The organism is Flavobacterium sp. (assembly GCF_965262375.1).
GTDB lineage: Bacteria > Bacteroidota > Bacteroidia > Flavobacteriales > Flavobacteriaceae > Flavobacterium.
Genome location: NZ_OZ253527.1, coordinates 115,018 through 172,688, shown reverse-complemented (window position 1 = coordinate 172,688; position 57,671 = coordinate 115,018). Strand labels below are relative to the sequence as shown.

Genomic DNA, 57,671 nt, shown 5'->3' with positions numbered 1-57,671 from the left:
AATAATCGAAGAAATTAAATCTAGCAGGAAGTTTAGAGATAAAGAAATTAAATTTTAATGCAGTATTTACTAGATACCAATATTTGTGTTTTCTTTTTACGAGGGAAATTCAAGTTAGACGAAATTATTAAACAAAAAGGAAAAGAAAATTGTTTTATTTCCGAGATTACTGTTTTTGAATTACGTTTTGGTGCTGAAAACAGCGAAAAGCCATCTAAATCTCATAAAGCTGTTGATTCTTTTGTTAGCGGAATATCCGTTATACCTATTTATAGTTCCATTAAAAAATACGCCAAAGAGAAAGTTCGTTTAAGAAAAATGGGGAAACCCATGCATGACGAATTTGATTTACTTATTGGTGTAACTGCCGTTGAAAATAAACTAACTTTGGTTACTGATAACGGTAAAGATTTTCAAAATATAGAAGGAATCAAAATAGAAAATTGGTTCAGATAAAACTCATAATTCATAACTCATAACTCATTCTAGCATGAGTGTCGTAGCCCGTCAAAGCATAAAATACAGCATCGTAGGATATTTTAGTACCTTAGTAGGTATAGTGTCAACCGTTTTTTTATATCCCCACGATTTAGATTTTTCAGGAAAATTACAGTTTGTTTTTCAAACCGCTATGTTGATTCTACCCGTTGTTGCTTTGGGGATTATGCATGCCAATGTACGTTTCTATCCGCAGATGGCAGAAGAAAATAATCAGCAAAATTTATTCAAATTTTCGGTGGGTTTTGTATTCGTAAATTTCCTTTTTGGAGTGCTATTACTTTTTGGGGCTTCATTATTATTTCCTAGTTTAAAACAAATGGATTTTTGGGTGTACAGTTCCTATATCCTAACGGTTGCCTTGTTGTTGGCATTGATACAATTAACTTCAAAATACATTTCTATAAAAAAGCGTATTGTAATCCCTAATATTTTTGAGAACTTATTTCCTAAACTGGGCATGATAACAGCTTTTGTGTTGTTTTTTTGGAAGCAAATCAATGAAGCAAAAGCCATTTGGGTATATGTAGCCTTTTTTGTTCTTGCTTGTATCGGAATGTTTTTCTATCTCAATCGCTTGGAGAAAGTAGAAATGCGATATTCAGCTACTTTTTTAAAGCAAAATAATTTCAGAAAGGAACTGATAGAATATTCGATATTTACTTTTTTAGGAAGCATGGGTTCGGTAGTGGCTTTAAATATTGATACCTACATGATAGGTGAAATGTTGACCTTTAAAGAAGTTTCCATTTATAATACTTCTTTGAATTTGGTGCGTATGATTACCGTGCCTGCATTGGGCGTTTACACAATTTCAGCGCCTATAATTGCTAAATATATAGCAGAAGATAAGATGGCTGATTTAAAAGCCTTGCATCATAAAACGTCTTTGTACTTGTTTGTTATCGGAGCTGTATTATTCGGGTTAGTTGCCACGGGTATAGAAGATTTGTTTCTCCTGATGACAAACGGCGATAAATTGATGAAAGGTATTCCTGTATTGTACATTATGGGATTTGCATTACTTTTTGATTTGGCTACAGGCTTCAATGGCTACATTATAACCAATTCAAAATATTATAAATTTAATAATACAACTACCATTGCTTTGGCATTTTTGACCATTGCCACCAATTTAATTTTCTTGTTTTGGTTCAAAATGGGCATCGTAGGCGTTTCTATTGCTACAGCCACTTCATTGACTACCTATAATTTGATTAAAATTTATTTCAATTATAAAAAATTTGGCGTGCATCCGTTTGGTTGGAAGTTCCTGCATATACTAGCAGTTTTATTGGTTGTTATTTTGCTTGGTACTATCTTGCCTAATACACCTTATAAGTTGGTGAATTTATGTTATAAACCTTTTATAGGGCTTTTAGTTTTTATTTTATCGAACCATTTCTTTAAAATAATTCCTGTAAAAGAAGTGTTGCCTAAATCGTTGATGAGGTAGTTCTTTTTAACCATATAAGTCATGTGAGTTCAGATAAGTGAGGCGTTAAATATATCTATAAGTTTGTTGTTATCTTTTTATAATCTGAATTCTATTCATAATCAAAGCAACTTTATCAGAAGCAATAGGAAGATGTATATTTTTATCAATTATTACATATCCACCATCAGATTTAGTGTAGCCTTTGATAAAGTGTTGACTATATACGATTTGTGAATGCGTATATAACGGGAATCTTCGCATAAAATTTAAGTTTCGGCTTACTAAATCAGTTGAAATATATTCATTACAAGGGCAGAAAGTACTTGAAGCGAAAAATACTTTTTTAAGTGTTGAAAGTCTTGATGCAGGTGTTTGCTTTTTGCGAGTTGAAGATGTTCAGGGCAATATTGTTACTCAAAAGTTATTGAAGAAATAATTTTAAACTCATAAAATTAGTGAAATCAATATTTTAGTTGATTTTGTAAATTAAAACCGTATACTGTATTTGAGTGATTGTGGCTTAAGTATTTTATACGGTTTTTGTGTGATTTGTAATGAAATTGTTTTGTAGTTGTTTTGTTTGAATAAGCTGACAATTGTCTTTACATTTGAAGGAAATTGTAACTATGAAAATCAAAATTATAGCCGTTCAATTAGCTGAGATTATAGATGTAAAACGGGTTAGGAAGGCTGTTGACCGTACTAACAAGAGTTATGCTAGCTCAGAGTTTTTTTTCCAGGTAGAACCCCACAAATTTTTATATATGCTAGATTATGGGGTAGTTGTTTTTGCTAATTTCTCGAAAGAAGAAGAGATTGAATGGATTGCTAAAATTCAAGAATTTCTTGAAAATCCAATAGATTTAAGGTTGAAAGAAAAATATTTTATTGAAATTCAAGAGGGCGCCCAAACGTTGGAGGTACGAAACAACGTAGTAGTTTTACCCGAAATGAATGTGCAAGCTTTACGAATTATTATGCTGAATGTAGCGCAATCGGTAGCTTTAGAATATTATGAAATTAGTACAGGAAGATTGATTTCGTCAACGAAAGAGTATATTTTACAATTGGAACATTTTGGGAAAATACACATATCTAAAAAGAATCTATTGAAATATATTGGGCAAGTATTAAATGTTAAAAATAGTATTGTAGATAATCTTTATATACTTGACGACCCCAATGCGGTTTGGGAAAACGAAAGATTGGATATTTTAAATAAGAAATTGAAATCAAATTTTGAGATTCTCCCACGTTTTAAAGACCTTGATTACCGTTTGTCTATTGTGGAAAATAATCTGAAATTATTTACGGAAGTGCTAAATGTAAAAGAGAGTTCTCGTTTAGAATGGATTATTGTTTTGCTAATTACTTTTGAAATAATAATGTCATTTGTGAGATAGTTTTTTACCATATAAGGCATATAAGTTATTTAAGATTAGCTGTCTTTATGGCTTAGATGTCTTATATGGTTCAAAAAATTAATAACGATACACTATAGCATTAATATTCATGCCTGAACCCACTGATGCAAAAATAATCACATCGCCTTTGTTGAGTTTTTGGTTGTCGAGTTTTTCATTTACAATTAAATCATATAGGGTAGGAACAGTTGCTACACTCGAATTTCCTAATTTGTGTATGCTCATGGGCATAACACCTTCAGGAGGTGTTTGTTTGTAAATTTTATAGAAACGTTGGATAATGGCTTCATCCATTTTTTCATTGGCTTGATGAATGAGTACTTTTTTGACTTCATTAATCGAAATACCACTTTTTTCTAAGCATGATGCCATGGCTTTAGGAACGTTGTTTAATGCAAATTCGTATATTTTTCGGCCATTCATTTTGATGTAGCGCACATCAGGGTCATGGTCTTTGTTAAAGGAATTTCCAAAATACAAATAATATGCCTCGTCATAGGTAAATGTAGCGGTTTCGTGTGCTAAAATACCACCGTCCTCCTCGGTCGCTTCTACTATAGTAGCGCCTGCACCATCAGAATATATCATACTGTCACGGTCGTGTAAATCAACCACACGTGATAAAGTTTCTGCACCTATAACCAAACATTTTTTAGCCATTCCCGCTTTGATGAAAGCTTGGGCTTGTATAACGCCTTCTACCCACCCGGGACAACCAAAGAGCATGTCGTATGCCACACATTTTGGGTTTTTAATGCGTAAATCAAATTTTACGCGAGTGGCTAAACTGGGTAAAATATCGGTTTGAATGGCATCTTTTTTTACGTTACCAAAATTGTGCGCAAAAATAATGTAGTCCAATGTTTCAGGGTCAATGCCTGCGTCTTCGAGAGCTTTTTTTGAGGCTATGGTGGCTATATCAGAAGTCAATAGGTTGTCGGTCACATATCTGCGTTCTTGTATGCCTGTGATGTCGTGAAATTTCTCAGTGATGGTTTCGTTAGGCAATGGAAATGGTGTGCCGTCATCGTTTAAAAAAACATGTTTGGCAAAATCAGCATTGGTTACGATTTCTGTCGGGATATAGCTTCCCGACCCTGTGATTTTAATATGCATTGCGATTGGGGTTAAATGGCTAAGTTAAAAAAACTTAACGTTAGAAAAGTGATTATGTTTCATAAATGTTGATTTTTCTGTTATAATTTAAAAAAATAAATTCAAAGTTGGTGTTTTTTTGTTTTTTTAGAAGTTATTTGGAATATTGGGATTGGTTATCAATCACTTTATTTGCTTAGAAACCTAACTAGAAACCTAACAGGTCTCAAAGACCTGTTAGGTTTGAACCCAGAGTTTTGTCTTTTCCATAAAAAAACAGCCTCTACAAAAGTAAAGGCTGTTTTAAAATTATATTATTACAGAACTAGCTTTCCATATAAGCCTCGATAGGCGCACAAGAACAAACTAAGTTTCTATCGCCATAAGCATCGTCTACACGACGAACACTTGGCCAGAATTTATTTTCAGCAATATATTCTAATGGATAGGCTGCTTTTTCTCTTGAATATGGTAAATCCCAAGAATCTGCGGTTAACATCGCTAAGGTATGTGGCGCATTTTTCAATGGGTTGTTTGGATTTTCAGCGTTAGCTTCTGCAATTTCTTTTCTAATCGAAATTAAAGCGTCACAAAAACGGTCTAATTCTGCTAAATCTTCTGATTCCGTTGGTTCTACCATTAACGTTCCTGCTACTGGGAAAGATACTGTTGGCGCATGGAAACCATAATCCATCAAACGTTTTGCAATATCACCTACTTCAATGCCTTGTTGTTTGAATGAACGACAATCTAAAATCATTTCGTGAGCTGCACGTCCCATTTCCCCAGAATATAAAACTGGATAATGTTCTTCTAAACGTGTCTTCATATAGTTCGCATTCAAGATAGCGTGTTGTGTAGCTTCTTTCAAACCTTCTGCTCCTAACATCGTGATGTAACCGTAAGAGATTAAACATACTAAAGCCGAACCGTAAGGAGCTGCTGAGATAGCTGAGATAGCATTTTTGCCACCTGTTGCTACTACTGGGTTCGTAGGTAAGAAGTCAACTAATTTTTCGTTTACACAAATTGGTCCTACACCAGGCCCACCACCACCGTGAGGGATAGCAAATGTTTTATGTAAATTTAAGTGACAAACATCAGCGCCAATAGTTGCAGGATTTGTTAAACCTACTTGCGCGTTCATATTTGCACCATCCATATATACTAATCCGCCGTTTTCGTGGATTAAGTTGGTGATTTCAATGATAGTTGATTCGTAAACACCATGTGTAGAAGGATATGTCACCATCAAACAAGATAAGTTAGCTGCGTGTTCGATAGCCCTAGCTCTTAAATCTTCTACGTCAATGTTTCCTTCAGGAGTTGTTTTCGTTACGATGATTTTCATTCCCGCCATAGCTGCCGATGCAGGATTTGTTCCGTGAGCCGAAGAAGGAATTAAACATACATTTCTGTGACCTTCCCCACGTGATTCATGGTACGCACGAATAGCCATCAACCCAGCGTATTCTCCTTGAGCTCCTGAGTTAGGTTGTAACGATGTACCTTTGAAACCAGTAATCACATTTAATTGTTCTTCTAGTTTTTTAAGCATCGTTAGGTAGCCTTGTGCTTGGTCAGCAGGAGCAAACGGGTGCATATTGTTCCAGTTGCTTTGGCTTAAAGGTAACATTTCTGCCGCTGCATTCAATTTCATCGTACAAGAACCTAATGAAATCATCGAATGGTTTAACGATAAATCTTTACGCTCTAATTTTTTGATATAACGCATCAACTGACTTTCTGAATGATGATTGTTGAATACATCATGGTCTAAGAAAGAAGATGTTCTGATTAAGTTAGAAGGGATGTGTGTTTCAGTAGCTAATTCAGACACGTGAATTGCCGATTTACCAGCTGCTTCAGCAAAAATGGCAATAATCGTATTGATGTCCGCTAATGAAGTAGTTTCGTTGAAAGAAACACTTACGCAATGTTGGTTCGGATAGAAGAAGTTGAATTCGTTTTTCTCTGCAATTGCTTTTACTTTTTCAGCATCTGCTTTTACTAAAAGCGTATCAAAGAAAGATGAATTTACTTGGTTAATATCTAAAGAAGCTAAAGCTTTTGCTGTAGTTACTGCCGAAGCATGTACTTTGTCAGCAATATATTGTAATCCTTTTGGTCCGTGATAAACGGCATACATACCAGCCATAACGGCTAATAATACCTGAGCTGTACAGATGTTTGAAGTAGCTTTTTCACGTTTGATGTGTTGCTCACGAGTTCCTAATGCCATACGTAAGGCGCGGTTTCCGTTTACGTCAATAGAAACGCCAATGATTCTTCCTGGCATCGAACGTTTGTACTCTTCTTTTGTCGCGAAGAAACCAGCGTGAGGTCCCCCGAATCCCATTGGGATACCAAAACGTTGTGTAGTTCCTACTACAACATCAGCACCTAATTCTCCTGGAGATGTTAATTTTGCCAATGATAAAATATCAGCTGCGAAAGCTACTTTAATGTCTTTTGCGTTAGCATTAGCTACAAAAGTGCTATAGTCATATACTTGACCGTATTTTCCTGGATATTGTACTAAAGCTCCGAAGAATTCTGTAGAAGCTTCAAAAGTTTCGTGGTTACCCACTACTAATTCAACGCCAATAGGAGTTGCTCTCGTTTCTAATACAGATAAAGTTTGAGGTAATATTTCTTCTGAAACGAAGAATTTATTAGTGTTGTTTTTCTTTTGGTCACGAGTACGAACGTCAAATAATAACGCCATGGCTTCTGCTGCTGCCGTACCTTCGTCTAATAAAGAGGCGTTGGCAATTTCCATTCCAGTTAATTCGATAACCATAGTTTGGAAATTCAATAAAGCTTCTAAACGGCCTTGTGCAATTTCTGCTTGGTAAGGCGTGTAAGCCGTGTACCATCCTGGGTTTTCAAAAATATTACGTTGGATAACGGGTGGTACAATCGCTGGATGGTAGCCTAAACCGATATATGATTTAAAAACTTTGTTTTTAGCACCCAATTGTGTGATGTGAGTTAGGTACTCATATTCTGTCATAGCTGGGTCAAGAGTGATATCTTCTTTCAAACGAATTCCGTCAGGGAAAGTTTCATATAGAAGTTGGTCCATGTTCTTTACTCCAATGGTTTTGAACATGTGTTGTTGGTCTTCTTCTCTTGGACCAATGTGTCTTAAAGCAAAAGCATCTGTTCTCATTCAATCAATAATATATGTGTGTTGTTTTGAGTGCCACAAAAGTACTATTATTTTAAGGAAATCAGTAGGGGTTTCACGAAATTAATTTTTATGTGAAATTTTATATTAAAACCCTTACATTTACGTTAGTCAATTATTCAAACTAATGTTTTTTCATCTATGAAAATTTCCAAACTGCTAGGCTTTTTCTTGGCGCTTTCCGTGTTGTTCTCTTGTGGGAAAAGAGGGAACGATTTTGATTCCAATTTTGAACTTTTTAAAGATTATGTCTCGGCATTTACCTCGGGTTATGTCTCGGTCAAGTCAGACATTCGAGTACAATTAGCTTTTAACAATCCGAGTTGGAAAGTTAATCAAGAATTAGATGCTGATTTGATTGACATTTCGCCGAGTGTCAGTGGTAAATTAATCGCTTTATCTCAAAATACAGTAGCGTTTGTTCCTAATGACAAATTAGACCAAAACACCTTGTATCAAGTGTCTTTAAAATTGGGTGAAATCAAAAAAGTACCCAAGGAATTAGAAGATTTTAATTTTTCTTTAAAAACCATCAAGCAAGATTTTGTGGTAAAGATGGACGATTTACAATCGACCGATAAAGAAACCTATTATATGAATGGAACGCTCAAAACTGCCGATGTGCTTGATTTTGAGGAGGCGGAAGATTTAATTGAGTCTACTCAAAATGGTGATGATTTGGAAGTTAGTTTTGATAAAGAGGCGAGTACTGCTACCGAATTCAAATTCCGAGTGAAAGGCATCAAACGATTTGAAGAATCCAGTAGCATGGAATTGGAATGGGATGGAGATTCCGCAGATATTGACCAAGAAGGTACGTTAGTAGTTGAAATTCCTGCAAAAAATGATTTTAAAGTGATGTCTGTGAAAATCGCTGACGAGAACAATCAATCACTATCGATTAACTTTTCAGACCCTCTCAAAAAAGACCAAGATTTTAGCGGTTTGGTGAATATTCAAAATACCGATGGGGTAAAATATGCTACGATTGGCAATGTCTTGAAAGTATTCTTTAACAACCATCAGCCTGAAGAAAAAGTGCAAGAAGTTGTACTAGCGGAACCTGTAGAAGCGGTTGATTCCGCTGCTGTTGCGGTTGAAGATGCCTCAGCTCTGGTAGATTCAGCAAGTGTCGATTCGGCTGCGGTTGTGGTTGAGGAAGCTGCCGCCACCGCTGTGGAAGCTGCCCCAGTAGAAGAAGAAACTTCGTATGAGGAAGAGGAAAGTTATGAAGAGCCAGTAACTGCTGAAAAAGTGGATGGAACTAAAGTGGTAGAGATTTTTCAAGGGATAAAAAATATTTATGGAGATGAATTACAAACAAATTATACCAGAAACATTGACTTTGACCCTATAAATCCCGCCGTTAAATTCTTGAAAAATGGAACGATTTTGCCAAGTTCAAATGATATGCGTGTCAATTTTGAAGCTGCAAACTTGAAAAAAATTGATGTTAAGATTTATAAAATATACAAAAACAACATCCTTCAGTTTTTACAAGATAATGAAATTAATGGCAATCAGAATTTGAAAAAGGTAAGCCAGCCCGTTTCAAAAACCACCTTAGAACTCAAGCAAAATGAATTGTTGGATTATACCAAATGGAATACTTATGCCTTAGATTTAACTAAAATTGTGCAAACAGAGCCAGGAGCAATTTATCGTGTGGAGTTGTCATTCAAAAAAAGTTATTCGTTGTACAAATGTAGCGGTGAAAATGAAACGGTAACGCAAGAGGAAGACGAGGTTGAAGAAGATGATGTGAATTATAGCGGAAATAGTTACGATTATTATTATGAGGAAGATTATGAATGGCGTCAAAGTCAAGACCCATGTACTGATTATTACTACTACAATACTAAAGTAGCGACCAATATTTTAGCGACGGATTTAGGGGTGATTGCTAAAAGAGGGAATAACAAAAGCGTTTCAATTGCGGTGAGTGACATTGTTTCGACGGACCCTGTGAGTGGTGCTCGAGTGGATTTGTATAATTACCAACAGCAAAAATTAGCGACTGGAGCTACCAATTCAGACGGGATGGTATCTTTCGATTTAAAAAAGTTTGCCTATTTCGCGGTGGTGACCCAAGGGAAAAACACGACTTATGTTAAATTAGATGATGAGTTGTCGTTATCGCTGAGTAATTTTGATGTGTCTGGTGAAACCCTTCAAAAGGGATTAAAAGGCTATATTTATGGAGAAAGAGGAGTTTGGCGTCCAGGGGATTCTATCCATTTGGCGTTTATTTTAAATGATAATGCTAATAAAATTCCTGAAAATCATCCTATAAAATTCCGTTTGAATGACCCAACAGGCAAAACGGTGTATCAAAGCCTTACACGCAGTAATGCGCTGAATCATTATAAGTTTGGAGCTGTGACACAAGCCTCAGCCATTACAGGAAATTGGGAAGCAGTGGTAAGTGTTGGTGGAGCAAGTTTTTACAAAAGTGTAAAAGTGGAGACCATCAAACCGAATCGTTTGAAAATTAGAAATAGTTTCAATCAAAGCATAATGTCAGCCTCTAGAACAAATGCCAATGTGGTAAAAGTGACTTGGATGCATGGCGCAGTGGCTAAAGATTTAAAAACGGAAGTACAGGCTAAATTTTCGCAACAGACTACTACGTTTAAAGGATATGATAGTTTTGTGTTTGACGACCCTACACGAAGTTTTTCTACGGAAGAAGTTAATATTTATTCGGGTAAAATTAATGCTCAAGGACAAGCAAGTTTTAGCATAGACCCTAATTTGCAAGGACAAGCACCAGGAATGTTGAACGCGGCCTTTATTACTAAAGTGTACGAACAAGGAGGTGATGTGAGTACCGATGTAAGTGCGGTAAAATACTCTCCTTATGCCACCTATGTGGGGATAAAAACACCTGAACCTAACAAATACGGTTTATTAGAAACAGGAAAAAATAACCGCTATGAATTTGTGACTTTAAATGAAAATGGACAACCTAAGTCGGTGCGTGGTTTACAAGTACGTGTGTACAAAATAGACTCAAGATGGTGGTGGGATGAATCTTCAGACAATTTATCTAATTATAATACCAGTACTTCTACTACCGCTTATAAAACCTATGTAATTAATACAGATGCCTCGGGTAAAGGAGATGTTGTTTTTTCAGTTCCTGAAGACGAATGGGGTAGGTATTTGGTGCGTGCTATCGACCCTAATGATGGGCATGCAACTGGGAATACGGTATTTTTAGATTATCCGTATTGGTCAGAACGTTCAAAGAATACCGATGGTAAAGAAGCAACCATGTTGCGTTTTTCAACCGATAAAAAAGAATATAATGTAGGCGAAACAGCCAAAATTTTCTTTCCTTCCAGTGCCGGTGGACGCGCGTTGATTTCTATTGAAAATGGTTCTCGGGTGGTTAAATCGTTTTGGCATAAAACCACTGAAGGGGAAACACAAGTCGATTTAGATATTACAGGTGCTATGGCGCCAAATGTGTATGTAAACATTACCATGTTGCGTCCTCATGCCTCTACTAAAAATGACGCGCCTATTCGTATGTATGGTATTGTGCCTATTAGTGTAGTAGACAAAGCGACCTTGTTGAAACCAAAAATTGTCATGCCAGAAGTCATGCGTCCAGAAACTACGGTCAATGTAAAAGTAAGTGAGGAAAACGGCGTAGCGATGACCTATACACTTGCCGTGGTTGATGAAGGCTTGTTGGATTTAACCCGATTTAAAACGCCAAATGCTTGGGATAGTTTTTATGCTCGAGAAGCTTTAGGCGTGCGTACCTGGGATATTTATGATAATGTGATTGGGGCTTATGGTGGTCGTGTGAACCAAATATTCAGTATTGGAGGTGATGTAGACAAAGGGGCGGCCAGTGCAAAAAAAGCCAATCGTTTTAAACCTGTGGTTCGTTATTACGGTCCTTTCAAATTAGGTAGTGGCGATTCGCAAACACATGCCATCAAGTTGCCAAAATACATAGGTTCAGTAAAAACCATGGTGGTCGCGGCCAATGCGGATAAAGGAGCGTATGGTATGGCTGAAAAAGTAACCGCAGTGAAAAGTCCGTTGATGGTTTTAGCCTCTTTACCAAGAAAAATGTCACCTTCGGAAAAAGTGACTTTACCCGTAACTCTTTTTGCAACGGAACAACACATTAAAAATGTGACGGTTCAAGTAAAAACAAATAATAAAGTCCGTTTGTTAGGAAGTGCTGTGCAAAAAGTGCAATTTGCATCACCTGACGAAAAAATGGCGTATTTTGATTTAAGTGTGGGAAGTACAACAGGCATTGGAACCATTCAAGTCATTGCTACTTCTGGTAAAGAAAAATCAGTTTATGAAGTTGAGGTTGATGTGACCAATCCTAATCCAGTTACGTCTTTAACCACCGATGATTTACTCCCTGGAAGCACTCAAAAAGCATTGACTTGGAAATCGTTTGGCGTAGCAGGAAGTAATAAAGCTATGATAGAAATATCGTCTATTCCAACGATTGATTTTGGTAGACGTTTGGAATATTTAATTCAATATCCGCATGGTTGTGTGGAACAAACAACTTCTTCAGTTTTTCCACAATTATATCTAGCAGATGTTGTGGATTTAGAAGAAGCTAAAAAACAAGCCATTCAAAAAAATGTGACCAAAGGAATGGAACGCTTAACGAGCTTCCAATTGCCTAATGGCGGGATGAGTTATTGGCAAGGCAATACTACGGCTGACGACTGGGGAACCAGTTATGCGGGACATTTTATGATGGAAGCCGAACAAAAAGGCTACGCCTTGCCGTTGAATTTTAAATCGAAATGGATTGGATATCAGCAAAAAATAGCTAAGCATTGGCGAATGGATACGGATTATAATACCGATTTGAATCAAGCCTATCGTTTGTACACCTTAGCTTTGGCAGGGGCTCCTGATTTAGCATCCATGAATCGTTTAAGAGAAACCAAAGGTATTGGTAATGAAACCAAACTCCGATTGGCTTCGGCTTATGCCTTAGTGAAACAAAACACGGTAGCCATGAGTTTGTTGCGCCAAACCAATATTAATGATACTCAGCGTGGTTATTTTTATAATTATGGTTCTGAGGATAGGAATCGTGCAATGACCTTAGAGAGTTTAGTCTTGTTAGGACAAAAACAAAAAGCTTTTGGTACCGCTGTTACTTTGGCTAAAAGTCTTTCCTCTGCCAATTGGATGAGTACACAAACTACGGCTTATGCTTTATATGCGATGGCTAAATTTGCTAAATTCAATGGAGGAAAAGGGATTGAGGTTCAATTGAACAATGGTGGAAAAGTGATAAAAATAAGTTCGTCAAAAGCGATTGCACAAAGAACTCTTGTAACTCAAGGAGGCGTTGGTAAAGTGATTCTTAAGAATGCAAAAAACAATACGCTTTTTGTGCGCATTATCAATAGTGGTATTTTGCCTGTAGGTCAGGAAAAAGTAGCGTCAAACAATGTAACCGCTTCCGTGATTTTCAAAGACCGAAAAGGTGCGGTTGTGAATGTTTCAAAAATTGCCCAGGGAACCGAATTGATTGCTGAGGTTGTTTTAAGGAATACTAAAAATGAGTTTGTGCCTAATATAGCCTTGACACAAATTTTGCCTTCTGGTTTTGAGATTGTCAATACGCGTTTCACTGATTTTGGAAATGCTACTGAAAATAATGCCGATTATATTGACATCCGTGATGATAGAGCAAACTATTATTTTGGATTAAAATCGGGGGAAACTAGAGTATTTACAATGCTGTTAAACGCCTCCTATTTAGGAACCTATTATTTGCCAGGGGTACAATGTGAAGCGATGTATGATAATAGTTTCATGGCGAGAAGTAAAGGACAATGGGTGCAAATTGTGAAGTAAATTTTATTATTCCACAAAGACACTCAAAGGAGACACAGAGTTTTATGAAGTTTTTTATATCATGAAACTCTGTTGTAACTTTAAGATTTACTGATTTTGTGTCCCATTAAGTGATTTGAACTCTATGTGTCTCGGTGAAATTCTGAGTATTTCTGAGTATTGAATTTTGCATTTTGAAAAGTCACAGAATGGTGACGTAGAGTTTAAAGAAGTTTTTTTCTAAGGTGAAACTCTGTTGGGACTTTCAGATTTACTGTTTTTTTGTCCCACTAAGTAATTTTAACTCTGTGTGATTCTGTGAAACTCTGAGTATCTCTGTGAAATAAGTAAAACCTGTTAGGTCTAAAATATACAAAAATGATTCAATTTAAAAATTTATGCACGACTCCACTAGAGGAAATAGTTCGTGTTTTTAATCTTGCTTTTTCAGATTATTTTGTTCCAATAAAAACCAGTGAAGAAGCTTTACAACGTAAATTTTTAGTAGAAAAAGTACGTTTAGATGTATCGGTTGGTGCTTTTGAAAACGACCAATTGGTTGGTTTTGTTTTGCATTTTGGAACAATTGTAAATGGTGAGAAAATACTTTATAACGGAGGAACTGGTGTGATTCCTTCGCATAGAGGTCAGAATTTGACCTGTAGAATGATTACTCATTGTTTGCCCTTGATAAAAACAGAAGGTTTTTCTAAAATTAAATTAGAAGTTTTTGCAATTAATAGTTTTGCTCTTAAAGCTTATCAAAAAATGGGTTTCAAAGAAATTCGTCTGCTAAATTGTTTCAAAGGTAAATTACTTGAAGGTCAAAAAAGAAATGAATCCGTTAGAGTCGCTAAAATGGAAACTATCGATTGGACAGTTTTAAAATTGTTTTGGGATTTAGAACCCACTTGGCAAAATGCTGAACATACCTTAGTGAGTTTGGGAGAAAAAATTGATTTTTATGGTGCACTTCTCAAAGAAGAATTGGTAGGTTATGTTGTTTTTAATCCTATGGAACGAAGAATTCATCAATTGGCGGTAGCACCCAAGTATCGCAAACAAGGGGTTGCGAGTGGTCTATTACAAGACATAGCCGAAAAAGAAAAAGAACTCGTTAGTTTTATTAATATCGATACTAGGATTGAAATAGAAGGAGTACTGGAGGAGTTTGGCTTGGAGAATTTTGCACAACAATTGGAGATGGAATTGTTGCTGACGGATTAATTATTTTGAATAGTATGTTAATCTCGGGCTTTAAGACCTAACAGGTTATCAAAACCTGTTAGGACTTTTCTGAGGGAGATAAAATAATTTTGGACAAGATGATACAACGGGTTTAAATTTTAATTATTTGAAGAGATGTAATGAAACAAGAGGTTTTCGAATGTGATGGGTATTATCATATTTACAATCGAGGTAATAATTTTGAATCTATTTTTATAGAAGAAAGAAATTATGCTTATTTTCTTCAATTGGTTGCAAAATATCTGTTGCCGATTGCTGAAATTTATGCCTACTGTTTGATGAAAAATCATTTTCATCTAGTTTTAAAAATTAAATCAGAAGAAGAATTATCAGAAAAAGTACGACATAAAATTCATTTGCCTTTTTCTAATTTATTCAATGCCTATACCAAAAGTATTAATAAGTACTACGGTCGTTCAGGAAGTCTTTTTCAAGAACATCTCAAAAGGAACAAAATTTCTGACGAGGAATATTTGAGAAAATTGATTCTATATACGCACCTAAACCCTGTGAAACATGGTTTTGTAGAAGACTTTAGGAATTACAAACATTCTTCGTACAATATTTATTTGTCGGGATATGAAACCAAATTAGAAAGAAAATTTATTTTGTCACTTTTTGATGGTATTAAAAATTTTGAAGAAGCCCATCTATTAAGACAGACCGAAGTTTTGACAATGATTGAATGGTATGACGAATAAAAATAAAATTTCAAATACAGACCTAACAGGTTTTCAAAACCTGTTAGGTCTAAAAATAAAATTGAAAAAAATAATATATAATCGATTCATAAAAATAAAACAATGGATACTTTCCAATATAAAAAAATCGATTATTGGTTTCGTCCTGTTGCTTATATATTGTTTTTCGTTGCCTCGAACCTTATTCGTTGAGCCTTTTTCAACGGTTATTGAAAGCGACACGGGAGAATTGCTAGGTGCTAAAATTGCCAGTGATGGACAATGGTGTTTCCCAGAAAACGACAGTATTCCTGAAAAATTTAAGCAATGTATTGTCAATTTTGAAGACGAACATTTTTATTGGCACTTAGGATTTAACCCTGTGGCTATGGCTAAAGCTGTTCAGCAAAACCGTGAGGCGGGTCGTGTGGTGCGTGGAGGAAGTACCTTAACGCAACAAGTCATTCGTTTGGCACGGAAAAATCAGAGGCGTACCTATTTTGAAAAAATCATCGAAATAGTTTTGGCAACCCGATTAGAATTTCGTCATTCCAAGGAACGAATTTTAGAGCTTTATGCTTCACATGCGCCCTTTGGAGGAAATGTTGTAGGCTTAGAAATGGCCTCTTGGCGTTATTTCGGGATGCAACCCCATCAATTATCTTGGGCAGAAAGTGCCACTTTAGCGGTTTTGCCCAATGCGCCCAAATTAATTTATCCAGGTAAAAATCAGCAAATCTTACTCAAAAAACGCAATCGTCTGTTGAAGAAACTTTTGGATAATGGAACCATTGATAAAATGACCTTTGATTTAGCCATCACAGAACCTTTGCCCCAAAAACCTTATGCTTTACCGCAAATTGCACCGCATTTATTGCAAAAAGTTGCCAAAGAAAATCTAGGAAAAAAGATAGTAACCACCATTGATATTTCGTTGCAAAATAGGGTCAATCAAATTGTACGTCAGTATTACAGTCAATACAGTCAAAATGAAGTACACAATATGGCGGTAATTGTTTTGGATGTTAAGAATAGAAATATTTTAAGCTATGTGGGCAATACCCCCACAGATGTCCTACACGATAAAGATGTAGACATCATTACAGCGCCTAGAAGTACAGGTAGTGTATTGAAACCATTGCTGTTTGCCTCGATGATAGATGATGGTGAACTATTGCCCAATACATTAATAGCAGATGTACCTACGCAGATTTCGGGGTATGCACCCCAAAATTTCAATCTGACTTTTGATGGTGCAGTTCCAGCGCAACGCGCATTGTCTAGGTCGTTAAATGTACCCGCTGTACTCATGTTGCAAGAACATGGGGTACATAAGTTTTATGAGACGTTGCAATACTACAAATTGAAAAATATCAACAAGCATCCCGACCATTACGGACTGTCTTTGATTCTTGGGGGTGCGGAAAGTAATTTGTGGGATTTAACTCGGACGTATGCTAATTTAACCGCAACCTTGAATCATTTTACTAACTATAATACTTATCGGGAAAAGGAATTTTGTGAGTTGAATTATCAAAAAGGGATGGAGCAAGATTTTGGTTCTGAGGTTTCTCAAAAAATATGCCTTGGAGCAGGAGCCATATATACCACTTACAATGCCATGAAAGAAGTGAATCGTCCCGAGGCCGATGAAGCATGGCGTTTTTACGACTCCTCTATTCAGTTGGCCTGGAAAACAGGAACGAGTTTTGGTAATCGCGATGCTTGGGCGATAGGTACTAATAGTGATTATGTAGTGGGTGTTTGGGTAGGTAATGCTTCTGGGGAAGGACGTCCACAATTAACGGGACTGGATAGTGCTGGGCCTGTTTTGTTTGATGTGTTTAATTTGTTACCTCGAAAAAAATGGTTTGCGCAACCAAACGATTTAATTGCGACGGATTGTTGTGCTTTGAGTGGCTATTTAGCGAAAGAAGGTTGTCCGAAAGTAAAACAACTCATCCCAAAAAGTGGCACCAAGACCAAAGTTTGTCCTTATCATAAAACCATTCATTTGGATAGAACGGGGCAATTTCAAGTAAATAGTACCTGCGAGGATGTCAATTATATGCAAACCAAATCGTGGTTTGTCTTGCCTCCCGTAATGGAATGGTATTATAAGAGTTTGCATATTGATTACAGACCGTTGCCTCCTTATCGCTCCGATTGTCAAGGAGTACAGGCAACCGCAATGGGATTCATATATCCAAGACCTCAAAGTAAAATTTATTTGACTAAAAATTTTGAAGGAAAGGTACAGCCAGTTATTTTTAAAATTGCTCATGCAAACAAAGAAGCAAAAGTGTTTTGGTATGTTGACAATCAATATAAAGGGACTACACAAACTTTTCACGAAATGCCTATTATCACTTCAACGGGCAAACATTTGCTGACTGTGATAGATGAAAAAGGAACCGAAATTAAACAATATGTAACCATAGAAAATGAGTAATTGTCTCGTTAAAACCCTCGATTTTTACATCACCAGCAGTGTGCATGTCGCCTTGTCGGTGTATGCGCTGGTGCGAATCACGCTGATTGATTTTCAGTTGCCCTATGACGAATCGGTTGCTTATTTTGCTTTTTACGGAACCATTGTGGGTTACAATTTTATTAAATATGATGAATTGGCTAGAGTTAAAAAAGTTGTTTGGCATACACAATTGAAATTGATAGCCTTGTTAAGCCTTGTTTCGGCTATATGTTGTGGGTACTATTTTCTTCAACTTAACCAAATAACACAAATCATCGGGATAGGTGCGTTACTTTTGACGGGATTTTATGCTTTACCTATGGTGCCTAAAAGAACTAATTTTAGAAATTGGAGTGGGGTTAAAATTTATTTGGTGGCATTAAGTTGGGCAATCGTTACGGGAGTCCTACCTGTTATGAATGCGGAAATTGAGTTAACCAGCTCGATTTGGATTTATGTTTTTCAACGATTTTTAATTGTTTTTGTTTTGATGCTCATTTTTGAAATAGTCGATTTATCTAAAGATGATTTGAGTTTGCAAACTATTCCACAGCAATTGGGTGTGTCCAAAACAAAAAGATTGGGTTACGGATTGTTATTGGTTTATTTGGGGTTGGAAATCGCTCGGTATAATCTTAATGATAATGTCCAAATTCAATTAATACCATTGCTTTTTGTACTCGTAATTGCGAGTGCTCTTTTTTTTGTCCATCCAGCTCGTTCAAAATATTATTCTTCGTTTTGGGTAGAAGCGTTGCCTATTTTGTGGTGGATGTTAAGCTAGTTAAAGAAAAAAACACCTCGATTGGGTCGAAGTGTTTTATAAAAGACGACTTTGGGTTAAAAGTGTGCTTTTGTTAAGTAGGTTGTATGTGTAGATTAATATTTTAATGAAAATATGCTCTCTTTTTTAGTTTATACTCAAATTTATAAAAATATTTAATAAAATTATTACGGTTTTTCCGTAAATTTTATTAAAATTTTAACTTTTTTAAAATATTTTTGCTAATAGATTGATAAGCAGGTGTTTGCTGGTGGTAATTTTGTTCTAAAATGTTTTTTAATTCGGGATGAATCCAGTCAAATTTTCTTCCGAGAACATATAAGGCTTTGATGGCATATACTTTTGAAGCAACTTTACAATCACTAATCAACCAATCGAAACAATTTTCAATAAGCAGGCTTTCTTGTAATTGTGTTAACTTAATGCCATTAGCGCGATGGTTGCTTTTAGCTAAAAATAATGTAATTTTTGAAGCAGGACGAATGGCAGATTCGTTTTTCAATTTGGGCAGAACTTCACAGAATTCATCTATATAAGGAAGGAAAAATTTTAGTTTTTTCTCACAAACTAATTCCAATATCCAAAAAGCTTTAAAATGATTTTTATCCTCAATGGTAAAAGCAAAGGAGGTGAGTTCGGGTAATAACTCGGTTTTACGAAGCACTAAATTTCTGTATTTCTCTCTCTCGGCTCTAGAAGCGCTACTGTTTTCTACTTGAAGATAAAAATCCGTTTTCATCTTGCAAAGATAGCTTAATCAGCTCGTTTGCGATATACTATTTTTTTTGTTGGTACAACTAGTATCATTCGTTAGATTGTAAAATTCTTAATTCTTAATTCTTAATTCTAAAATCTAAATAGTATCTTTGCCGTTTATTTTTAAATGCAACCCAAGGGTATGGAAATTAAGTTACACGATAAATATTTCAAATCGTTTATCGAAGCACAAGAGCTTGATTTTGCGATTGCTAATGTAGCGCAACAAATCAAAGATGATTTTCAAGATGAAGTGCCCGTGTTTGTAGGGGTACTTAATGGTGCTTTTATGTTTATGTCGGATTTGATGAAACAGTACGATGCACCTTGCGAACTCTCTTTTGTAAAATTGGCATCCTATGAAGGGACACAATCAACCAATGAGGTTAAGCAGTTGATTGGTTTAAATCAAAACCTGGAAGGACGTAGCGTAATTATCGTTGAAGATATCGTTGATACAGGAAATACGATTGAGGAATTGAAAACTATTTTCAAACAGCAAAAGGTGAAGCATTTAAAAATAGCAACTTTGTTTTTTAAACCAGAAGCTTATACTAAAGATATCAAGCTAGATTATGTAGGAATTCGAATTCCAAACAAGTTTATTGTAGGCTACGGACTAGATTACGATGGTTTAGGAAGAAATTTAAAAGAAGTCTATCAATTAGCTGAATAAAAAAGAAACAACATTAACAATAAAAATAATTTTAATACAAAATGATTAATATCGTTCTTTTCGGAAAACCCGGAGCAGGAAAAGGTACTCAAGCTGAATTTTTAAAAGAAAAATACAATTTAACACACTTATCAACAGGTGATATTTTTCGTTTCAATATCAAAAATGAAACAGCCTTAGGAATGTTAGCTAAATCGTATATGGATAAAGGTGATTTAGTGCCTGATGAAGTAACGATTAATATGTTACAATCAGAAGTTGAGAAAAATCCTGAATCTGCTGGTTTTTTATTTGACGGTTTTCCGCGTACCATTGCTCAAGCTGAAGCGTTGGATGCTTTTTTAACTGGAAAAGGACAAGGAATTACAGCTACGATTGCTCTAGAGGCAGATGATGAAATCTTAGTACAGCGTTTGTTAGAAAGAGGAAAAACTTCAGGGCGTGCAGACGACCAAGACGAAGAAAAAATCAGAAACCGTTACCAAGAATACAACGAAAAAACGGCACCGCTTATAGGTTTTTATCAAGCGCAAGGTAAGTTTCATGCCGTGGATGGTATTGGAACAATAGAAGAAGTAACAAAAAGATTAAGTAACGTAATAGCTAGCTTATAAGTTTTGTTCAAAGTTTAAAGTTACAAGTTCAAAGGTTAAATATTATATTTGTATATACTGTTTTGTGAGAACAATAACTTTGAAACTTAAACAAATCAAACTAAAATCATAAATGGAAATAGTCATAATCCTCTTGTTGATATTGTTGAATGGAGTCTTCTCTATGTCAGAAATCGCACTCATATCAGCAAGGAAAAACAGGTTGGAAACAGCCGCAAAAAAAGGAAATACGAGTGCGAAAACAGCATTGGATTTAGCTAATTCACCCAACAAGTTTTTATCTACAGTACAAATAGGGATAACCCTTATTGGTATTTTAACAGGTATTTACTCTGGTGATAAAATTACTACTGATGTACAAGCCTTTTTTGCTAGTTATACATTAACAGCACCTTATTCTAATAGTATTGGGACTGGTGTAGTGGTGGTGGTTTTGACTTTTTTTTCATTAATATTAGGTGAATTATTACCGAAGCGTATCGGTTTAAATTATCCTGAAACAATTGCTAAAGCAGTGGCAGTACCCATGAAAATGATTTCCGTTGCTACCGCTCCTTTTATTTGGCTCTTAACGAGTTCAACGGATTTTATTTTGAAAGTTTTTAATATCAAACCTACAGCTGACGGAAAAGTTACTGAGGAAGAAATTAAAGCCATTATTAAAGAAGGTACTGAAGGAGGAGAAGTTCAGGAAATTGAGCAGGACATAGTGGAGCGTGTGTTTCATATTGGCGACCGAAAAGTTAATTCATTGATGACACATCGTAAATCGGTAGTGTATCTTTCTTTAGAGGATGATGTTAAGGAATTAAAAGAACAAGTTTTAGGTGAATTGCATTCTATTTATCCTGTTTGTGAGGATAACTTAGATAATATTATAGGAGTGGTATTCCTGAAAGATTTGTTTGCCAATTTTGAAAAGGCAACAACTTTTGATTTGCGAAGCATTGCTAAAGAGCCTGTTTATTTTATAGAGCATACATCGGCGTATAAAGCTTTGGAAATTTTCAAAAAAACCAAAGTGCATTATGCTTTTGTAACAGACGAATATGGAGTGTTACAAGGGATTATCACGTTGAATGATATTTTAGAAGCTTTAGTGGGTGATGCCGCAGAGTTTTATGAAGAAGAATTTCAATTAGTTGCACGTGAAGATGGAAGTTGGTTGGTCGACGGGCATTACTCGTTACACGACTTTTTGACGTATTTTGATATGGACGATTTGATTAATGATTATGAAGTGACAACGGTTAGCGGCTTAATCATGACTGAATTGGACTCTATTCCAAAAGTAGGCGAGAAGCTCATTTGGAATAAAATGGAATTTGAAGTAATGGATATGGACGGTGTTAAGATTGATAAAGTCTTAGTTCGTAATTTGAAAGAAATAGATTAATGTGTGGTCAGCAATCAGTATTTGGGAGTAATTTCTGAACACTGAACACTGAACACGGAATACTTATAGAATGACAGAAGGGAATTTTGTAGACTACGTAAAAATATATGCTGCTTCAGGTAAAGGAGGGAAGGGGTCTTCTCACTTACACCGTGAAAAGTTTATTGAAAAAGGTGGTCCTGATGGTGGTGATGGTGGTCGTGGAGGGCACGTAATTTTAGTGGGTAATAAGAATTTATGGACTTTGTTTCATCTGAAATTCTTACGTCATATTAAAGCGGGTCACGGAGGTGATGGTGGTTCTTCGCGTTCTACAGGACATGATGGAGAAGATAAATTTGTTGAAGTGCCTTTAGGGACTGTGGTGAAAGATAAAGATACTGATGAGGTATTATTTGAAATTACCGAGCACGGTCAGAAAGAGGTTTTAGTAAAAGGAGGTAAAGGAGGTTTAGGAAACTGGCATTTTAGAAGTGCGACCAATCAAACCCCTCGTTACGCACAACCGGGTATGCCTGGTAATGAAATTGATGTGATTTTAGAGCTAAAAGTTTTGGCCGATGTTGGTTTAGTAGGTTTCCCTAATGCGGGTAAATCGACCTTATTGTCGGTGTTGACTTCAGCAAAACCAAAAATCGCAGATTACCCATTTACAACTTTGAAACCAAATTTAGGAATTGTAGCCTATCGTGATTTTCAATCTTTTGTTATTGCAGATATCCCAGGAATTATTGAAGGTGCCGCAGAAGGTCGTGGTTTAGGACATTATTTCCTACGTCACATAGAGCGTAACTCAACCTTGTTGTTTTTGATACCAGCTGATGCAGATGATATCAAAGAGCAATATGATATTTTGTTAGACGAATTGCGCCGCTTCAATCCAGAGTTGTTAGACAAAGACCGTTTGATAGTGATTTCTAAATCGGATATGCTGGACGATGAATTGAAAGCAGAAATGAAAGCGCATTTAGATAAGGACTTTGCAGGAATGGAGTATATGTTTATCTCTTCAGTGGCTCAACAAGGCTTGATGGAGCTGAAAGATAAATTGTGGAAGATGTTGAATGTGTAATGCATTTTGTTAAGATAGTAAAAAGCCGTTTCAAATTTTGAAACGGCTTTTTCATTTTTATCGTTCTAATTTAAAATTATCTAAGACTTTAGGTCTTGCGATTTCATTGGCAACTTTCCACGAAGTTCGGTACATCCATTCGGTCATTTTGAATAGTTTTTTGAAATTGATGTTTTCCGATTCATCTTGTGGGGTGTGGTATTGATGATGTAACACCGAAGTAAAGAAAATAGCTGGGATGCCTATTCTTGCATAAGGTGCATGGTCGCTTCTAAAATAAAAATATTCTGGATGTTCTGGTAAATCCCAATCTTTTAAAAATCTGAATTTAGTGCTTTCATTATTTGCCTCTAATGCCATTTGAACCAATTCTTCTGAGTTTTTGTGTGGTGCTTCACCACCTAATAAGGCTGCTTCGTCCAATTCGTTTCTACCAATCATATCCCCGTTGAGTACCGCTACAATCTTCTCTTTAGGTACTACTAAATGCTGTGCGTGGTAACGAGAACCTAGTAGCCCTCTTTCTTCTGCACCATGAAATACAAATAAAATACTTCGTTTTGAAGGTTGTTTTTGATACGCTCTAGCCATCGCTAACATCGCCACGCAAGTACTGGCATTGTCATCCGCACCATTGTAAATACTATCGTTCATGACTACGTGACGAATACCATCATGGTCCTGATGTCCACTAATTAATACATATTCGTCTTTTAACTTTGGGTCAGTGCCCTCAATTTTACCAATTAAATTGACTGAAGGGTATTGGTAAGTTTCGGTTTCTAAGCGGATTTCAATTTCAGGGTTGCTTTCGTACCAGTTTTTGTTAACCTTTTTAGTCCAGAAAATAGGTAAAGTATTTTCAACTTTGTCGCGCAAACCTTCTATGCCGTACATGCCACGTGTCATTTGTGGTAATACTTCCGGCCAACTTTTTTCTGAAATGTCATCCGTGATAAAAATAATTCCTTTGCCTCCCAGTTTTTTAACTTCATTGTAATATTTGGTTTTGATAAACCCTGGGTAACGTCTTTCAAAAAGGGTCATTTCTTTTTGGATATTGGCATCAGACACTTCAATAGCCACTACTTTTCCTTGAATGTTTTTGGATGCTAAATCACTAGGTTATACTTTGCCTACAAAAGCAATGTTAGTTTTAAAATCAGCATTCACTACATCAGCAACTAGAATGTCTTTCCACAGGCGTAGCGTAGTACCACCAATTTTTATATAACTGTTAGGGCTAATTTGATGGCGGTACATATCGAAAAATTGATAATACGTACCAAATTCACCCGCGGGTTGCATACCTGTTTCTTGCATTTTTTTGGTAAACCAAGTAGAAACTTTCAGTTCGTCTAAGGTGCCTGCTTCACGACCTAAAAATTGGTCGCCTGCCAATTGATACATATCAGTACGTAAGTCTTTTTCTTTAATAGCTTCAACAAGCGGTTTTTTGTAAACTTGGGCTTGTGTTGTCAATGAAGCCAGATAAATCCATATAAATTTTTTCATGGAGTAGGGTTGTTAAATTAAAATCCTTGTTTTGAAATAATTAAAAGTTAATTAATCCATTTGGAGTGCTAATTTCATTAAAAAATAGCTAATAAAAAACGAAACCTCTTGAATTTTGTATGTTCTTCTGTTTTAATTGTTAAAAAAAACTTAATAAAGTAGTTAAAAGAAGGGGCTATTTTTAAGATAGTGTAAAATTAGGTTATATTCGCAACGCAAAAAATTATAATTAACACTATGAAAAAATTAGTTTTATCTCTAATTGCTGCTTTAATGCTTGTACCTGCAAGTGTAAAAGCTGATGAAGGGATGTGGTTTTTGATGTTCATCGAGCGTTTGAACCACCGCGATATGCAAAAAATGGGACTTCAGTTGACTTCTGAAGAAATTTACAGCATCAACAACAACAGTTTGAAAAACGCTATCGTACAGTTTAACGGTGGTTGTACTGCTGAAATGATTTCAAAAGAAGGTTTAGTATTAACAAACCACCACTGTGGTTACGATGCAATTGCTGAATTATCTTCTGCTGAAAAAAATCACTTGAAAAATGGTTTTTGGGCAAATTCTAAAAAAGAAGAATTAAAGCCTTCTAGCTTATTTGTACGTTTCTTCGTTCGTATGGACGATTGTTCTAAAAGAATTTTATCAGTTGTAAACGATAAAATGACGGAAGCTGAGCGTGAAAAAGCTATCAACGCTGAGATTTCTAAAATTGAAAAAGAAAACAACGAAGGGGGTAAATATGTAGTTTCTGTACGTTCTTTCTTTCAAGGAAATGAGTACTACTACTTCGTGTACCAAGATTATAAAGATGTTCGTTTAGTAGGTACACCTCCTGAAAGTTTAGGAAAATTTGGTGGTGATACAGACAACTGGGAATGGCCACGTCATACAGCGGATTTCTCTATGTTCCGTGTGTATGCAGATGCTAACGGAAATCCAGCAGAATACTCTGAAAACAATGTGCCTTTAAAACCAAAACACCATTTACCAGTTAATTTAGGTGGGGTGAAAGAAGGTGATTTTGCTATGATTTTAGGATACCCAGGTCGTACGAACCGTTGGATGCCAGCAGGTGGAATTGAGCAAAACGTAAAATTTGCTTATCCAGCGTGGGTTGAAGGTGCTAAAACGGGTATGGACAACATGAAGAAGTATATGAATCAAAGTGATGCTTTGAACTTAGTGTATGCTTCTAAATTTGCTTCAACAGCAAACTACTGGAAAAACCGTCAAGGTATGATTGATGCGTTGACTAAATTTGGTACAGCTAAAACAAAAGCGGCGCAAGAAGCTAAATTCAATGCTTGGGCTAACAAAGCTGAAAACAAAGCACAATATGGAAATGTAGTTGAGACTATCAACAATTTCTATAAAATGACGAATGAAAAATCACGTCATGATAATTATATGATGCAAATGTTCCGTACGTCTAACTTTGCTGCTATTGGTAGAACTATCGGTAAACAATTAGAAACTTATGTTAAAGCTGATGCTGCTAAACGTGCACAATTAGCTCCTGCTATTATAGAAATGACGGATGAGTTGTACAAAGAAGTACATATTCCAGCTGAAAATGACATCTTAGCTGCGCAATTAAAATTATATAGCACTAAAGCAGTAGGATATGCTATTGCTCCAGCGGTTGAAAAAATCAACAAAGAATACAATGGCGATTTCGCTAAATATGTAAATGCTGCTTTCGAATTAAGTATTTTTACTTCTAAAGAAAGAATCAAAGCATTCTTAGATTTACCAACAGAATCAGTATTGACTAACGACCCGTTATACACTTTGTCAAATGATATGTTAACACATTTTTCATCTAAATCAGATGCGATTGCAAAAGCGCAAAACGATTTTGGTGCGGCATTCCGTAAATTGGTTCAAGGATTACGTGATTCTAAAATTGGAGATATCAAATATCCAGATGCTAACTCAACGTTACGTTTAACGTATGGTAAAGTTCGTTCGTTACCAGCAGATAAGCGTAATGATGCGACTATCAACAACTACACTACGTTAGCTGGTCAAGTTAAAAAATACAAAAAAGGTGATGCTGAATTTGACTTACCTACGCGTGTATTAGAAATGAACAAAAACAAAGATTTCGGTCGTTATGCAGATAAAGATGGAACATTACACGTAAACTTCTTATCTGATAATGATATTACAGGTGGTAACTCAGGTTCTCCAGTATTAAACGGAAAAGGAGAGTTAATCGGTTTAGCTTTTGATGGTAACATTGAAGCTATGGCTGGTGACGTAATCTTCGATAAAAAATTACAAAGAACAATCAACTGTGACATCCGTTATGTGTTATGGGTAATTGAGAATTTCTCAGGTGCTAAACACATTGTTGACGAGATGACTTTAGTGAAATAATACAAAACTTGTTATTCTGAACTTGTTTCAGAATCTTAAAACCGAACTCAATCTGAGTTCGGTTTTTTTATATCTTTACCCCAAGCATATACAAATGAGAAAGATATTATTTGGGGTACTTCTTGGGCTGATTTTTTCTTGTTCTAAAAAGGAACCTGCTAACCCCGCTTTTTATTATTGGAGGACACAATTTAAACTTTCTGAGACCGAAAAAAAGTGTTTGGCGACTAATGATGTAAAGCAACTTTTTGTGCGTTATTTTGATGTCGAATTGCGTCATGGGCAACCTTTTCCTGTGGCTCCCATTCATTTTAGTCATGTGGTAAAAGGCCAACAAATTATTCCTGTTATATTTATCAAGAATGAAGTTTTTTTGTCAAAATCTACCGATGTTGCAGATTTGACAACTAAAATGCTCCGATTAATTCATCAGATAAATAAGGTGAATCATGTTGCTGTAAAGGAGATTCAACTTGATTGCGATTGGTCTTTAGAAAGTAGGGATGCTTATATGAAATTTTTAACACTGATAAAAAAGCAAAGCAAACTTAGGGTTTCTGTTACTATACGTCTTCATCAAGTTAAATATTTTAAAGAAACTCGAGTACCTCCTGTTGATTATGGTGTATTGATGTTTTATAATATGGGACAATTGACGGCAAAGGGTACTAATTCAATTTATGATATTTCTATAGCAAAGAAATATTTGTATCATTTAAAAGATTATCCGCTTAAATTATCAATTGCCTTGCCTATTTTTTCTTGGTACGTGCACAGTAGAGCAGGCAACGTAGTACAGTTAATTTCAAAATTGGATAAAAAAACATTTGAAAATAATGTTAATTTTGAAGTAAATGGAAATACTATTCTTGTGAAGCACAATGTCATGTTTGAGGGTTTCTATTTTCAAGCTAATGACCAATTGCGATTAGAAGAAATAAGCAAAGAGGCCTTAGAAGAAATGAGCGACTTGCTCTCTGATAAGTTAAGTGATAAGCCTGAGCATATATTATTTTACGATTTAGATTACAAAAACATAAAAAACTATCCAAATGAATCTTTTTTCAAAACCATTGCAACTGATTTTTAGTTCTATACTTCTTGTTTCCGTACTGTTTTCTTTTTGTTCCGAAGGCGAATGGGATTGGTACACTGATATGTCGAGTTTTGCCCCAGAGGCTTATATACAAGACAAGTCTTATAACGATTTGTTTTACAGTAATCACTTGTTTTATTCCAGTTTTGATGGGTGGGATGAACCCGAAGACGGTTTTTATTTAGACCTTGGTCAAAAAACTATAATAGCAGATTGGAAAAAATATGTAGGTACTAAATTAGCCGAAAAAGACCTTAAATATTTTATGTTTTCTGATTCTTCAAAAGCGGATTTTAGTTCGATTACAAAAGCAATTTCCTCTAAGGATACTAAAAGTAAATTGGTAAAGAAGTATAGTTTGACGGACCAAAATGTACGTCAATTTTTCTTGTTTTTAAAATTAGCCAAAGCGGTTGAACCGTATGCTACTACATCACCTTCTTGGGATTACGATACGAATACTATGGAATCTGTAGAAGCCATGCCACTGAAACAAGCAAAAACGGTGGAAAGTGTTTACCAAACGGTAAAAGACCCTTTTCTTAAATCAAGATATTGGTTTCTTTCAATGAAGTCTTATTTCTATTCTGAAAAAAGAACCGAATGTGCTACTTTTTTCAATAGAACACAAGCCTCAATTGCTAAAGGCGGATTATATTATCGTGGATTAGCTTACGTTGCGGGAATAGCTCATCAAGCTAAAAAGTATGCAACAGCTAATTATTTGTATGCGGTGGTATTTGATAATAGTCCAGAAATGCGAACTACTGCAACGTTTTGTTTTCATCCTCAAAACCAATCTGATTTTGAGCAAGCACTCACAATGTGTAAAAGTAATTCACAAAAATCGGCGGTATGGGCACTCTATGGTTATTATGGCGACGAAGTAGATGCCATGGCACAAATTTATGCCCTAGAACCATCTAATGCGCATCTGGATTTGCTGTTAACTCGTGCTATAAATAAAGCAGAACAAAATGTGAATGCTACCGATTCGTATTATGAGCGCAAAGTTGGTAGTATTTATAAATCCGAAGCGCTTAGTCCCAAACTCTTTGACCTTATCGCAAAAATAGCCAAAGCGGGTAATACTAAAACACCTTATTTGTGGAATATTGCGTATGGTTATTTGAATACGATTAATGGTAATTATACGACTGCCTCAACTTGTTTTGCACAAGCTGAAAAATCAATTCCCGCAACTGGACTAGCTAAACAACAATTAAAATTATTTAAAACCTTCAATGAGATTGCTTCGGTAAAAAAGATGGATGAAACTTCTCAAAAGAAATTATTACCGTTATTAAAATGGGTGTATAGTCTAAAAGAAGAAGGGAATAAGGAAAAAAACTTAAGATATGTGTTTTTGAGCGATTGGAGTAGAACACACATTGCATCTTTATATAAAAAGCAAGGAAATACCGTTTTTGCGGAGTTATTTTTCCCACAAGAAGATTTCTATTTAAATCCACAACGTTTGGAAAAAATGCAAACCTATTTAGAAAGCAATCCCTCTTCTGAGTGGGATAAATTTGCACTTTCCCTGTATCGAATAAAGCTGGAAGATATTTATGAATTTAAAGCCATAAAACTAGCCTATTCTAACAAAATTAAAGAAGCAGTTGTACAAATGGAATTAGCCGAAGGCAACAAAGATACTTTGTTGCTTGGAAATCCATTTAATGGAAAAATTAAAGATTGTATCGATTGCGACCACAATGCTACTCAGAAAACAAAATACTCTAAAATTGATTTTCTAAAAAAAATAGATGAAATGCAAGATATAGTGGCGTCTGGTGGCGATGTTTTTACAGATACGATGCTATTAGGAAATGCTTTTTATAATATGTCTTTTTATGGAAATGCACGTCTTTTTTATGATAATAAAATTATTGGTCAATATGGGACAAACTATATCAATGATACCTATAAAGGGATGTTAGTAAACGATAAGATAGCGGGTAAATATTACCAACAAGCCTTGGCTATTGCCACTAATGATGAGCAACGAGCTAAAGCAATTTATATGTTAACCAAAATAGAACGTAATTCGTTTTATCAGAGTCCATCGTTCAAACCCTATGAGGTTGATTTTGTTTATTTTGGAGGGTTTAAAACTTTAATTGCAAAATATTCACACACTAGTTATTATCAGGATGTGATTAATGAATGTGGCTATTTTAGAAAATTCGCTAATTAAAATGAAACACTTTTGGTTTTTAGTTTTTATAGCTCAAGTCTCTTTTGCTCAAACCACCTTTGAAAAAGGATTGAAGTATTTAGAGCAAAAAAAATATGCTTATGCTAAAAGTACTTTTGAATGGTTGATAAAGGAAAATCCTAAAAATATCGATGCCATTGACAAACTGGGTGAAGCTTGTTTTTTGATGCAGGAATGGGATGTGGCTGTCAAATGTGGAAAAAAATTAGTAACAGCCGACCCTCAAAATGCGGAATACTGGTTTAAGTATGGGGGGGCTTTGGGCATGAAAGCCAAGTCGGTCAATAAACTAAAAGCCCTTGGGATGATTGGGGATATTCGTGAGGCCTTTGAAACTTCCGCCCGTTTAGATAGTAAACACATCAATGTACGCTGGGCATTGGTACTATTTTATATGGAATTGCCCGCAATTGTTGGAGGGAGCGAAACGAAAGCTCAAAAATATGCCAACGAATTAATGCAATTGTCTAAAGTAGATGGGTGTTTAGCAAAAGGCTATATCGATGTGTATAATGGGGAATACGAAAAAGCTGAATTTTATTATAAAAAAGCTTACGAAATAGGACATTCGAAAACAACTTATGAAAAATTATACGAGCTGTATTTGAATAAAATGAAGAATAAAGAAAAAGCCCAAAAATTGAAAAACGACTTCTATTAAATAGTAAACCTAACAGAACTCCGTGAACTGTTAGGTTTTTTAAATTTCTTAACTCAGTTGAGTTGCTTTTTCTTTATAAGCTTCCCAATCCGTTTTTGTCATTTCAAATTTTATTTCATCCCCTTGCATGCCTACAGCGTTCCAATTGGATTTTCTATAAAAAGTTTCTGCTCGGGTTTCAGGAGTAGTACTCAGCCAAACTGTGGTTGTGGTTTGCTCAAAGTACCAATCGAGCATCATATCGTGAAGTTTTCGCCCGATGCCCTTTTGTTCATAATCAGGATGTAGAAATAATGCCCAAATGTTATTTTCCACTAAATCGGCTATAGCAAATCCTACTAGGGTTCCATCAATCTCACAAACCCAACCTTTACCTCGTTCAAACATATATTCCGCACAATCGTTGTCTGTTACTAAATTAGGGTCAGACAAAGTGTTTTCTTTTACGGAGTTTCGTACAAATTGAATTTGTGGAATATCTTCCCGTTTTACTTCTCTAAAAATCATGATAGTTCGTTTTGTAATCGTTTGTAAATGTAGTAAAATACAACATATTTAAACCTAACAGGTATTTAGGACCTGTTAGGTTTCTTAATTAACTTACTTTGTAATACTTATTTTTTGTGAGCTACTATGGGTACTAAATTCTGGAGCATACATGCTTTGCAGAGTGACGATACCATTATTGAACACACCTAAATTATTAACTCGTAGCTCGTATTCTAGTACATAAGTGCCTTGTTTGATATTGTCAAAAAAGAAATGAGTTGCCGTGTCTTTCGTACTCATATAATACCCTAAGCCTGAAGAATTTTTATAAGTTGAAATAACATCAATAGGTTCCATGCACGAAGCTCTCAAATCTTTTAGATGGACAAATTCTAAATCTGTATTGGAAGAGATTTCTAATCGGATGCTGACTTTGTCACCAACATTTAATGATGTTTCGTTTAATGAGATTAATCGTTCTCCATTCGCATCTTTTATTTTTTTATAAACCTCTTTTTTAATCTGTAGTGTAGTATTAGCGTTTGATTTTATATTTTCTAAATGTTCAAAATACTGCCAATATGCTCCGCCAAAATGAGGCAAGTCATTTTTATTTTCGATGGTAATCGTTGCTAGCTCTTTTGTTATTTCTTCGGGTTTCCATTGTAATTTAAAATACCCCGTAGCCGTTTCTGTGTTAGCAGAAGCTAATTTTTTGTTCAATAATTGTGTGTCGCCTATTGAAAAATTAGTCATATTTTTTTGTTCTACTACTTTGATTCCATTAGATAGTAAAGCATATACCGCTTCGGTGGTTGCCTTGGTTGTGCCCCAGTGTTCCCTTTGTTTTTGATGAATTAACCAAGCTTTTAAATTGTTTATTAGGATTGGGTCATGTTCTATTTCTGCAAAAGTTTCAATTAATAAAGCTTGATTTTCAATAGGAGCATCAAACCAATAATACCCTTTTTTATTTTCTATCCAATACATCCCTTTTTCAGCATCTTTAATAGCTGTTTCTTTTAAATGCGTCACAATTTTTTTAGCATACACACTATCGCCAAATCGTTTTGCTGAGAGAGCTAGCATGGCTTTTTGTCCCAAGCCTAAAGATAGCCAGTGAGTTCTGGTTTGTTGTATTTGGTATTGAATCGCTTTTTTCAACGAATCGTTTACAATAGGGTATTGCTTGGTATAAAAACTTCGACTGTATAAATATTGTAATTCAGTATTGGTAATCGGTCTTTTTTCCTTGCGTTGGGTTTGCGTATTGGCTATAAACTTTGTGTCGATAAATGGAATTCCTTTTTCGGTAATCGTATTTAAATCGTTCGATGGAAACATTTTATTCAAATGTCCAATACCACTAAGAATATGTTGGGTTACATAATAGTTTTCCTGACCGCCATCAAACCAAGCAAACCCTCCGCTATTTTTTTGTTTTTCTTCTAATTTTTTCAAAGCTGATGCGCTGTTTTCTTTCAATTTCTGTAAATCGAAAAGCGTCGCCACCCGTCTGTTTTTTTCTGTTTCATCAGCCTCTAAGAACCAAGGTGTTTCTCTTAAAACAATTGATTTTAATTCCTCATTCATTTCCAGTTTCGATTTTTTGTTAGGTTCCTTACGCCATTTATCAAAAACTTCGGCAATTTTGGGCTGGCTATCTATAATTTTTGATGCCAATGTATTGGCATAAAATCTAGCAAAAGTTTGCTCGGCACATTCATGTTCAAACTCTATTAAGTATGGCAATGACTGTATGGCTAACCAAGTAGGATTAGAAGTGTACTCAAAAGTAAATGATTGATTCTTTAAGGTTTTTGAGTCATTATTTTTTAAATTTTCAAAAACAAATTCTTTTTTAGTGTTTTCACGAACCCAAATAGGCAGAGCTTCGGTAACTAAAATTTTGTTACTCAACACGGGTAACATGTTTTCTTCACCATCGCTAAAGTTGCCCGATTTTGCAATTACCTTATATTGTAAACCTTGAATCCCTTCAGGAATAGTGATTTTCCATTCTAAAGCAATACTTTCTTTCGCTTTGCAGTTAAAGGTTTTAATGTTATTTGAGTTTAAACAAACTGCATCTATAGGATTTCCAGTTACGGCATCAAACAATTGTAAAACAGCATTTCCTGATTTTTCTTCAGAGGTTAAATTAACCACTTTGCTCGATAAAGTAATGGTATCTGTCTCTCTTACAAAACGAGGCATGTTAGGCATAACCATCACGTCTTTTTGCGAAATGATTTCCGTTTCAAAAGTACCAATGTTTGATTCTTTATCATGGCCTAATAAACGTAATTTCCATTCGGTTAATGATTCAGGAGTGGTAAAATTAAATGCAAATTTTCCTTTACTATCGGTTGTGATATGCGGATAAAAGAAAGCCGTTTCGTTAAAGTTGGTACGGGTTTTAACGTCACTCAATGCTTTCATCGCATTTTTAGTAGTGATAATAATAACACCGTTTGCGCCTTTTGAACCGTATAAAGCAGTTGCTTCTTTGTCTTTTAAAATGGTAATGCTAGTGATGTCATCTTGTGAAACTGCATCAACATTTAGATTGTCTCTGATTTCTCCATCGATTACCAATAAAGCTTTTTCATTTTCTTTTAGAGAACTAGAGCCTCTTATTACTACGCTTTCAACGTTTGTAACAGAATAGGCTAATGATTTTTTTACAACTCTTGATTCATTTTCTTCGTCTTCAAAAAGTTGTTTTCTATATTTCTTGAAATAACTCAAATCTTTATCATTTGAAGTGACAACAATAATATTAGGATTGTAAGCTCCTTCTTTCTTTGTAATCCCAAAAGCTGATACCACTACTTCACTTAGCTTTTTAGATTCATCTTGAAGTACAGTATTTATAACGTTTGAAGTTCCAACAGTTTTAGAAACATCACGCATGCCCAAAAAAGAAAATACTAATATTTCACCTTCCTTGACATTTATGGAATACGAACCGTCAAAACCTGTAGAAACTCCAATTTGTGTGTCTTTAACCACAACATTTACTCCGGGTAAAGGACCATTACTATCAGATGCTGTACCTGTGACAGTTTTTGTTCCTAAGCGTATAACTTGTTGTTGTGCTACGCTTTGTTCGTATTGTTTTTGGATGTAATTGTTTTTTGGATTAGTGAAACTAAAACCGAACCATTGGAATTGCGGAGCAAAGCTAATTTTATGATAATATATTTTTTTTCTTGTTCTGGATGCAAAATAAACATCTTCGGTATTGTAATTACTTACATTTGGGTAATCAGGTGATGCATAACTGTAAAAAGATGGTTTCTTCCAGTTTTCTTTAGCAAATAAATCCAAAGAAGTATCGTACATAGAGGCTAATACTTCGGTTTCTAGTTTGTTGTCGGTTAGTTTAAACGACCAGTTTTCTTTACTTCCAGGTTCAATTTTGCTTCTAAATGCAACCACTTCAAAATCAAATTTTCTGGTTTTGGCTTCTTTGGCTAAAGTCACATTTTGAGCATAGCCCATGTTTTCCCATTGGGTTGAGAAAAAGAAACTATAATCGTATTTAGGGTTTTTTAATTTGTCGAAACTAACCATCCCTTTTCCATTTTTTATCAACGTAATTTTTTCTTCAACTATATTTTTTCCGCAATAAAAGCGTGTGGTTATGTATAAGTCAGGAATACTAGTGTTGATTTCTAAATGAATTTGTTTATCATCGTCGTAGTTGATTCTTTTGTATACAAATAATCTTTCTTCAGTAGATGGATTAAGTTTAGACTTAATTTCAAAATGATTTTCTTCCTTTACGGGAGTTCCTTTAGTGTCTACAAGAGAAGTTACGGTTTTATAGTAGCCTTTTGTTAATTTAGGCAATACTATATCATTTCCGTTTTTGGTGTCAAAAACTAGAGAGTCTATCAAGGTTAATCCATTTAGAGTATCATCTTTATAGGGTTCATGCGGAAATAACTTTTTGAATGTGTCTTCCGAAATATTTTGGATTTCAGGCGTTTGAAAAGCTCTAGGTTTTAAATGGTAATTTCTTTCTTTTTTATAGATGGCAATTTTACCTTGGTAAGGAATAGGATGTTCATCAAGATTAGTAATTTCAACATTAAAATTGTTTTGGTCTTCTTCAAAGGCGTTATATAAATTTTTGGTTTTAATTTTTAAGGTGTTTGGATATACAACTATCGAGTGACTTTTACTACGCGTTTCTCCATTGGTATCGGTGACATCGATAGCGATGGTAAACGACATGTCTCTTAGTAAATCATCTTTAACATCATTTACCGTAAAATGTAAAGGGATGCTAAAAGTACCCTCAGTATCTGTGGTGATTTCTTTTTGAATATAATTTTTGTCATTTGATGATTTGTAATCGTTAGTATAATAACTACGGGTAATGCTATATTTTACTGTTGCATGAGTCAAATTGCTTCCTGCTAAAGTTTTAGCATATCCAGTTAATACTACTGAATCACCCAAGCGGTAGGCTTCTTTTAGTTTGTCTATCGTGATTTCAAAGGTAGGACGTTTGTATTCTTCTACTTTGAATTCAAAATTATTGTTTTCAAAATCTACATTTTCCCAAAAAGCGTGTTCTTCTTCTTTTTTGTTGTAATATTTTTTGTCTTGTGCCAAGAATTTTTCTTCGGGTTCCTCAATTTCAATAGAAAATTCCCCAGTCATACAGTTTTTAGGAATATCAAATTCCCCAGAAAAGGAACCAAATTCATTGGTTTGTAAATCAAATTCTTTTATCGTTTCATTAGAGGCATCGTCGACGGTAAGGTGTACAGTCACAAAAGGGACGACACTTTTTTTGTTGTTTTTGTCTTGAAATACAATCCCTTTGAAATAAACCTTTTGTCCAGGACGATAAATAGCACGGTCTAAATACAACATGGCTTTTGCCTTGAAATCTTCATCTTCGTCGTCCTTGCTGTCGTATTTTAATGGAACACTGTAATTAAAAGCGATGCTGTCTTTTTCGTGTACGAGATAAGTTTCTAGGGTGTTTTTGGAATCTTTAGATTCTTTTGGATAACTGATTTTACCCAGGGCATCAGCTTTAATTTTCTTTTCTTTATTGACAAGATAGGCATCGGTCAAAGGTTTGCCTATTTTTCTATCCAATAAATAATATAAATCGTGTGAATCATTTTCGTCGTCCACATAAGTTATATTAGTCACTTGATAAAAACTGTAATTTTTATCCAATTGGGTATTTGCTTCTTTATCGGTATCTTCAAAAGAAATGATATAATACCCTAAAGGTAGTTTGTTCATCAAAATTTCAGTCGAATATTGATAGTGATTTTTAGGATTTCCAAGGGATTTTACCGTTTCTAAAAAAGGTTTTTTGTTCTGAATGTGTTTTTCAATTTCAAGTTCTCGGTCTTTGTAATTATTGAAAAGTCTCAGATAATCTTTTACAGAAAGTTTGTAGTAATTAACTTTTAGTTGGTCAATGTTTTTAAAATCAATGTGGGCACGTGTGTTTTCTCCTTCATAATTTACTCGGTTGAGTTGAATATGAAGAAATTTATTTAAAATGTTTTCTTTTTCTAATTGCGCTTCGGCGGTAGTATATTCATTAGGATTTGATTTTATGATTTCATTTAATTGCGCAACAACTTCTTTTAAGGCATTTGGATTATCATTTTTGTTGCTTAGCGTAGCTATACGTTTCACTCTTTTAAGATACAATTCGTTGCGAAGCGTTTGGTTTTTGGTTTCCTTTTCTAAAGCATCTAATGTTGGGAATAGTAAATGAGGCATGTGAAACAAACCATCGATGATTTCCAGACGTTTGTAATAAGATGCATCAATAGACGCAGGATTGTTTTTCAATTCAAAATCTTCTTTGGATTGAAGTATGTTTAAAAAGTTTTGAAACGAAGTCGTATAGGTGTTGTCTTTTACAGTAACAAATAGGTTGGTTTGGGAATATAATTTTTCAATTTGTTCAGCGGTAAAAGGCAAATCCTTTCTGTAAGTATAGTGAGAAAGACGTTGGCTGTATTCTTTGGTGATTTCATTACATAAGAGTTCATATAACGTATAGTTTTTGCCATCTACATAGGCTGGGATTTCAAGGATTTCGCGGTAATTGTTTATGGGTGTTTGATGGAGTAATTCTTTGTTCGCAAAAACCTCAGTAAAGGTCTTGTTGATTTCATTGGTGAAATTTTCTAACGACCAAGTAGCAATCTCAGGCGATAAAACACCTTGAACAGTGGAGATTTTTTGAATGTTGTAATAATGATATGAAGAAAAATCCATTAAAATTTTACCATACACATAGTTTAGTATGGCCTTAGCTACAGGTTTTGCCGTCGCAATTTCTTCCCGCAATTGTTTGATAATAGTGACTTGCGATTTTTCATCAAAAGTTTGTCGAAATTTTGAAATATAAAAGAAACACTTTATGAGTTGTACTTCATCATTCTGTTTTTTAGCAATTGTATAAATGTTTTGTACTTTTTTGGAAGCACTTTCAGTCTTTCCATCCAGTTCATCCTGTATGGTTTCGCTCCAAAGTGTTTTGTAATCTTGTGAAAAAGCAATCGTGCTACATAATAAAAGGAAAATTTTGAAATACTTCATGATTTGGTTTGTTTCTTATATAGAGGCTTAAAATGCGGAAATGGTTGGGAGGGATAGTAATTTTTTTCAAAGATAATTTAATCATAAAATTTTTTTGAAAAACATTATAACTTATATTTGAACAAGCTTAAAAAATAGTAAACAAATCCTCCCAAACCCTTCTAAGGAAGGGCTTGATAGAGGATATTAAAATATAGAAATGAATACAAATCAAAACGTTCCCCCTTCGGGTGCTAGGGGGCTACACTTCATAGCCATAGGCGGTTCAGCCATGCACAATTTAGCATTAGCCTTACATAATAAAGGATACAAAGTAACAGGTAGCGACGATGCTATTTTTGAACCCTCAAAATCGCGTTTAGAAGCTAAAGGACTTTTGCCAGCGGAATTGGGATGGTTTCCTGAAAAAATTAGCACAGATATTGAAGCAGTCATTTTAGGAATGCACGCCAAAGCTGATAATCCAGAATTGCTAAAAGCACAAGAATTAGGATTGAAAATTTATTCCTACCCTGAGTTTTTATACGAACAATCGAAAAATAAAACACGCGTAGTGATAGGCGGAAGCCACGGTAAAACGACTATCACTTCCATGATTTTGCACGTGATGCATTATCATAACATCAAGGTGGACTATATGGTGGGAGCTTTGTTAGAAGGTTTTGATACCATGGTGCATTTGACAGAAGAGAATGAGTTTATCGTTTTAGAAGGTGATGAATATTTAACTTCTCCAATTGATTTGCGACCTAAATTTCATTTATACAATCCAAATATTGCATTGATTTCTGGAATTGCGTGGGACCATATTAATGTGTTTCCAACCTATGAAAACTATGTGGAGCAATTTGAGATTTTCATTCAGAAAATTACCAATGGAGGTATTTTGATATACAATGAAAACGATGCTGAGGTAAAACGTGTATCGGAAAATGCCGACAATCCTATTCGTAAAATTCCATATTTCACCCCAGAATATGCGGTAGAAAATGGAGTGACGTTATTAGAAACCCCTGAAGGACCTATGCCAATTGAAGTTTTTGGCGAGCATAACCTGAATAATCTGGCAGGAGCCAAATGGGTGTGTCAATGTATGGGGGTAGATGAAGCCGAATTTTATGAAGCCATTGCATCGTTTAAAGGAGCCTCAAAACGTTTAGAAAAAATAGCTGAAAGCTCAAACAAAGTAGCCTACAAAGATTTTGCGCATTCACCTAGTAAAGTGTCAGCAACGACCAAAGCGGTAAAAGCACAATATCCCGATAGAAAATTAGTCGCTTGTTTAGAATTGCATACTTATAGTAGTTTAAATGCCGAATTCCTAAAACAATATGAAGGCGCACTCGATGCTGCCGATGTTGCCGTAGTATTTTATTCACCCGATGCGGTAAAAATTAAAAAGCTAGAAGAAGTAACCTATGATCAAATCGCACAATCATTCAAACGTGATGATTTAGTGATTTACACCAATCCAAGTGAATTTAAAGAATATCTGTTCAGTCAAAACCTTGATAATTCAGCCTTATTATTAATGAGTTCTGGTAATTATGGTGGTTTGGATTTTGAAGAAGTGAAAGGGTTGATAGGGTAGTTTATTACGTTACGTCATTGCGAGGCACGAAGCAATCTCTACCAGCTGAGGCAAGATGAAGTAATCTCTTCCTTGCTAAAGTACATTGAAGCAATCTAATAAACAAATTAAACGATGAAGCCTGGCTTTATTTACATTATTACAAACAAAAATAATACAACCTTGTACGTTGGGGTTACCTCAAATTTACCCCAACGTATTTTAGAACATAAAGAGAAACGTTATCCAAATTCCTTTTCAGCTCGGTACAATCTCAATAAGTTGGTTTATTACGAATCTTTTCAAATGATAGGCGATGCCATTGGCAGAGAAAAACAAATCAAAGCAGGTTCACGACAAGATAAAATTGATTTAATTTTGAGCATAAACCCTGAATGGAAAGATTTGTATGAGGAAATACTTGGTATCATGAGTGTTTATTAATTGCGAGGAGGCACGACGAAGCAATCTCCAAGTAGTGAAGTGTAATGAAATGCCCTCATGCGTTTTTACTGACTATGTCACCAATGGTCACAATGATAATTATTTCGTCGTATCTCCTGGTAATGTCCTTGTGTTGAAGTGGAACTACTTATTCCTAATTCCAATTAAAAGCTAACATTTCATCTATCAAAAAATTATGTATATCACTTTTTGATATGTTAATCAGTAATTGCAATTCAAACAGTTCCACTCGGTTTATCATGATGATAAAATTATCTTGGGTCGTGGGAATTGGAATTTTCTTTTCATACACAGAATTTTCATATTCTTTTTCCCAATAGTCAGGTTTAATGCGACTTAAATATTTCTTTAGCGCTCTTAATTCGCAGTTTGTAAGACTAAAGTTCAAATTGTTGTAGGTCAATTGGTATTTATTGCATCCGTTTAGATGTATCAACATACCTTTGTTTGTTTTGTTTAGGATTGAGAAGTTGCAGCACATAGTTATTTGTTTTTGCGTCCCCACCAAATCAAGAATCCTGTTACAGGAAGTGAAGCGATGAGAAGACTGATTAAAAATGCAAATGTTTTTCCAGCTAATCCTGCAATTGCACCCGTGTGGATATCATAATTCATACGCAATAGTTTATCGGAGTTATCTGCTTTTGCAAATCTTCCCCACACAAGGTCTACACTTTTTTCTTCAAGAGTATATTGGTCAAAATAGCGATAATCAGTTTTCCAATACGTTTCTTTCTCTGAATTAGCATTACAGGCAATAGAAGTACTGTCTGTTTCTGGAGGATGAATCTCAATGGATTTAGCTGACTGATATTCCACTTTCATTATGTAAAACGCCTTGTCAATTGAAGGAATACTATCTATAGTTTTTTGTTTTGACGATACTGGGTCGACATATAATACTGATTTTTCTCCACCAATGGCTTTATAATATAAATATCCAAACCATGGAAACCCCCAAGCCAATCCTGTGATGATGAATATTAATGCGAGTAGCGAAACGTAAAAACCGATGATGCTATGTAGGTCAAAATTTTTTCGTTTCCATTTTATATCTTCTTTCCAGCGAAACCAAACTCTTTTTTTAAGTTCTTTTTTTCTTTTAGGATACCACAAAACGAGCCCTGTAATAACCAAAAATAAGAACAGCAAAGTTGCTGTAGCTGCCACGATTTGCCCTAAAGCTTGTGGAAGCCATAAATACATGTGTCCTTGAAAAATGAAATGAAAAAAACCTTCTTCTTCATTTTTTATATGCAATACTTTACCACTATAAGGATTTAAGGAAACGATATAATGATATTTAGGTGCTGCATTATAAAGAATAACTTCTGCGGGCTCAGTAGCTTCATGATATTGAATAGCATGTACTTTCTTATTAGGGATTTCCTTTTCGACTATAGATTTTAATTTACTAGGGGGGAGTAATTTTTTTTCTTTAGAATCAATCAAATGCTGTTCTTTACATACCGCTTCAATTTCATTTTTAAAAGCATATAAGGCACCTGTAAGAGCGACTATAAAAACGATTAGCCCTGAAGTTAAGCCTAACCACAGGTGAATTTTTCTGAATTTACCTTTAATTGTATTTTTCATTTCAGATATATTTAGGGGCTTTTCAAACCTTTATAGCTAATGGATGAAATCAAAATTTGTTTAGTTGTTTTTCAAAGCCCCTTTGAGTTTAGAATTTATAGCTTACTGTTGCTTTCCAGTTTCTACCAGGCTCACTTTGCCAGTAGGCAATAGCACCCGCACCAGAATCGGGTAAGAATCCTCCAGAGTACAAATAACGATTGAGAAGGTTATTTGCATTTACAGCGATGTTAAATCCTTTGTATTTCCAGTTGATGCCACCATCAAGTCTGAAATAATCAGGCAAAATACTTTTGTTGTCTGTCCCCCAATTAGATGTTGAACGGTCTACTAAGTACTGGTAGCCTAGAGTTACTCCAAAACCTTTGAACATAGTGTTGTCCTTGAAATTATAATTCAACCAGCCATTAGTAGTATGTTTTGAATAGCCTTCTACCTTTTTGCCTACATTAAGTGGATTAGTATCTGCAACTACTTTTGCCTCTGTAAATGCATAATTAAAAACTACATTCAGTTGCGGTGTTAGTTGCCCTTGTGTGTCAAATTCTATTCCTTTTGATTCAATTTCGCCCACTTGTATTTTGAAATTAATATCTGTCGGGTCGCTTACCAGCACATTTTCTTTATTTATTTTATAAGCAGATAGAGTAGTTTTTAATTTATCATTAAAGAACGATTTTTTAAGACCCGCTTCTATGTTTTTAGAAGTCTCAGGGTCAAAGGTTTTATTTTCTTTGCTCATCCCATAATTTGGATTTATTGAATTGTCATATTGCGCATAGGCGGTAAAATGGTTTGTAATATCAAAACTCAATCCCAAACGAGGGGTGATTTTTTTTATGGTTGAATTTTGCTTGTAATCATCATTTGTTTTTCCATTAAAATAACGCCCTGCAAGGGTCAATCGTAGCCTGTTGTGGAGTGTCCATAGCTCATCTTGAGCAAACATGGAAGCATATTCTGTTCCGCTCCCTACGTTAGCAAGACCATGACTTCTGTCCAAAACTGGAAATACAGCATTCCCGTACACAGGATTTGACACGTTGAATGGAACGATATCATACGGAAGCGCATTTGACCAATCATATCGACTATCTAATCTTTTGTAATCAATTCCACCTAACAATTTATGAGTAATTCCCCAAAAACTTACTTCTCCGTTCAGGTATAATTGTGCTATTTTATTAATTGCTTTGGTATCAAAATTATGCAAATAGCGTTGAGTCAACCCAAGCGGATGCATACCATATACCCAGGTAGTATGCCCCAGTTGCTTGTATTGCATAATCATGTATTGCGTGTGTAACGACCATTTGCTGTTGAATTTATGATTAAAATCTATAAATAAATTCACTTCCTCCAAATTAGAAGTAGGGTACCCTTTGTCAATATGTGAAATGTCGCGAGGCAAACTCCCTAAACCATTTTGTAAAGGAGCAAAAACATAAGATGCACTCAACATTTGTTTTGCTTTTTGATAGGTAAACTCGGTTGTTAATGAAGTCTTGTCAGAAAACTCATATTTGAAAGATGGCACTATACTGTATCGGCTGTTTTTTTCAAAATGTCGCTGCGTTTCATTGCTTTGATACATGGCGTTAAAACGGTATTGAAATTTACCATCAGGGCTTAAGACACCTCCAGTATCTAAGCTTCCTCTATAAAAATTGAAACTACCAGTCGTAAAACTCACCTCGTTTATATTTCTTTTAGTAGGTTTTTTTGTTACTACATTATATATCCCACTTGGAGCTCCCACGGCCGTCATAAAGCCCGCAGGTCCTTTGATAAACTCTATATTCTCCACCATCGATAGGTCGGTAGCTAATGGACCATAGCCAATATCAATGTTCATTCCATTTCTAAAAGAAGGCAGTTTGAACCCACGCATATAAATATTAGCATAATTGCCAAAATGTTCATTCATCTGTGCGCCACTAACATTTCGAGTAACATTATCCATCATGTTCGTAATATTTTGGCTTTTCAGGAGTTCAGCCGTGACTACTTGAATGTTTTGGGGGAGTTTAGCAATTTCGGTTTTTAGTCTCAAACTACTAGAAACATTTTTGGAGGCAAACTTGTTAGCTGTTCCATTTATCGCAATTTCTTTTAGACTGTTAATAGAATCTTTTTTGGATTGATTCTTTTTCTGAGCTTGTACCGTTGTCATTCCTAAGAAGCAAAGCAAAGCCACATGTACTGCTTTATTCATTTATTTAGATTTAATAAAAATAACGGTACGAAATTATAAGGTTTTTCTTGATTTGCAAAATTTATTTAGAATAAATAAAAATAAAAATGATTCTTGATGTTCTTGAAATTTATTTTGTAATTTTAAATAATTAAAAGCCAGTCAATTATGTTTATGCCAATCAACCAGTGGGCCGAGGATGACCGCCCACGTGAAAAATTCCTGTTAAAGGGCAAAGTCGCCCTTTCTGATGCCGAACTTTTAGCCATTCTTATCGGCTCGGGCTCTCGAAATGAAAGTGCCGTTCAATTGTGCCAACGCATTCTTGGTTCGGTGCATAACAATCTCAATCAATTAGGGAAACTATCAGTTCAGCAACTCACGCAGTTTAAAGGTGTGGGTACGGCAAAAGCCTTAACCATAGCCTCAGCGCTGGAGTTAGGTCGCCGACGCCGAGAGGAAGCACAGGAAGAACAACCCAAAATAACCACCAGCGCTGAGGTTTTTCACCTCATGCATCCGCTCATGGGGGAGTTGCCTCATGAGGAATTTTGGGTTATTCTATTGAATAATTCCAATAAAGTAATTTATAAAAGTCAGGTGAGCAAAGGCGGTATTACAGGAACCATTGTAGATACGCGCTTGGTGTTTAAACTCGCCTTCGAGCATTTTGCCACCGGAATTATCCTCCTGCACAACCATCCGTCTGGGAAATTGCAACCCAGTGATGCCGATGTGCAATTGACCAAAAAGTTTGTCGAGGCGGGAAAACATTTGGATATTTTAATCCTCGACCATTTGATACTCACCGAAAAGACGTACTTTAGCTTTGCCGATGAAAATCTGTTATAAATGATACACGTACAGGAATTACAATATACGTATCCCAATCAAAAAACCATTACGTTTCCTAATTTTAGCTGTGAGGCCTCGCAAGTCATGTTGGTTACTGGGCAATCGGGGGTGGGCAAAACCACCTTGTTGCACCTACTGTCGGGCTTGTTAGTGGCCGAAAGTGGTCAGATTAGAATAGACGCTACCGAGATAACTCAATTAAGCCCTAAGCAAATGGATGCTTACCGTGGACAACACATAGGAGTGGTGTTGCAACAAAATTATTTTATAGAAGCCTTAACCGTTCTGGAAAATCTAGAGATGGGAGGGTATATGGCAACTTCACACAAGCAAACGCAAAAGGCAAAGGCGTTATTGACGGATTTAGGTTTAGCATCGCAAGAACATAAATACCCGCATCAATTGAGTGTTGGACAACAACAACGCTTGAGTATTGCGCGGGCGTTTATGAACAGTCCTAAAGTGGTGCTGGCCGATGAACCTACTTCCAGTTTAGATGACGACAATGCGTTTATTGTTGCGGATATGCTGGCGCATATTGCTAAAAATCATCAAACAGCATTGATTGTAGTTACTCACGACTCGCGATTGAAACAGCGTTTTAACCATCAAATTGCCTTAGTATGATAGTCAAATTAGCTTGGAGAAACATCGTTTACAAACCCCTCAACACGGCTTTGAGTGTTATTTTGTTGGCTACCAGTGTGGGGATTATCACCTTGTTAGTATTGTTACAAAAACAGTTTGAAGAACAGTTTACGAATAATGCCGATGGAGTCGATTTGGTTTTAGGAGCTCAAGGGAGTCCGTTACAGTTGGTTTTGTCCTCGGTGTATCAAGTGGATGCGCCTACGGGAAATATAGACAATGATTCGGCTCAGGTTTGGATGCGTCACCCTTTTGTGCAAAAAGCCATTCCGCTGGCTTATGGCGATAATTATTTAGGGTACAAAATGGTGGGTACCACAAGGGATTATTTGGATAAATTTCAAGCCCAGGTGGTCAGAGGAAAAATGTTTGCGCAATCCTTAGAAGTGGTTTTAGGGCACAATGTGGCTCAAAAAAGTCAATTGCAGGTAGGGCAGACGTTTTACAGTATTCATGGGGAGGCTAAAGAAGGAGAAAAACACGAATCGCAACCGTATAAAGTGGCGGGGGTTTTAGCGCCTACGGGTAAGCTTATTGATAATTTAATTGTTTCGAATATAGCAAGTGTTTGGGCGGTGCATGAAACGCACGGAACGGATGAAGCACACGAACACGAACACGAATCGCCTAAAGAAATTACTGCGGTATTGCTTAAATTTCGCAACAAAATGGCGATAATGATGTGGCCTCGTGTGATTGCCCAAAATACCAAAATGCAAGCCGTTTCGCCCGCTATCGAAATCAACCGACTGTTTACGCTTTTTGGGGTGGGCATAGAAAGTTTGACTTATTTGGCACTGGGTATCATGTTGATTTCGGGGATTAGTATTTTTATTGCGCTGTACAATCGATTGAAGGAGCGTAAGTATGAATTTGCCTTATTGCGTTTGCAAGGAGCGTCCCGCTTTCAAATCATGAGTTTAGTACTGTTAGAGAGTTTGATTTTGTGTGTGCTAGGTTTTTGTTTTGGAACGATAATTGGTAGATTTGCGCTGATATGGATTTCTAAGCTGGCTCAAGATGATTTTAAAATTGGTTTTAATCCGTATGAAATCATTTGGGACAAAGAAATTTGGATTTTGGTAGCTACTTTGGCTATCGGAATGGTTTCGGCAGTATTGCCAGCGGTGAAAGCTTATCAGATGAATATTTCAAAAATTTTAGCTAATGCGTAAATATATACTAGTGTTTTTAGGACTTGCCCTAGGTTTGGTAAGTTTTCAGAAGAAAGAAGATTCCTTTCATACATCGATAACGACTAACAAGGTTACGAACGATACGTTGACCTGGAAAAAATTAGGGTACATTAAGTTTGTTAAAAAACAGCATAAGGATTATGGCATGGTGGATTATCCCGTTATTAGTCCTGAGATTAAAATGCGGAACAACAAGCGTGTGTTCTTGTCGGGGTTTATCGTGCCTATTGATAATGTCAATTATGCTATTAGTAAAAACGTGTTTGCCTCTTGTTTCTTTTGTGGAAAAGCAGGACCCGAAACCATTGCGGGTTTAAAATTCCGTGGGGGTAAAATGAAATTGCGCACCGACCAATACGTTACTTTGTCTGGGGTTTTAAAAATCAATGAAACCGATGTGGATAACTGGATGTATAATTTGGAAGATGTGGTTATTGTTAAAGGGAATTAGATAACTTGTTATTGATTGTTTAATTTAGAATTGGAATTTTGAAATTTAGCACAATTAAACATGTTTTTTTCGACCTAGACCATACCTTATGGGATTTTGATAGAAATTCGAAACAGGCTTTTGAAATAATTTTAAATCCGTTGTTTCCTCAATTAGATATAGAGGTCTTTGTGTCGGTTTATAATCCCATCAATCAAGCGTGTTGGAAGTTGTATCAGGTTGATAAGCTTACCCACGAAGAACTGCGTTACAAGCGGTTGAAAGATTCCTTTGAAGTCTTACAAATTCCTATTACCGATGCGCAAATTTACCAACTTTCGGATGCTTATATTGCTCATTTGCCTACGAGCAATCATTTGATGGACGGCTGTGTGGAAGCGTTGGAATATTTGCATCAAAAATACAGCTTGCATATTATTACTAATGGTTTTGCTGAGGTACAATTTAAGAAATTGCATCGTTCAGGGATAGCGCATTTTTTTGACACAGTTACCCATTCGGAAATGGCAGGTGTGAAAAAGCCTCATCCAGCGATTTATGAAATGGCATTAAAGCAAGCTGGAGCGGGTAAGGAAGAAAGTATTATGATAGGCGATTGCCTACAAGCGGATGTGCAAGGAGCTATGGATTTTGGTATTGAGGCTTTGTTTTTTAATCCTGAAAATATGGTTGTAGCTTCAGAAATCAAACAAATTAATAACTTAGTAACTTTAAAAAACATATTGTAATATGAAAAAAATAGTTTTATTACTACTAACCGTAATTTCTTTTCAAGGGTTTGCGCAATCCTTGAACGATTATAAAACGGTACTAATTCCTGCAAAGTTTTCTTTTCAAAAAGAGGAGAATCAATATCGCATCAACGCAACTGTTAAAATGTATTTAAAGCAAAAAGGATTTGATGCTTATTTGTCTTCAGATAAATTACCAGAAGGTTTTATGGAATATAATTGTAATAAATTGTATGTAAACGCTATTACGGAAGGGAATATGTTTTCAACAAGAATTAAATTTGAATTCAAAGATTGTAAAGGGAATGTGTTGTTTACAACTGATTTGGGTGAGAGTCGTGAAAAAGAGTACGCAACTGCTTATAATTTAGCGACCATAGAGGCTATAAAGACATTTGATAAAGCTAACTACAAATACAATGGGCGTGATTTTGATGAAGAGATTATTCAGGCTAAATTAAAAGAAATGAATAGGGAAGTAGTTACAGAAACTAAAGTAGTTACCGAAAAAACGGAATTGTTTTATAAAGTGACGGATAAATTGTCAGGAGAAAATATGATCTTGTATAAAACTTCTAATCCTTCAGTTTTCTTGACTACATTTAAAAATAGAAGTGGTATGGTTGTACGTAAAGATACCACTTGGTTTTTCGAATTTATTGATGGAGAAAAAGTGAGTGCTGAAAAAATTGATGTAAATTTTTAATTGAAAATCCTTGAAAATCTTTTGTTTTCAGGGATTTTTAAATTTTAGATCTTTCTTTTATATCTTCAATAATTTTATCGCTATTGGGATTGAAATTATCCCATAATTTCCATTGGCCGTTTATTTTTTTTATGAAATATACCTGTTCATTTGTGAAATTAACTATTTGGGTATTAGTGCCATTGCGATTAGTAAGTGTCAAATTCCAATATTCATTAGTAGATACGATGGCTGATCGCTCTTCTTTAGAAATAATCTTGAAGTTGAAAATTTCATAATTAGAATGGTTGTTTTCGTGGTTGTAAATATAACCCTGAACGACAAGTTCATTGAGATTTCGAGTAATTCTTTTTAAGATAGGACTATCAAGATCTACAATTCTATAAAAATCTTCGGGTTCATAATCAGGGATTTTTTTTATACTGTAAAGCTCTATATAGCAAAAATCTTTTATAATAGTATAAAGTGCTTCATCACTAATGAGGCTAGCAGTTTCAGGTGCTTCAAGTAAAATGTTAGTAGCGTTAGTTGCAATTTCGTTTTCTGTATAGGTTTTTTTTGTGATGAAATCATCTAAGCTTATGTAGCCTAAGAAAATAGCCAGTTTATCCAGCGTTTTTATAAAGCGGATATCATCTGTGTAAACTTTGTTTTCGTCGCATTCAAAAATCCTTTTTAAAGTACTGGCTGAAATTGTAGTCCCTATTTCAATTTTTTTTCTATCGTCAATTAATTTGGTTTTTTTTAACTCAAATTCAATGATTTCTGAGAGATAAACATAATGTGCTCGTTTCCAGGTCTTGGTGTTGTTGAGAAAACTATTTGTAATCTTTGGATCTCCTAAAATAGATAAGATTAATAATTCTACGATCTCTTTCATTTTTTTGAATGCTGGTTGGGTTGGGTAATGTTTTACAAAATTAACGGGTTTAAAGTGATATTTAAAATGTTTAGCGCTATTTTATGAGTTATTTGTAATTTATGGTTAATTTATGATTAATTTCTGTTTTTTTTAAATCGTGTATATTTTTTTTATTTGCATTGTTGTTAACCCCAAAAATAATGTTAAAATGAAAAAGAATTTGTTTTTTAAAAATGTAAAGAGGTCATTTTATGTAATGACGTCTTTGTTAGTTATGGCATCTTGTCAAACGGAGAAGTACGCGGATGATGCTAAAAATGAAGAAGTAGCAAAATTGGGAGTGCCTGAGTTTTCAGAAGCTTATTTAAAATCGATAGATCCATTAACACCATCAGAATACGAGCGAAGCATTTCTACTTTTCGCCCTGATTTGTCTGCAGAATCTATGAAAGCTGCTGCTGCGACAGTTCCAAGTTCATTTATGCTTCCAGCAATGCCTATCGGTGATCAAGGTAAGGAAGGGTCTTGTGTGAGTTTTGGAGTAGGGTATGCTGCACATAGTATTACAAGATATATTAATAACCCCGTGAGTAATAAAGACTGGGGTATTGCTACACGTAGTGCATCCTTTGTGTATAATCAAATAAAAATTTCAGATTGCGCAGGAGGTTCATATCCGCAAGATGCAATGAATTTGTTGAAAAATAAAGGAGAATGTAGTGCAAAGCAAATGCCTTATGCTGAAGGAGCTTGTTATACAATGCCTAATGCAAAGCAAATGCAATATGCGGCAGAGCGTAAAATTAGTGGTTGGAGAAATATTTCAGCTACTAGTGTGGAAGATTTGAAATACTATTTAAGTAAAAATTATCCAATTCCTGCTTGTTTTAATTATAATGCTTCGTTTCAGGCAATTTCAAAAAATAATTTTGTTTGGGATAAAGTATATGGGAAGCGTACTGGTGGACATTGTGTGTGTATTGTAGGTTATGACGATGCTACAAAGATGTTTAAAGTTCAAAACTCTTGGGGTAAATCTTGGGGTAAATCAGGTTATTTTTATGTAACTTATGATGCTATTAAATCAGGTGCTTTTGTTTGGACGGCTATTATGTTCCCTAAAACTGAAAAAGAATACCCACAAGGGATATAATATTGAATTAAAATAGTTTTTTAATATATTGGTGATTGAGTAGTTTAACTGCTTTAGACGTATGCTTTTGATTAGTTTACGCTCTAAAGCAGTTTTCTCGTTAATAGCCATATTTATCTTTCCATCTGTTTTTTAAAAACTGACGTAATTCCCTTTCCCTGGCGTTATCTGCTGGTTCGTAAAATTTAGTGGTTGATAGGGCATCAGGAAGATACTCTTGTGCTGTAAAATTATTAGCATAATCGTGGGAATATTTGTATTCTTCACCATAGCCTAGTTCCTTCATGAGTTTAGTTGGTGCATTACGTAGGTGTAAAGGCACCGGTAAATCGCCTGTTTGCTTTACGAGTTGTTGTGCTTTACCAATAGCCATATAGCTTGCATTACTTTTAGGAGAAGTGGCTAAATAAATGGCACATTGACTTAATAAAATGCGACTTTCAGGATAGCCAATAGTGGTTACCGCTTGAAAAGTGTTGTTAGCCATTATTAAAGCCGTTGGATTGGCATTACCTATATCTTCACTAGCAGCGATGAGCATTCTGCGCGCTATAAATTTTACATCTTCGCCGCCCTCTATCATACGAGCTAACCAGTACACAGCTCCATTAGGGTCACTACCACGAATAGATTTGATAAAAGCTGAAACGATATCGTAATGTTGTTCCCCAGTTTTGTCATACAAAACCGTGTTTTTTTGAACCAGTTGCATGACTTTTTCATTGGTAATACTAATTTGCGATTCGTTAGAAGCGTTGATGATAAGCTCAAAAGTATTTAACAGTTTTCTTCCATCGCCACCCGATAAGCGTAACAGGGCTTCGGTTTCACGGAGTTCAATGTTTTTTTCTTTTAAAAATGTATCGGTAGCGATGGCACGATAAAGTAGGGCTTCTAAATCGTCTTTTGTAAACGGATTTAAGATATATACCTGACAGCGTGACAGTAATGCGGGAATCACTTCAAAGCTTGGGTTTTCAGTGGTTGCCCCTACAAGAGTTACCCAGCCTTTTTCTACGGCTCCCAGTAAAGAATCTTGTTGTGATTTGCTAAATCGATGAATCTCATCAATGAATAAAATTGGATTTTTAGCGGTGAATAAGCCACCACTTTGTTTGGCTTTATCAATCACTTCGCGCACTTCTTTTACTCCCGAATTAATGGCGCTTAACTCGTAAAATGGACGATTACTGCTTGTGGCAATAATTTGTGCCAAAGTAGTTTTACCTGTACCAGGAGGTCCCCATAAAATTAACGAGGGAATGATTCCTTTTTCGATTTGATGGGTCAAGGAGCCTTGGTCACCTACTAAGTGGGACTGACTGATATATTCCTCTAAATTCTTTGGTCGTATTCTTTCGGCTAAGGGTTGCATCGAAATTAATTTATCTAAAATTAACATAAATTACGGTTTTTCCTCAACTTAAAAATTAAAGGAAAATATTACTTTTGCGCAAAATTAAAAATCTTAGAATGAAAAAATTTATTTATCTATTTATTTATTTTGGCTTCCTGTGATAGCCAATTGGATGATGTAAGTGGTAACACAGGTGTTGTGTTTGATTCGGAAAATAACTTGCTTGTTTTTGATAATAAAGATGTATTGTCAAAAGCTATTAAGGGTGAAAAAATTGATGATGATCTTATAGGAGGCTTTTACAAAGAAAGCAACTTTCCTTTCTGAAGCATATGAACGAAATGAGTATCATGCAATTTATGTACCTTCAACAGATGAATATATTTATGCTGCAAATAAAGACAATTATACTTTTATACCTGTGTTGAAAGAAGAAAAGCCAATGGTGAAATTTGATTTTGATCATCTGTTTAATGGGAATACAAATAAAATTTTAGTAGTAACACTGATAGAGCAAGAAGCATCAATATCCGATACCGATATTCTTAAAACAATTTATAAAGCCTATGAAGATTTTGCCAATAAACGGAAAGATGTTGGTATAGTTGTGGTAGGTAAGTCTGTAGAGGATAATGTTGAAGATGCTAGGATTTTGGCTTATTCTACAGCCAATGAGTTGTTTCAATCTAAAGGGAATGCAATTATAAATAGAACTTTTGATATTCCTAGAGAAATTAAATTGAATGAGTTGACTTTTGGTTTTACTAATTCAGGGAATGGATCAAGATATGGTTTCTCGCTTGATATGACGGTAAAAAGAGTTGATAAATACGATGTTTCGATTGAGAGTGGTGCTTTGTTTAATGGGCAATGGGGTGGTTCTAAACTTCGAGTTGTAAATAATTAATTAATTAATAGCAGTTTTAAATACAATTATAAATGAAAAAAATATTAGCTTTTATTTTGTTTTCTAATAGTTTGATTTCTTTTTCTCAAGAAAATGAAATTGCACTTGAAAACCTTATTAAATTAAATGTTGGAACTCAAGGTGCAGATGTAGCCGTTGAAATTCCAGTTGCTAAACGTTTGTTAGTTGATGTTTCCACGGGTTTTGGGGGGTATAATCTAGCAACTAGGAGTTTGGATGGTTATGAGTTTTCTAATAAGTTAGGGTTGGCATATTTTGCAAAAGGTGAATTGAAATATTATATAAGTCGTAATCGTAGGTCACGTAAAGATCATGATTTGGTTAATAATGCAGGGTCGTTTATAGCTTTGCAATCAAAATTTAATAACAATAACGCTAATTATGGTAAAATTATCTTAAATGAGTTTCATTTTGGTCAGCAATTACCTTTGAGTGATAATTTATTGTTTTGTTACCATGTAGGTTTAGGACGAATTTCGAACTTAGATTATACATATAATAAAGTTATGCCTACAATAGGATTAAAGATGGCCTATGTTTTTGGAGGTTTTTAAAAAAGCTTACTCAGAGAGCCTCCTTAGGGAGGCTTTTTTGCGTCAAAAAGTCATGTTTTTTTGTTTGGATATATTTTTGATGAAGTCAATGCATGAAAGAAACAGAATTTAAATTTACACCCTCGGTAATTTTATTGCCTTTATATTTTGTATTGATACTTTGGCTTGTTTTTTGGGTCGAACAACAGTTTAAAATCAGTTTAACGGAGTTTGGTATCTATCCTCGAAGTTGGACGGGATTAAGAGGTGTTTTGTTTAGTCCGTTCTTGCATGGCGATTTGGGGCATTTGTTTAATAATTCTTTGCCCTTATTGTTTTTAATAGCCTGTTTGTGTTATTTCTATAGAGTCCATGCTTTTCAGGTTTTAGGCTGGGGGATATTGCTTTCGGGTTTAGGGACTTGGTTAATAGGGCGGGAGAGTTATCATATAGGAGCTAGCGGACTGGTGTATGTATTAGCTTCTTTCATCTTTTTTAAAGGAATTCAAACCAGATATTATCGTTTAGTAGCGCTTTCATTCACGGTGATTTTATTGTATGGAGGTATGTTTTGGTATATTTTTCCAAGTGCGGAAGAACATATTTCTTGGGAAGCCCATCTATCGGGATTTGTAGTAGGATTGTTGTTTAGTTGGCTTTATGACGCACCTGTATATCAAAAACCATTAGTGTACGAATGGCAACAACCGTATTATGACCCTAAAAAAGACCCTTTTATGAGACATTTTGATGAGGATGGGAATTTTATTTCAAGTTCAAAAATGCGTCAAATGGAGTTGGAAAAATGGGTGTATTTTGTAGCGAATCTTCCTGTTATTTATGAAATAAAAAAGCCCGATGAAACACCGAGCGATTATTTGTAAAAGTTTAAAAGTTTAAAAGTTTAAAAGTTTAAAAGTTTAAAAGTTTAAAAGTTTAAAAGTTTAAAAGTTATATGGGCTAAACACTAGTCTGAATTCTAAATTCTAAATTCTAAACTCTAAATTCTAACCTCTTAAATAGTTTGTCTTTGTCTTACTGTTTCGTATAAGAAAGCACCACATGCCACCGAAACATTTAAAGATGAAATGGTGCCAAACATAGGAAGTTTCGCTTTCTCATCAACAATTTTCAAAACCGATGGGTTCACACCTTTGTCTTCGCTACCCATGATTATAGCTAGTGGTTCTTTTAAATCAATATCGTAAATGTTGTTTTCTGTTTTTTCAGTGGCCGCCACAGTTTTAATACCAGAACCCTGTAAATAGAAAACAGCATCTTTAATGTGATCTACTTTACAGATAGGAATATTAAACACAGCTCCAGCTGATGTTTTTACAGTGTCACCATTCACAGGAGCAGAACCTTGTTTTTGTACAATGATACCATCTACACCAGTACATTCTGCAGTGCGAATTATCGCACCAAAATTACGGGCATCACTCAATTGATCCAAGATTAGTAACAGCGGTGTTTTTCCATTTTCAGTTACTTTTTCAACTAAATTTTCTAAGCTGATAAATGAAATAGGAGCAATAGTAGCAATAGCACCTTGGTGATTATTGCTGGTCAAACGATTCAGTTTTTCCACAGGAACATAACTGAAGTTAACGTTGTGCTTTTTCAAAGTTTTTAATAGTTCATGCATCAAGTCTCCCTGTGCGTCTTTTTGAACAAAAACTTTGTCTATTTCTTTTTTTGCATGTATAGCCTCAAGGATGGCTCTGATTCCGAAAATTTGGTTGTCTTTTTCCATGGGGCAAAGATATGAAAAAAACCACCAAAAGGTTTCCTTTGGTGGTTTTTAGGTGGATTTGTTAATTGTTTTATTTCCCAAGAGCAGGGTCTCCTTGTAACCAGAATGGCATATGTTTACTGTTTACATCGTAAACTTCAGCTTGTGATACATTTGGAACGTTAGCGGAGTTAGCTACATATTCTGAAATAGGATATATTAATCGCTTAGGTCTAGAAGTTTGAGTTGTACCTTTAGGCATAGGGTTTAAAGGGAAACCAGTTCTAGTATTGTTAATGTAAGCTTCAATAGCATTACTGTTAAGTGTTGCTATCCATTTTTGATACATAATTGCATGGTAATTTTCTTGAAACGAAAATGTATCGCTATAACCAAAATTAGATTTTGTGTTGATTGTTGCAAGATAGGTTCCCATAGTTGATTGGTAGAATGGGAATGTAGCTGTTACTGCATCGTCAAAACTTGTTTGTGCATTTGGTAAATTTAAATCGGCAAAAGCAGCAATACCATTTGTAGATAACAATTTAGCCTCTGCTTGTAAAAATTTTGATTCCGCAGCAGTCATTACATATCCTTTAACTTTAGCGTAGAAATTTCCAGTTCCAGCATTCGGGAGTGAAGTTCCATTTCCAGTTTCGTTATATGGATTGAACATAGCTGCTGAAATTTTACTAGGTTGACCAATGCTTGAACCTCCAGGTTTGTATACGTCTACTGTAACACTTCCTTGTGTAACTGCTTTGTGATAAGGTGCATTTGAAGCAGCTGTTGAAAAAATTCTATATCTTCTTGGATCTAGAACATCTGGATATTTAACTCCTTTGTTAAGGATGATTTCTTGTTCAGATGCATCAGCATAATTAATGTCGCTATAAGGGTTTAAACACTTAGCTAAATGTCCAGATAAGCAATATAAATTTCTTCCTGTTACAACGGCTCCAGAATCATAACCAAAAGTAGCAACAAATGGATTTACTCTTGCATCAGCATCATTTATGTAGCCTGGATTAATAGTTAAATCTTCGTTGATAAAGTTCGTATTGCCTTTAAGCGCCATGTTCTTAATACGTTGGTCTCTCCATGCTGCAACTGCACCAGTGTTTTTAGACATGCGTAAAAGCATTTTTAGTTCTACCGTATTAGCAAAAAGTTTCCATTTAGCTAAATCACCACCTAGCATTACATCTGTTGTTACGCTTTCAGCTTCAATTGTATGGTTATCTATTTTACCGATAATTGTACGTGCTTCATCTAGTTCTTGGAGTAATAATTGGTAAACTTCTTGATCGTCATCGTATTTTGGTGTCGATAAAACTCCTCCTTTAAATGCATCTTTATAAGGGATATTTCCATATAAATCTACTAAATATTGCATGTAATATGCTTTGCAAATTTTAGAGATCGCCTTATAACCATCATATTTGTTGGTGCCATCATTGTAATCTATAATTTTTTGAAAGGTATATACATTCAAATATAAATTATCAAAGATAGTGTTGTAAAATGAGTTTGTTATATTGAATTGAAACTCATCTGTGAATGGACTAGCGAAAGACTGAACATTTCCACCAGCTGCATTTCCAAATAAAAGTCCTAAACGATTCATTGTAGTTGCCTGAACTCTATATGAGCCTACCTGTGCTGCTGCTAAATACTGATCGGGTTTAGCTTGATCAGTATGAAGTTCGTTAGGGTTTTCATTGATATCAAAATAATCACTACAAGATACTGTCGAGATTGCAATGATACTTGCGATTAAATATTTTATTTTTTTCATAATTCAAATTAAAATGTTACACTTAAACTTGCGCCTAAAGTTCTGGTAGTAGGATATTGTCCAACATTTGAGTATCCTTGTGCATTGTTAGTTGCATTTGAAGCTTCTGGATCTGTATAACCTAAATTCTTTCTTCCATTTCCATTGTCTAAGAAGAATACAAATGGATTACGAGCATTAACACCGAATTTAAAATTAGTTATTCCTGTGTTTTTTAACATACTTTTTGGTAAAGTATACGATAAAGCAATTTCTCTAATCTTAATAGCTGAAGCGTCTACTAATGAATATTCTCCAATAGTACTCAACGCTCTGTAGTAATTTGCTTGTTGTGCTGGAGTAACAGCTGTTGTGTTAGGAACATAGTTAGGTGTTGATGGTAAACTGTTATTAATAACTGTATTTGGAATTAAATACGGTTGTTCTCTGTCAAATTCAGCCGAGTCAACAGTAAAACCAGGTTGTAACATACGGTTGTATGTTTGAGAATAAACACTATGACCTGCTCTTAAGTCAGCAACACATGTTAAGCTAATTCCTTTGTAAGAGAATGTATTAGATAGATTAACAATATAATCAGGGTTTGCTTTTCCAACTTTGTTTAAAGTAGAAGTAGGGATTGGGATACCAAGTGAATTTACAATGATATTTCCATTAACGTCTCTTTGGAATTGTGTAGCTTTAATTGTTGGGAATTCTTCTCCCTTAACGGCAAAAACACCTACACTTGCAGTA

At 35.2% G+C, this 57,671-nt stretch carries 44 protein-coding genes and 1 pseudogene (2 of these 45 only partly in view); 30 read left to right on the top strand and 15 right to left on the bottom strand.

What is annotated here, in order from left to right; genetic code table 11:
- The 3 genes in view from ACQY29_RS00830 to ACQY29_RS00820 are tightly spaced (at most 34 nt apart) and all read left to right on the top strand, a layout consistent with a single transcriptional unit that may run on beyond the window.
- Positions 1-58: the 3' portion of a hypothetical protein gene (locus ACQY29_RS00830; protein ID WP_428223387.1), read on the top strand. Its footprint begins 182 nt before the window's first position; the window shows 58 of its 240 coding nt (coding positions 183-240); its start codon lies beyond the left edge, outside the window; the stop codon is at positions 56-58.
- Positions 58-456 (top strand): type II toxin-antitoxin system VapC family toxin, encoded by a 399-nt coding sequence (locus tag ACQY29_RS00825; RefSeq protein ID WP_428223386.1) that lies wholly within the window; start codon positions 58-60, stop codon positions 454-456. Before ACQY29_RS00830 ends, ACQY29_RS00825 begins: the two co-directional genes overlap by 1 nt.
- Positions 457-490: 34 nt before the next feature.
- Positions 491-1,954, top strand: coding sequence for a lipopolysaccharide biosynthesis protein (locus ACQY29_RS00820; protein ID WP_428223385.1), 1,464 nt, complete (start codon positions 491-493; stop codon positions 1,952-1,954).
- 69 nt (positions 1,955-2,023) lie between these two features.
- On the opposite strand, the gene ACQY29_RS00815 is transcribed toward ACQY29_RS00820, so the two are convergent.
- Positions 2,024-2,197: a hypothetical protein gene (locus ACQY29_RS00815; RefSeq protein ID WP_428223384.1), complete on the bottom strand. Its 174-nt coding sequence runs from the start codon at positions 2,195-2,197 to the stop codon at positions 2,024-2,026.
- On the opposite strand from ACQY29_RS00815, the gene ACQY29_RS00810 reads away from it, so the two are divergent.
- Positions 2,163-2,372: a T9SS type A sorting domain-containing protein gene (locus ACQY29_RS00810; RefSeq protein ID WP_428225855.1), complete on the top strand. Its 210-nt coding sequence runs from the start codon at positions 2,163-2,165 to the stop codon at positions 2,370-2,372. The two genes, ACQY29_RS00815 and ACQY29_RS00810, sit on opposite strands and share 35 nt — an antisense overlap.
- A 190-nt stretch (positions 2,373-2,562) precedes the next feature.
- The gene (locus ACQY29_RS00805; protein ID WP_428223383.1) at positions 2,563-3,339 is read left to right on the top strand and encodes an RMD1 family protein; all 777 of its coding nucleotides are present in this window, start codon (positions 2,563-2,565) and stop codon (positions 3,337-3,339) included.
- A 78-nt stretch (positions 3,340-3,417) separates the two neighbouring features.
- Here the strand turns inward: ACQY29_RS00805 and ACQY29_RS00800 are convergent, their stop codons facing one another.
- Together ACQY29_RS00800 and gcvP are read right to left on the bottom strand one after the other, a co-directional pair.
- Entirely contained in the window at positions 3,418-4,476 is a 1,059-nt protein-coding gene (locus ACQY29_RS00800; protein ID WP_428223382.1) for a 3-oxoacyl-ACP synthase III family protein, read from the bottom strand.
- Between the two features lie 304 nt (positions 4,477-4,780).
- Positions 4,781-7,630: an aminomethyl-transferring glycine dehydrogenase gene (gene gcvP / locus ACQY29_RS00795; protein WP_428223381.1), complete on the bottom strand. Its 2,850-nt coding sequence runs from the start codon at positions 7,628-7,630 to the stop codon at positions 4,781-4,783.
- Between the two features lie 159 nt (positions 7,631-7,789).
- Here gcvP and ACQY29_RS00790 point away from each other — a divergent pair, with 159 nt between their 5' ends.
- The 5 genes from ACQY29_RS00790 to ACQY29_RS00770 all read left to right on the top strand — a co-directional run bounded on the left by ACQY29_RS00790 (position 7,790) and on the right by ACQY29_RS00770 (position 18,677).
- Entirely contained in the window at positions 7,790-13,513 is a 5,724-nt protein-coding gene (locus tag ACQY29_RS00790; protein WP_428223380.1) for an alpha-2-macroglobulin family protein, read from the top strand.
- A gap of 357 nt (positions 13,514-13,870) precedes the next feature.
- On the top strand, positions 13,871-14,719 hold the full coding sequence (locus ACQY29_RS00785) for a GNAT family N-acetyltransferase (RefSeq protein WP_428223379.1): 849 nt from the start codon (positions 13,871-13,873) through the stop codon (positions 14,717-14,719).
- A gap of 140 nt (positions 14,720-14,859) precedes the next feature.
- A complete protein-coding gene (locus ACQY29_RS00780; RefSeq protein ID WP_428223378.1) occupies positions 14,860-15,441 on the top strand; it encodes a transposase in 582 nt (193 codons plus the stop codon).
- Between the two features lie 55 nt (positions 15,442-15,496).
- Positions 15,497-17,872, top strand: coding sequence for a penicillin-binding protein 1C (gene pbpC / locus ACQY29_RS00775; protein WP_428225854.1), 2,376 nt, complete (start codon positions 15,497-15,499; stop codon positions 17,870-17,872).
- Entirely contained in the window at positions 17,865-18,677 is an 813-nt protein-coding gene (locus ACQY29_RS00770; protein WP_428223377.1) for a hypothetical protein, read from the top strand. The genes pbpC and ACQY29_RS00770 overlap by 8 nt, the downstream gene beginning before the upstream one ends.
- 190 nt (positions 18,678-18,867) lie before the next feature.
- On the opposite strand, the gene ACQY29_RS00765 is transcribed toward ACQY29_RS00770, so the two are convergent.
- Positions 18,868-19,416: a hypothetical protein gene (locus ACQY29_RS00765; RefSeq protein WP_428223376.1), complete on the bottom strand. Its 549-nt coding sequence runs from the start codon at positions 19,414-19,416 to the stop codon at positions 18,868-18,870.
- 159 nt (positions 19,417-19,575) lie between these two features.
- Here ACQY29_RS00765 and hpt point away from each other — a divergent pair, with 159 nt between their 5' ends.
- From hpt to obgE, 4 genes are all read left to right on the top strand, one after another.
- On the top strand, positions 19,576-20,109 hold the full coding sequence (hpt, locus tag ACQY29_RS00760; RefSeq protein ID WP_428223375.1) for a hypoxanthine phosphoribosyltransferase: 534 nt from the start codon (positions 19,576-19,578) through the stop codon (positions 20,107-20,109).
- 41 nt (positions 20,110-20,150) lie between these two features.
- A complete protein-coding gene (locus ACQY29_RS00755) occupies positions 20,151-20,723 on the top strand; it encodes an adenylate kinase (RefSeq protein ID WP_428223374.1) in 573 nt (190 codons plus the stop codon).
- A gap of 163 nt (positions 20,724-20,886) precedes the next feature.
- Positions 20,887-22,119, top strand: coding sequence for a hemolysin family protein (locus tag ACQY29_RS00750; RefSeq protein ID WP_428225853.1), 1,233 nt, complete (start codon positions 20,887-20,889; stop codon positions 22,117-22,119).
- A gap of 70 nt (positions 22,120-22,189) precedes the next feature.
- Positions 22,190-23,191: a GTPase ObgE gene (gene obgE, locus ACQY29_RS00745; RefSeq protein ID WP_428223373.1), complete on the top strand. Its 1,002-nt coding sequence runs from the start codon at positions 22,190-22,192 to the stop codon at positions 23,189-23,191.
- A 57-nt stretch (positions 23,192-23,248) separates the two neighbouring features.
- Here obgE and ACQY29_RS00740 read toward each other — a convergent pair.
- Positions 23,249-24,706, bottom strand: a pseudogene (locus ACQY29_RS00740) (M28 family metallopeptidase).
- Positions 24,707-24,943: 237 nt separating this feature from the next.
- Between ACQY29_RS00740 and ACQY29_RS00735 the strand changes: the two are divergent.
- The 4 genes from ACQY29_RS00735 (at position 24,944) to ACQY29_RS00720 (ending at position 31,072) form a co-directional block, all read left to right on the top strand.
- Complete coding sequence (locus tag ACQY29_RS00735) at positions 24,944-27,094, top strand: S46 family peptidase (RefSeq protein ID WP_428223372.1); 2,151 nt, start codon at positions 24,944-24,946, stop codon at positions 27,092-27,094.
- A 94-nt stretch (positions 27,095-27,188) separates the two neighbouring features.
- Positions 27,189-28,184, top strand: a complete 996-nt coding sequence (locus ACQY29_RS00730; protein ID WP_428223371.1) for a hypothetical protein — start codon at positions 27,189-27,191, stop codon at positions 28,182-28,184.
- A complete protein-coding gene (locus ACQY29_RS00725; protein WP_428223370.1) occupies positions 28,147-30,390 on the top strand; it encodes a hypothetical protein in 2,244 nt (747 codons plus the stop codon). Before ACQY29_RS00730 ends, ACQY29_RS00725 begins: the two co-directional genes overlap by 38 nt.
- A gap of 1 nt (position 30,391) precedes the next feature.
- Positions 30,392-31,072, top strand: a complete 681-nt coding sequence (locus ACQY29_RS00720; RefSeq protein WP_428223369.1) for a tetratricopeptide repeat protein — start codon at positions 30,392-30,394, stop codon at positions 31,070-31,072.
- A 48-nt stretch (positions 31,073-31,120) separates the two neighbouring features.
- Here ACQY29_RS00720 and ACQY29_RS00715 read toward each other — a convergent pair whose 3' ends face one another.
- Positions 31,121-31,579 carry a GNAT family N-acetyltransferase gene (locus tag ACQY29_RS00715; protein WP_428223368.1) on the bottom strand — a complete coding sequence of 153 codons (459 nt, stop codon included), beginning with the start codon at positions 31,577-31,579 and terminating at the stop codon, positions 31,121-31,123.
- Between the two features lie 93 nt (positions 31,580-31,672).
- Positions 31,673-38,158, bottom strand: coding sequence for an MG2 domain-containing protein (locus tag ACQY29_RS00710; RefSeq protein ID WP_428223367.1), 6,486 nt, complete (start codon positions 38,156-38,158; stop codon positions 31,673-31,675).
- Positions 38,159-38,357: 199 nt separating this feature from the next.
- Here ACQY29_RS00710 and ACQY29_RS00705 point away from each other — a divergent pair, with 199 nt between their 5' ends.
- Complete coding sequence (locus ACQY29_RS00705; protein ID WP_428223366.1) at positions 38,358-39,749, top strand: UDP-N-acetylmuramate--L-alanine ligase; 1,392 nt, start codon at positions 38,358-38,360, stop codon at positions 39,747-39,749.
- Positions 39,750-39,863: 114 nt separating this feature from the next.
- A complete protein-coding gene (locus tag ACQY29_RS00700; protein ID WP_428223365.1) occupies positions 39,864-40,172 on the top strand; it encodes a GIY-YIG nuclease family protein in 309 nt (102 codons plus the stop codon).
- Between the two features lie 154 nt (positions 40,173-40,326).
- Here the strand turns inward: ACQY29_RS00700 and ACQY29_RS00695 are convergent, their stop codons facing one another.
- The 3 genes from ACQY29_RS00695 to ACQY29_RS00685 form a co-directional block, all read right to left on the bottom strand.
- Positions 40,327-40,674, bottom strand: a complete 348-nt coding sequence (locus ACQY29_RS00695; protein ID WP_428223364.1) for a DUF6686 family protein — start codon at positions 40,672-40,674, stop codon at positions 40,327-40,329.
- Positions 40,675-40,676: 2 nt separating this feature from the next.
- A complete protein-coding gene (locus ACQY29_RS00690; RefSeq protein WP_428223363.1) occupies positions 40,677-41,789 on the bottom strand; it encodes a PepSY-associated TM helix domain-containing protein in 1,113 nt (370 codons plus the stop codon).
- Positions 41,790-41,877: 88 nt separating this feature from the next.
- A complete protein-coding gene (locus ACQY29_RS00685) occupies positions 41,878-44,004 on the bottom strand; it encodes a TonB-dependent siderophore receptor (protein ID WP_428223362.1) in 2,127 nt (708 codons plus the stop codon).
- Positions 44,005-44,151: 147 nt separating this feature from the next.
- On the opposite strand from ACQY29_RS00685, the gene radC reads away from it, so the two are divergent.
- From radC to ACQY29_RS00655, 6 genes are read left to right on the top strand one after another with little or no spacing between them, the layout of a single operon-like run.
- On the top strand, positions 44,152-44,835 hold the full coding sequence (gene radC / locus ACQY29_RS00680) for a RadC family protein (RefSeq protein ID WP_428223361.1): 684 nt from the start codon (positions 44,152-44,154) through the stop codon (positions 44,833-44,835).
- Positions 44,836-45,465 (top strand): ABC transporter ATP-binding protein, encoded by a 630-nt coding sequence (locus ACQY29_RS00675; protein WP_428223360.1) that lies wholly within the window; start codon positions 44,836-44,838, stop codon positions 45,463-45,465. It abuts the gene before it with no gap.
- Positions 45,462-46,661 carry an ABC transporter permease gene (locus ACQY29_RS00670; RefSeq protein ID WP_428223359.1) on the top strand — a complete coding sequence of 400 codons (1,200 nt, stop codon included), beginning with the start codon at positions 45,462-45,464 and terminating at the stop codon, positions 46,659-46,661. The genes ACQY29_RS00675 and ACQY29_RS00670 overlap by 4 nt, the downstream gene beginning before the upstream one ends.
- A complete protein-coding gene (locus ACQY29_RS00665) occupies positions 46,654-47,133 on the top strand; it encodes a hypothetical protein (protein ID WP_428223358.1) in 480 nt (159 codons plus the stop codon). Before ACQY29_RS00670 ends, ACQY29_RS00665 begins: the two co-directional genes overlap by 8 nt.
- A 38-nt stretch (positions 47,134-47,171) precedes the next feature.
- Positions 47,172-47,861: a YjjG family noncanonical pyrimidine nucleotidase gene (locus ACQY29_RS00660; protein WP_428223357.1), complete on the top strand. Its 690-nt coding sequence runs from the start codon at positions 47,172-47,174 to the stop codon at positions 47,859-47,861.
- 1 nt (position 47,862) lies between these two features.
- Positions 47,863-48,570 (top strand): hypothetical protein, encoded by a 708-nt coding sequence (locus ACQY29_RS00655; RefSeq protein ID WP_428223356.1) that lies wholly within the window; start codon positions 47,863-47,865, stop codon positions 48,568-48,570.
- Positions 48,571-48,607: 37 nt separating this feature from the next.
- On the opposite strand, the gene ACQY29_RS00650 is transcribed toward ACQY29_RS00655, so the two are convergent.
- Entirely contained in the window at positions 48,608-49,450 is an 843-nt protein-coding gene (locus ACQY29_RS00650; protein WP_428223355.1) for a hypothetical protein, read from the bottom strand.
- A 190-nt stretch (positions 49,451-49,640) separates the two neighbouring features.
- Here ACQY29_RS00650 and ACQY29_RS00645 point away from each other — a divergent pair, with 190 nt between their 5' ends.
- The gene (locus ACQY29_RS00645; RefSeq protein ID WP_428223354.1) at positions 49,641-50,585 is read left to right on the top strand and encodes a C1 family peptidase; all 945 of its coding nucleotides are present in this window, start codon (positions 49,641-49,643) and stop codon (positions 50,583-50,585) included.
- Positions 50,586-50,685: 100 nt separating this feature from the next.
- Here ACQY29_RS00645 and ACQY29_RS00640 read toward each other — a convergent pair whose 3' ends face one another.
- Positions 50,686-51,987: a replication-associated recombination protein A gene (locus ACQY29_RS00640; protein WP_428223353.1), complete on the bottom strand. Its 1,302-nt coding sequence runs from the start codon at positions 51,985-51,987 to the stop codon at positions 50,686-50,688.
- A gap of 397 nt (positions 51,988-52,384) precedes the next feature.
- Here ACQY29_RS00640 and ACQY29_RS00635 point away from each other — a divergent pair, with 397 nt between their 5' ends.
- From ACQY29_RS00635 to ACQY29_RS00625, 3 genes are all read left to right on the top strand, one after another.
- The gene (locus ACQY29_RS00635; RefSeq protein WP_428223352.1) at positions 52,385-52,849 is read left to right on the top strand and encodes a hypothetical protein; all 465 of its coding nucleotides are present in this window, start codon (positions 52,385-52,387) and stop codon (positions 52,847-52,849) included.
- A gap of 32 nt (positions 52,850-52,881) precedes the next feature.
- Positions 52,882-53,424, top strand: coding sequence for a hypothetical protein (locus ACQY29_RS00630; protein WP_428223351.1), 543 nt, complete (start codon positions 52,882-52,884; stop codon positions 53,422-53,424).
- Positions 53,425-53,516: 92 nt separating this feature from the next.
- A complete protein-coding gene (locus ACQY29_RS00625; protein WP_428223350.1) occupies positions 53,517-54,287 on the top strand; it encodes a rhomboid family intramembrane serine protease in 771 nt (256 codons plus the stop codon).
- Positions 54,288-54,418: 131 nt separating this feature from the next.
- On the opposite strand, the gene rlmB is transcribed toward ACQY29_RS00625, so the two are convergent.
- The 3 genes from rlmB to ACQY29_RS00610 form a co-directional block, all read right to left on the bottom strand.
- Positions 54,419-55,159, bottom strand: coding sequence for a 23S rRNA (guanosine(2251)-2'-O)-methyltransferase RlmB (gene rlmB / locus ACQY29_RS00620; RefSeq protein WP_428223349.1), 741 nt, complete (start codon positions 55,157-55,159; stop codon positions 54,419-54,421).
- Between the two features lie 70 nt (positions 55,160-55,229).
- Positions 55,230-56,936: a SusD/RagB family nutrient-binding outer membrane lipoprotein gene (locus ACQY29_RS00615; RefSeq protein WP_428223348.1), complete on the bottom strand. Its 1,707-nt coding sequence runs from the start codon at positions 56,934-56,936 to the stop codon at positions 55,230-55,232.
- Positions 56,937-56,944: 8 nt separating this feature from the next.
- Positions 56,945-57,671: the final stretch of a SusC/RagA family TonB-linked outer membrane protein gene (locus ACQY29_RS00610; protein WP_428223347.1), read on the bottom strand. The gene runs 2,477 nt beyond the window's last position; the window shows 727 of its 3,204 coding nt (coding positions 2,478-3,204); its start codon lies beyond the right edge, outside the window; it ends in the stop codon at positions 56,945-56,947.

Excerpts from the sequence above, each read along its gene's own strand:
- ACQY29_RS00825 (WP_428223386.1), top strand. The coding sequence starts at position 58 with ATGCAGTATTTACTAGATACCAATATTTGTGTTTTCTTTTTACGAGGG.
- ACQY29_RS00820 (WP_428223385.1), top strand. The coding sequence starts at position 491 with ATGAGTGTCGTAGCCCGTCAAAGCATAAAATACAGCATCGTAGGATAT.
- ACQY29_RS00815 (WP_428223384.1), bottom strand. The coding sequence starts at position 2,197 with ATGCGAAGATTCCCGTTATATACGCATTCACAAATCGTATATAGTCAA.
- ACQY29_RS00805 (WP_428223383.1), top strand. The coding sequence starts at position 2,563 with ATGAAAATCAAAATTATAGCCGTTCAATTAGCTGAGATTATAGATGTA.
- ACQY29_RS00800 (WP_428223382.1), bottom strand. The coding sequence starts at position 4,476 with ATGCATATTAAAATCACAGGGTCGGGAAGCTATATCCCGACAGAAATC.
- gcvP (WP_428223381.1), bottom strand. The coding sequence starts at position 7,630 with ATGAGAACAGATGCTTTTGCTTTAAGACACATTGGTCCAAGAGAAGAA.
- ACQY29_RS00790 (WP_428223380.1), top strand. The coding sequence starts at position 7,790 with ATGAAAATTTCCAAACTGCTAGGCTTTTTCTTGGCGCTTTCCGTGTTG.
- ACQY29_RS00785 (WP_428223379.1), top strand. The coding sequence starts at position 13,871 with ATGATTCAATTTAAAAATTTATGCACGACTCCACTAGAGGAAATAGTT.
- ACQY29_RS00780 (WP_428223378.1), top strand. The coding sequence starts at position 14,860 with ATGAAACAAGAGGTTTTCGAATGTGATGGGTATTATCATATTTACAAT.
- ACQY29_RS00770 (WP_428223377.1), top strand. The coding sequence starts at position 17,865 with ATGAGTAATTGTCTCGTTAAAACCCTCGATTTTTACATCACCAGCAGT.
- ACQY29_RS00765 (WP_428223376.1), bottom strand. The coding sequence starts at position 19,416 with ATGAAAACGGATTTTTATCTTCAAGTAGAAAACAGTAGCGCTTCTAGA.
- hpt (WP_428223375.1), top strand. The coding sequence starts at position 19,576 with ATGGAAATTAAGTTACACGATAAATATTTCAAATCGTTTATCGAAGCA.
- ACQY29_RS00755 (WP_428223374.1), top strand. The coding sequence starts at position 20,151 with ATGATTAATATCGTTCTTTTCGGAAAACCCGGAGCAGGAAAAGGTACT.
- ACQY29_RS00750 (WP_428225853.1), top strand. The coding sequence starts at position 20,887 with ATGTCAGAAATCGCACTCATATCAGCAAGGAAAAACAGGTTGGAAACA.
- obgE (WP_428223373.1), top strand. The coding sequence starts at position 22,190 with ATGACAGAAGGGAATTTTGTAGACTACGTAAAAATATATGCTGCTTCA.
- ACQY29_RS00735 (WP_428223372.1), top strand. The coding sequence starts at position 24,944 with ATGAAAAAATTAGTTTTATCTCTAATTGCTGCTTTAATGCTTGTACCT.
- ACQY29_RS00730 (WP_428223371.1), top strand. The coding sequence starts at position 27,189 with ATGAGAAAGATATTATTTGGGGTACTTCTTGGGCTGATTTTTTCTTGT.
- ACQY29_RS00725 (WP_428223370.1), top strand. The coding sequence starts at position 28,147 with ATGAATCTTTTTTCAAAACCATTGCAACTGATTTTTAGTTCTATACTT.
- ACQY29_RS00720 (WP_428223369.1), top strand. The coding sequence starts at position 30,392 with ATGAAACACTTTTGGTTTTTAGTTTTTATAGCTCAAGTCTCTTTTGCT.
- ACQY29_RS00715 (WP_428223368.1), bottom strand. The coding sequence starts at position 31,579 with ATGATTTTTAGAGAAGTAAAACGGGAAGATATTCCACAAATTCAATTT.
- ACQY29_RS00710 (WP_428223367.1), bottom strand. The coding sequence starts at position 38,158 with ATGAAGTATTTCAAAATTTTCCTTTTATTATGTAGCACGATTGCTTTT.
- ACQY29_RS00705 (WP_428223366.1), top strand. The coding sequence starts at position 38,358 with ATGAATACAAATCAAAACGTTCCCCCTTCGGGTGCTAGGGGGCTACAC.
- ACQY29_RS00700 (WP_428223365.1), top strand. The coding sequence starts at position 39,864 with ATGAAGCCTGGCTTTATTTACATTATTACAAACAAAAATAATACAACC.
- ACQY29_RS00695 (WP_428223364.1), bottom strand. The coding sequence starts at position 40,674 with ATGTGCTGCAACTTCTCAATCCTAAACAAAACAAACAAAGGTATGTTG.
- ACQY29_RS00690 (WP_428223363.1), bottom strand. The coding sequence starts at position 41,789 with ATGAAAAATACAATTAAAGGTAAATTCAGAAAAATTCACCTGTGGTTA.
- ACQY29_RS00685 (WP_428223362.1), bottom strand. The coding sequence starts at position 44,004 with ATGAATAAAGCAGTACATGTGGCTTTGCTTTGCTTCTTAGGAATGACA.
- radC (WP_428223361.1), top strand. The coding sequence starts at position 44,152 with ATGTTTATGCCAATCAACCAGTGGGCCGAGGATGACCGCCCACGTGAA.
- ACQY29_RS00675 (WP_428223360.1), top strand. The coding sequence starts at position 44,836 with ATGATACACGTACAGGAATTACAATATACGTATCCCAATCAAAAAACC.
- ACQY29_RS00670 (WP_428223359.1), top strand. The coding sequence starts at position 45,462 with ATGATAGTCAAATTAGCTTGGAGAAACATCGTTTACAAACCCCTCAAC.
- ACQY29_RS00665 (WP_428223358.1), top strand. The coding sequence starts at position 46,654 with ATGCGTAAATATATACTAGTGTTTTTAGGACTTGCCCTAGGTTTGGTA.
- ACQY29_RS00655 (WP_428223356.1), top strand. The coding sequence starts at position 47,863 with ATGAAAAAAATAGTTTTATTACTACTAACCGTAATTTCTTTTCAAGGG.
- ACQY29_RS00650 (WP_428223355.1), bottom strand. The coding sequence starts at position 49,450 with ATGAAAGAGATCGTAGAATTATTAATCTTATCTATTTTAGGAGATCCA.
- ACQY29_RS00645 (WP_428223354.1), top strand. The coding sequence starts at position 49,641 with ATGAAAAAGAATTTGTTTTTTAAAAATGTAAAGAGGTCATTTTATGTA.
- ACQY29_RS00640 (WP_428223353.1), bottom strand. The coding sequence starts at position 51,987 with ATGTTAATTTTAGATAAATTAATTTCGATGCAACCCTTAGCCGAAAGA.
- ACQY29_RS00635 (WP_428223352.1), top strand. The coding sequence starts at position 52,385 with ATGGTGAAATTTGATTTTGATCATCTGTTTAATGGGAATACAAATAAA.
- ACQY29_RS00630 (WP_428223351.1), top strand. The coding sequence starts at position 52,882 with ATGAAAAAAATATTAGCTTTTATTTTGTTTTCTAATAGTTTGATTTCT.
- ACQY29_RS00625 (WP_428223350.1), top strand. The coding sequence starts at position 53,517 with ATGAAAGAAACAGAATTTAAATTTACACCCTCGGTAATTTTATTGCCT.
- rlmB (WP_428223349.1), bottom strand. The coding sequence starts at position 55,159 with ATGGAAAAAGACAACCAAATTTTCGGAATCAGAGCCATCCTTGAGGCT.
- ACQY29_RS00615 (WP_428223348.1), bottom strand. The coding sequence starts at position 56,936 with ATGAAAAAAATAAAATATTTAATCGCAAGTATCATTGCAATCTCGACA.